The sequence below is a fragment of the Sphingomonas sp. genome (genome assembly GCF_036388435.1).
Classification (GTDB): Bacteria; Pseudomonadota; Alphaproteobacteria; order Sphingomonadales; family Sphingomonadaceae; genus Sphingomonas.
The window spans coordinates 1-55,359 of record NZ_DASVRV010000031.1 but is presented as its reverse complement, the minus strand read 5'-3'; the positions used below and the strand labels follow the sequence as shown (position 1 = coordinate 55,359).

The 55,359-nt window shown below is 69.3% G+C and carries 55 protein-coding genes and 1 tRNA gene (1 of these 56 only partly in view); 28 read left to right on the top strand and 28 right to left on the bottom strand.

Features of this window, described 5'->3' with window-relative positions; translation table 11 throughout:
* The 3 genes from VF592_RS07170 to VF592_RS07160 all read right to left on the bottom strand — a co-directional run.
* Positions 1-1,155, bottom strand: partial view of a DNA methyltransferase gene (locus tag VF592_RS07170; protein WP_331004926.1) — the 5' portion only. It extends 150 nt beyond the left edge of the window; the window shows 1,155 of its 1,305 coding nt (coding positions 1-1,155); its start codon is at positions 1,153-1,155; the stop codon falls past the left edge of the window.
* A gap of 62 nt (positions 1,156-1,217) precedes the next feature.
* Positions 1,218-1,643: a hypothetical protein gene (locus tag VF592_RS07165; RefSeq protein WP_331004925.1), complete on the bottom strand. Its 426-nt coding sequence runs from the start codon at positions 1,641-1,643 to the stop codon at positions 1,218-1,220.
* 446 nt (positions 1,644-2,089) lie between these two features.
* Positions 2,090-2,180 (bottom strand) — tRNA-Ser (locus VF592_RS07160).
* Between the two features lie 106 nt (positions 2,181-2,286).
* On the opposite strand from VF592_RS07160, the gene VF592_RS07155 reads away from it, so the two are divergent.
* Positions 2,287-3,210 carry a peptidylprolyl isomerase gene (locus VF592_RS07155; RefSeq protein ID WP_331004924.1) on the top strand — a complete coding sequence of 308 codons (924 nt, stop codon included), beginning with the start codon at positions 2,287-2,289 and terminating at the stop codon, positions 3,208-3,210.
* A gap of 40 nt (positions 3,211-3,250) precedes the next feature.
* On the opposite strand, the gene VF592_RS07150 is transcribed toward VF592_RS07155, so the two are convergent.
* The 7 genes from VF592_RS07150 to VF592_RS07120 all read right to left on the bottom strand — a co-directional run bounded on the left by VF592_RS07150 (position 3,251) and on the right by VF592_RS07120 (position 12,564).
* Positions 3,251-3,829 (bottom strand): ABC-type transport auxiliary lipoprotein family protein, encoded by a 579-nt coding sequence (locus VF592_RS07150; protein ID WP_331004923.1) that lies wholly within the window; start codon positions 3,827-3,829, stop codon positions 3,251-3,253.
* An 8-nt stretch (positions 3,830-3,837) separates the two neighbouring features.
* Positions 3,838-4,803 carry an MlaD family protein gene (locus tag VF592_RS07145; protein WP_331004922.1) on the bottom strand — a complete coding sequence of 322 codons (966 nt, stop codon included), beginning with the start codon at positions 4,801-4,803 and terminating at the stop codon, positions 3,838-3,840.
* Positions 4,803-5,612, bottom strand: coding sequence for an ABC transporter ATP-binding protein (locus tag VF592_RS07140; RefSeq protein WP_331004921.1), 810 nt, complete (start codon positions 5,610-5,612; stop codon positions 4,803-4,805). Before VF592_RS07140 ends, VF592_RS07145 begins: the two co-directional genes overlap by 1 nt.
* Positions 5,612-6,718, bottom strand: coding sequence for an ABC transporter permease (locus VF592_RS07135; RefSeq protein ID WP_331004920.1), 1,107 nt, complete (start codon positions 6,716-6,718; stop codon positions 5,612-5,614). The genes VF592_RS07140 and VF592_RS07135 overlap by 1 nt, the downstream gene beginning before the upstream one ends.
* Before the next feature lie 71 nt (positions 6,719-6,789).
* Positions 6,790-8,070: a DUF445 domain-containing protein gene (locus VF592_RS07130; RefSeq protein WP_331004919.1), complete on the bottom strand. Its 1,281-nt coding sequence runs from the start codon at positions 8,068-8,070 to the stop codon at positions 6,790-6,792.
* Between the two features lie 78 nt (positions 8,071-8,148).
* The gene (locus VF592_RS07125) at positions 8,149-11,367 is read right to left on the bottom strand and encodes an efflux RND transporter permease subunit (protein ID WP_331004918.1); all 3,219 of its coding nucleotides are present in this window, start codon (positions 11,365-11,367) and stop codon (positions 8,149-8,151) included.
* A 3-nt stretch (positions 11,368-11,370) separates the two neighbouring features.
* On the bottom strand, positions 11,371-12,564 hold the full coding sequence (locus tag VF592_RS07120) for an efflux RND transporter periplasmic adaptor subunit (RefSeq protein WP_331004934.1): 1,194 nt from the start codon (positions 12,562-12,564) through the stop codon (positions 11,371-11,373).
* A 236-nt stretch (positions 12,565-12,800) separates the two neighbouring features.
* Here VF592_RS07120 and VF592_RS07115 point away from each other — a divergent pair, with 236 nt between their 5' ends.
* Positions 12,801-13,520, top strand: a complete 720-nt coding sequence (locus tag VF592_RS07115) for an SIMPL domain-containing protein (protein ID WP_331004917.1) — start codon at positions 12,801-12,803, stop codon at positions 13,518-13,520.
* 94 nt (positions 13,521-13,614) lie between these two features.
* Here VF592_RS07115 and VF592_RS07110 read toward each other — a convergent pair whose 3' ends face one another.
* The 3 genes from VF592_RS07110 to VF592_RS07100 all read right to left on the bottom strand — a co-directional run bounded on the left by VF592_RS07110 (position 13,615) and on the right by VF592_RS07100 (position 14,589).
* On the bottom strand, positions 13,615-13,872 hold the full coding sequence (locus tag VF592_RS07110; protein WP_331004933.1) for a GlsB/YeaQ/YmgE family stress response membrane protein: 258 nt from the start codon (positions 13,870-13,872) through the stop codon (positions 13,615-13,617).
* A gap of 89 nt (positions 13,873-13,961) precedes the next feature.
* A complete protein-coding gene (locus VF592_RS07105) occupies positions 13,962-14,261 on the bottom strand; it encodes a DUF1153 domain-containing protein (protein WP_331004916.1) in 300 nt (99 codons plus the stop codon).
* A gap of 94 nt (positions 14,262-14,355) precedes the next feature.
* Complete coding sequence (locus VF592_RS07100) at positions 14,356-14,589, bottom strand: hypothetical protein (protein ID WP_331004915.1); 234 nt, start codon at positions 14,587-14,589, stop codon at positions 14,356-14,358.
* 145 nt (positions 14,590-14,734) lie between these two features.
* On the opposite strand from VF592_RS07100, the gene mnmA reads away from it, so the two are divergent.
* The 7 genes from mnmA to VF592_RS07065 all read left to right on the top strand — a co-directional run bounded on the left by mnmA (position 14,735) and on the right by VF592_RS07065 (position 21,292).
* Entirely contained in the window at positions 14,735-15,841 is a 1,107-nt protein-coding gene (gene mnmA / locus VF592_RS07095; RefSeq protein WP_331004914.1) for a tRNA 2-thiouridine(34) synthase MnmA, read from the top strand.
* A gap of 71 nt (positions 15,842-15,912) precedes the next feature.
* Positions 15,913-16,995, top strand: a complete 1,083-nt coding sequence (locus tag VF592_RS07090; RefSeq protein ID WP_331004913.1) for a CgeB family protein — start codon at positions 15,913-15,915, stop codon at positions 16,993-16,995.
* Between the two features lie 5 nt (positions 16,996-17,000).
* On the top strand, positions 17,001-17,726 hold the full coding sequence (locus VF592_RS07085) for a sugar phosphate nucleotidyltransferase (RefSeq protein WP_331004912.1): 726 nt from the start codon (positions 17,001-17,003) through the stop codon (positions 17,724-17,726).
* Entirely contained in the window at positions 17,723-18,493 is a 771-nt protein-coding gene (locus tag VF592_RS07080) for a PIG-L deacetylase family protein (RefSeq protein WP_331004911.1), read from the top strand. Before VF592_RS07085 ends, VF592_RS07080 begins: the two co-directional genes overlap by 4 nt.
* Positions 18,484-19,515, top strand: a complete 1,032-nt coding sequence (locus VF592_RS07075; RefSeq protein WP_331004910.1) for a glycosyltransferase — start codon at positions 18,484-18,486, stop codon at positions 19,513-19,515. The genes VF592_RS07080 and VF592_RS07075 overlap by 10 nt, the downstream gene beginning before the upstream one ends.
* The gene (locus VF592_RS07070) at positions 19,512-20,345 is read left to right on the top strand and encodes a class I SAM-dependent methyltransferase (protein WP_331004909.1); all 834 of its coding nucleotides are present in this window, start codon (positions 19,512-19,514) and stop codon (positions 20,343-20,345) included. Before VF592_RS07075 ends, VF592_RS07070 begins: the two co-directional genes overlap by 4 nt.
* Positions 20,342-21,292 carry a GNAT family N-acetyltransferase gene (locus VF592_RS07065; RefSeq protein ID WP_331004908.1) on the top strand — a complete coding sequence of 317 codons (951 nt, stop codon included), beginning with the start codon at positions 20,342-20,344 and terminating at the stop codon, positions 21,290-21,292. The genes VF592_RS07070 and VF592_RS07065 overlap by 4 nt, the downstream gene beginning before the upstream one ends.
* 185 nt (positions 21,293-21,477) lie before the next feature.
* Here the strand turns inward: VF592_RS07065 and VF592_RS07060 are convergent, their stop codons facing one another.
* The gene (locus VF592_RS07060; protein WP_331004907.1) at positions 21,478-21,732 is read right to left on the bottom strand and encodes a DUF6894 family protein; all 255 of its coding nucleotides are present in this window, start codon (positions 21,730-21,732) and stop codon (positions 21,478-21,480) included.
* A 261-nt stretch (positions 21,733-21,993) separates the two neighbouring features.
* Here VF592_RS07060 and VF592_RS07055 point away from each other — a divergent pair, with 261 nt between their 5' ends.
* Positions 21,994-22,734, top strand: coding sequence for a Crp/Fnr family transcriptional regulator (locus VF592_RS07055; protein WP_331004906.1), 741 nt, complete (start codon positions 21,994-21,996; stop codon positions 22,732-22,734).
* Between the two features lie 17 nt (positions 22,735-22,751).
* Here VF592_RS07055 and VF592_RS07050 read toward each other — a convergent pair whose 3' ends face one another.
* The 4 genes from VF592_RS07050 to VF592_RS07035 all read right to left on the bottom strand — a co-directional run bounded on the left by VF592_RS07050 (position 22,752) and on the right by VF592_RS07035 (position 26,631).
* The gene (locus VF592_RS07050) at positions 22,752-24,128 is read right to left on the bottom strand and encodes a phosphomannomutase/phosphoglucomutase (protein ID WP_331004905.1); all 1,377 of its coding nucleotides are present in this window, start codon (positions 24,126-24,128) and stop codon (positions 22,752-22,754) included.
* A gap of 10 nt (positions 24,129-24,138) precedes the next feature.
* The gene (locus VF592_RS07045) at positions 24,139-24,339 is read right to left on the bottom strand and encodes a hypothetical protein (protein ID WP_331004904.1); all 201 of its coding nucleotides are present in this window, start codon (positions 24,337-24,339) and stop codon (positions 24,139-24,141) included.
* A gap of 175 nt (positions 24,340-24,514) precedes the next feature.
* Positions 24,515-25,909 carry a class II fumarate hydratase gene (gene fumC / locus VF592_RS07040; protein ID WP_331004903.1) on the bottom strand — a complete coding sequence of 465 codons (1,395 nt, stop codon included), beginning with the start codon at positions 25,907-25,909 and terminating at the stop codon, positions 24,515-24,517.
* Positions 25,910-26,142: 233 nt separating this feature from the next.
* Complete coding sequence (locus VF592_RS07035; protein WP_331004902.1) at positions 26,143-26,631, bottom strand: SspB family protein; 489 nt, start codon at positions 26,629-26,631, stop codon at positions 26,143-26,145.
* A gap of 99 nt (positions 26,632-26,730) precedes the next feature.
* Here VF592_RS07035 and hisB point away from each other — a divergent pair, with 99 nt between their 5' ends.
* From hisB to VF592_RS06990, 9 genes are all read left to right on the top strand, one after another.
* A complete protein-coding gene (hisB, locus tag VF592_RS07030) occupies positions 26,731-27,318 on the top strand; it encodes an imidazoleglycerol-phosphate dehydratase HisB (protein ID WP_331004901.1) in 588 nt (195 codons plus the stop codon).
* Positions 27,315-27,920, top strand: a complete 606-nt coding sequence (hisH, locus tag VF592_RS07025) for an imidazole glycerol phosphate synthase subunit HisH (protein WP_331004900.1) — start codon at positions 27,315-27,317, stop codon at positions 27,918-27,920. The genes hisB and hisH overlap by 4 nt, the downstream gene beginning before the upstream one ends.
* Positions 27,917-28,651 (top strand): 1-(5-phosphoribosyl)-5-[(5-phosphoribosylamino)methylideneamino]imidazole-4-carboxamide isomerase, encoded by a 735-nt coding sequence (gene hisA / locus VF592_RS07020; protein ID WP_331004899.1) that lies wholly within the window; start codon positions 27,917-27,919, stop codon positions 28,649-28,651. Before hisH ends, hisA begins: the two co-directional genes overlap by 4 nt.
* 10 nt (positions 28,652-28,661) lie before the next feature.
* A complete protein-coding gene (hisF, locus tag VF592_RS07015; RefSeq protein ID WP_331004898.1) occupies positions 28,662-29,426 on the top strand; it encodes an imidazole glycerol phosphate synthase subunit HisF in 765 nt (254 codons plus the stop codon).
* Positions 29,423-29,569, top strand: a complete 147-nt coding sequence (locus tag VF592_RS07010; protein WP_331004897.1) for a hypothetical protein — start codon at positions 29,423-29,425, stop codon at positions 29,567-29,569. The genes hisF and VF592_RS07010 overlap by 4 nt, the downstream gene beginning before the upstream one ends.
* A 4-nt stretch (positions 29,570-29,573) precedes the next feature.
* Positions 29,574-29,885 (top strand): phosphoribosyl-ATP diphosphatase, encoded by a 312-nt coding sequence (locus VF592_RS07005; protein ID WP_331004896.1) that lies wholly within the window; start codon positions 29,574-29,576, stop codon positions 29,883-29,885.
* Positions 29,882-31,102 carry a hypothetical protein gene (locus VF592_RS07000; protein WP_331004895.1) on the top strand — a complete coding sequence of 407 codons (1,221 nt, stop codon included), beginning with the start codon at positions 29,882-29,884 and terminating at the stop codon, positions 31,100-31,102. Before VF592_RS07005 ends, VF592_RS07000 begins: the two co-directional genes overlap by 4 nt.
* 3 nt (positions 31,103-31,105) lie before the next feature.
* Positions 31,106-31,483 carry a histidine triad nucleotide-binding protein gene (locus tag VF592_RS06995; RefSeq protein ID WP_331004894.1) on the top strand — a complete coding sequence of 126 codons (378 nt, stop codon included), beginning with the start codon at positions 31,106-31,108 and terminating at the stop codon, positions 31,481-31,483.
* 89 nt (positions 31,484-31,572) lie between these two features.
* Positions 31,573-33,138 carry an amino acid permease gene (locus tag VF592_RS06990; RefSeq protein ID WP_331004893.1) on the top strand — a complete coding sequence of 522 codons (1,566 nt, stop codon included), beginning with the start codon at positions 31,573-31,575 and terminating at the stop codon, positions 33,136-33,138.
* A 77-nt stretch (positions 33,139-33,215) separates the two neighbouring features.
* Here VF592_RS06990 and VF592_RS06985 read toward each other — a convergent pair whose 3' ends face one another.
* The gene (locus tag VF592_RS06985; protein WP_331004892.1) at positions 33,216-34,214 is read right to left on the bottom strand and encodes an adenosine kinase; all 999 of its coding nucleotides are present in this window, start codon (positions 34,212-34,214) and stop codon (positions 33,216-33,218) included.
* Positions 34,215-34,317: 103 nt separating this feature from the next.
* On the opposite strand from VF592_RS06985, the gene VF592_RS06980 reads away from it, so the two are divergent.
* A complete protein-coding gene (locus VF592_RS06980) occupies positions 34,318-34,674 on the top strand; it encodes a hypothetical protein (RefSeq protein WP_331004891.1) in 357 nt (118 codons plus the stop codon).
* 68 nt (positions 34,675-34,742) lie between these two features.
* On the opposite strand, the gene queG is transcribed toward VF592_RS06980, so the two are convergent.
* Positions 34,743-35,891: a tRNA epoxyqueuosine(34) reductase QueG gene (queG, locus tag VF592_RS06975; protein WP_331004932.1), complete on the bottom strand. Its 1,149-nt coding sequence runs from the start codon at positions 35,889-35,891 to the stop codon at positions 34,743-34,745.
* A 93-nt stretch (positions 35,892-35,984) separates the two neighbouring features.
* Between queG and VF592_RS06970 the strand changes: the two genes are divergently transcribed.
* From VF592_RS06970 to msrB, 4 genes are all read left to right on the top strand, one after another.
* Positions 35,985-36,896, top strand: a complete 912-nt coding sequence (locus VF592_RS06970; protein ID WP_331004890.1) for an ABC transporter ATP-binding protein — start codon at positions 35,985-35,987, stop codon at positions 36,894-36,896.
* Positions 36,893-38,125 carry an ABC transporter permease gene (locus VF592_RS06965; RefSeq protein WP_331004889.1) on the top strand — a complete coding sequence of 411 codons (1,233 nt, stop codon included), beginning with the start codon at positions 36,893-36,895 and terminating at the stop codon, positions 38,123-38,125. The genes VF592_RS06970 and VF592_RS06965 overlap by 4 nt, the downstream gene beginning before the upstream one ends.
* A gap of 55 nt (positions 38,126-38,180) precedes the next feature.
* Positions 38,181-39,443, top strand: a complete 1,263-nt coding sequence (locus tag VF592_RS06960; RefSeq protein WP_331004888.1) for a cytochrome P450 — start codon at positions 38,181-38,183, stop codon at positions 39,441-39,443.
* A 163-nt stretch (positions 39,444-39,606) separates the two neighbouring features.
* Positions 39,607-40,098 (top strand): peptide-methionine (R)-S-oxide reductase MsrB, encoded by a 492-nt coding sequence (msrB, locus tag VF592_RS06955; RefSeq protein WP_331004887.1) that lies wholly within the window; start codon positions 39,607-39,609, stop codon positions 40,096-40,098.
* Between the two features lie 44 nt (positions 40,099-40,142).
* On the opposite strand, the gene VF592_RS06950 is transcribed toward msrB, so the two are convergent.
* From VF592_RS06950 to VF592_RS06940, 3 genes are all read right to left on the bottom strand, one after another.
* Entirely contained in the window at positions 40,143-40,628 is a 486-nt protein-coding gene (locus VF592_RS06950; protein ID WP_331004886.1) for a CHAP domain-containing protein, read from the bottom strand.
* 177 nt (positions 40,629-40,805) lie between these two features.
* Positions 40,806-42,227, bottom strand: a complete 1,422-nt coding sequence (locus VF592_RS06945) for an MFS transporter (protein WP_331004885.1) — start codon at positions 42,225-42,227, stop codon at positions 40,806-40,808.
* A complete protein-coding gene (locus tag VF592_RS06940) occupies positions 42,224-43,063 on the bottom strand; it encodes an SDR family NAD(P)-dependent oxidoreductase (RefSeq protein WP_331004884.1) in 840 nt (279 codons plus the stop codon). Before VF592_RS06940 ends, VF592_RS06945 begins: the two co-directional genes overlap by 4 nt.
* 139 nt (positions 43,064-43,202) lie before the next feature.
* Here VF592_RS06940 and VF592_RS06935 point away from each other — a divergent pair, with 139 nt between their 5' ends.
* Both VF592_RS06935 and VF592_RS06930 read left to right on the top strand, forming a co-directional pair.
* A complete protein-coding gene (locus tag VF592_RS06935) occupies positions 43,203-44,348 on the top strand; it encodes an acyl-CoA dehydrogenase family protein (RefSeq protein ID WP_331004883.1) in 1,146 nt (381 codons plus the stop codon).
* 14 nt (positions 44,349-44,362) lie between these two features.
* Positions 44,363-45,151 carry an SDR family oxidoreductase gene (locus tag VF592_RS06930; RefSeq protein ID WP_331004882.1) on the top strand — a complete coding sequence of 263 codons (789 nt, stop codon included), beginning with the start codon at positions 44,363-44,365 and terminating at the stop codon, positions 45,149-45,151.
* A gap of 1 nt (position 45,152) precedes the next feature.
* Here the strand turns inward: VF592_RS06930 and VF592_RS06925 are convergent, their stop codons facing one another.
* From VF592_RS06925 to VF592_RS06910, 4 genes are read right to left on the bottom strand one after another with little or no spacing between them, the layout of a single operon-like run.
* Entirely contained in the window at positions 45,153-45,575 is a 423-nt protein-coding gene (locus VF592_RS06925) for a type II toxin-antitoxin system VapC family toxin (protein ID WP_331004881.1), read from the bottom strand.
* The gene (locus tag VF592_RS06920) at positions 45,572-45,814 is read right to left on the bottom strand and encodes a type II toxin-antitoxin system prevent-host-death family antitoxin (protein ID WP_331004880.1); all 243 of its coding nucleotides are present in this window, start codon (positions 45,812-45,814) and stop codon (positions 45,572-45,574) included. The genes VF592_RS06925 and VF592_RS06920 overlap by 4 nt, the downstream gene beginning before the upstream one ends.
* Before the next feature lie 58 nt (positions 45,815-45,872).
* Positions 45,873-46,511 (bottom strand): peptidylprolyl isomerase, encoded by a 639-nt coding sequence (locus VF592_RS06915; protein WP_331004879.1) that lies wholly within the window; start codon positions 46,509-46,511, stop codon positions 45,873-45,875.
* 5 nt (positions 46,512-46,516) lie between these two features.
* Positions 46,517-48,778 carry an NADP-dependent malic enzyme gene (locus tag VF592_RS06910; protein ID WP_331004878.1) on the bottom strand — a complete coding sequence of 754 codons (2,262 nt, stop codon included), beginning with the start codon at positions 48,776-48,778 and terminating at the stop codon, positions 46,517-46,519.
* A gap of 162 nt (positions 48,779-48,940) precedes the next feature.
* Between VF592_RS06910 and mutS the strand changes: the two genes are divergently transcribed.
* The gene (mutS, locus tag VF592_RS06905; protein WP_331004877.1) at positions 48,941-51,517 is read left to right on the top strand and encodes a DNA mismatch repair protein MutS; all 2,577 of its coding nucleotides are present in this window, start codon (positions 48,941-48,943) and stop codon (positions 51,515-51,517) included.
* 11 nt (positions 51,518-51,528) lie between these two features.
* On the opposite strand, the gene VF592_RS06900 is transcribed toward mutS, so the two are convergent.
* Positions 51,529-52,242 (bottom strand): EAL domain-containing protein, encoded by a 714-nt coding sequence (locus VF592_RS06900; protein WP_331004931.1) that lies wholly within the window; start codon positions 52,240-52,242, stop codon positions 51,529-51,531.
* Between the two features lie 213 nt (positions 52,243-52,455).
* Here VF592_RS06900 and VF592_RS06895 point away from each other — a divergent pair, with 213 nt between their 5' ends.
* Positions 52,456-55,230, top strand: a complete 2,775-nt coding sequence (locus tag VF592_RS06895; protein WP_331004876.1) for a [protein-PII] uridylyltransferase — start codon at positions 52,456-52,458, stop codon at positions 55,228-55,230.
* Positions 55,231-55,359: the final 129 nt, after the last annotated feature.

Genomic DNA, 55,359 nt, shown 5'->3' with positions numbered 1-55,359 from the left:
GCAGGCCATGATCGTCGTGCCGGATCCAGAAAATGCATCGAGCACAATGCCGCGCCGCTTCGAGCAGTCACGGATCGCGTCTGCGATCATCGCCACGGGCTTTACCGTGGGGTGCATCGCCAGTTCCTCGTCGCGGCCCACCCTCATCGAGTTGATACCCGCATAATCCCATACGTTGGTGCGATAGCGGCCATGCTGACCAAGCTCGAAATTATTGATGTGAGGAGCAGTCCCGTTCTTAAACGCGAATATCAGTTCGTGCTTCGAACGATAGAACGCGCCCATTCCGCCGTTATCCTTGTTCCAGACAATGAGGTTCTTCAGTTCGGCGTAAGCGGCGTGTCCCGCAGTCAGCATCTCGCGCATGTGCCGCCAGTCCATACAGACGAAGTGAATCGATCCATCGACACTGAACGTCGCTAGCTGCCGGCATACATTGGTCAGAAAGTCGATGAACTCGGCCTCGGTCATTTCTCCCGATGCCATCGCGAACTCGCGGTGCTTGACCTTGCCGAGACCGCAGACATGCCCGTTTACCGGTACGTTATAAGGAGGATCGGTAACCACCACCTGCGCACGATCATCGCCGAGCAGAGTCGCGTAAGCGCCAGCGTCACGAGCATCGCCACACAGCAAACGGTGATTGCCGAGCAACCACATGTCGCCGCGACCGGTAATGGCGGGATCGTCGCGCTCAACTTCGGGCGCTGCGTCGGCGTCCAGCGCAGGCGTATCGCTGGCGTTGAGCAGTGCTTCCAGCTCACCGCCATCGAACCCCGTCAGAGCGAGATCAAAGCCCGCATCGACGGCCAGAATGGCGCCGAGCTCAAGCTGCAACAGTTCCTTGTCCCAGCCAGCGAGTTCGGCAAGCCGGTTGTCGGCAATAACATACGCGCGCCGCTCCGCCTTGGACAGGTGCTCGAGCCTGAGAACCGGCACCCGATCGAGATGAAGCAGCTTCGCTGCTGCAACGCGACCATGTCCTGCAATGATCGTGTTCGACGCATCGGCCAGCACCGGATTGGTAAAGCCGAAGCGCTCGATGCTGCGACGGATCTGCTCGATTTGCGCCCTGGAGTGCGTACGGGCGTTACGGTCATGACTGCGTAGCGATACGACCGCCACGGTTTCGAGCCTCTCGGGAAAGTGAACCACAGGTCTGCTCCTCGTTCTGGGAGCAGACCCACTGATCCTACCGCTCGCGCTACGCTCTCAGATTAATGCCGACCCTTTTTCATGGCCGAGATCTGATTGGACAAATGGCGACCAGTGATGTTGCCGAACCTCCTCGCCACCCGGTCAGCAGCAATCACCTTCGGCTCAAGCTCGCCGCGGCTTCGCTGGAGCTCGCCCGCCGCGATCTCACGGCGAACATCTTCCGCCTCCATCTCACGCAGGACGTCCGCCACCAAGCATTGAGACAAGGAAAGCTTCGAGCGCGGACGGCCCCGCCCCGCACGCAGGTCACCTCGAAGCGCGCGTAGCAGAAGTTCGCACAGCAGCGGGTCGGGAACGCTGGCTTCGCTGTTCTTGAGTACCTCAATCAGATCATCCGGACCGATCGCCTGCCCACGGTCGAGCCGAGCTCTAAGGTTCCCTGGCTGCGTGCGGTCCCACATTGCCCAAGGCGAGGATTGATGCATGGCGTGTCTCCTTTGCCCCACCGCCTTTGCATGCAAAGGTAAACACGGCGGTTAACGGAACGATAAAGCCGCCTGCACAACCCGCGTAATAACCCTGCTATGGATCCGGAATGTCCCTGATCCGCTCTGACTTCCTACCCTGTTTATTTGTAGTCAAAACTACTGGCTTAAGTAAAAAAGTGGCTGATAACTGCGGCTCAGCGCAATGTCTGGCGCGCAATGAGCGCTGCACATTTCTTCCGTTCACCCTGTTTTCTGGCGGGAACAGGGAACGGCCATCCAACTGCCATTCCGTACTGCGCGCTACCTCGGCAGAGAACGTCGGCCTGAAAGCCGTACTGCTCGTCCACTCGTGATCCTCCGCAGTACCAAACCGACCGGAGAACTCCCGCATTGGCGCGGTTCTTGGCGAGTTTCTCAGATTTTTCGCATGACCTAGGACTGGGTGGCGGAGCGGGAGGGATTCGAACCCTCGATACGCTTTTGGCGTATACTCACTTTCCAGGCGAGCGCCTTCGACCACTCGGCCACCGCTCCGCAAAGATTTGCCTGGAAGGGGTGCGCCGTATCGCGGCTGGTGCTCGCGCGCAAGCCGGACATGGCAGCGTTGCGCGCGCGGTCGGGGTGGGGCAGGCTATCGGGCATGATCACCCTTCTTTTGCCGTTGCTCCTCGCCCAGGCCGCGGCGGCGCAGTCCGCCGGGCGGACCGCGCCCGATGCGCGGTCGCCGGCCGAGATCGTCGCCGCCGCCTCGCCGGACCAGTGGTCGTCGATCACGGCCGAAGACCTGATCGTCATGGACCTTGCCGCCGATGCGCGCGGGCGGGCGCGGCGGGTGGTGATCCAGCTGATGCCGCCGCCCTTCGGCCAAGGCTGGATCGCGAACATCCGGACGCTGGCGCGGGCGCGCTGGTGGGACGGAACGAGCGTCAACCGGGTGCAGGACAATTACGTCGCGCAATGGGGCGATGCGACGGAGAAGAAGGTGCTTCCGGCGGGGTTGGGGAAGATGCCGGAGAGCGGATATGTCGCCCGGCTCGATCGGGTAAAGGGGAATGGCTATTATCCGGGTCGGAGCCAGGATCCATATGACGGCCTTCCGCAATTTCTGATGGGATGGCCGACTATGTTCGACCTTGGTACGGATGCGATCTGGCCCGTCCACTGCTACGCCGCCGTCGGTGTCGGCCGCAACCTGTCGCCCGACACCGGCACCGGCGCCGAACTGTACACCGTGATCGGCCATGCGCCGCGTCATCTCGATCGGAACATCGCGGTCGTCGGACGCGTGATCGAGGGGATCGAGCATCTGTCCTCGCTCCCACGCGGGACGGAAGCGCTGGGTTTCTACAAGACCGCCGCCGAGCGCACGCCGATCCGATCGATCCGGCTGGCAAGCGACCTGCCCGCGGCGGAGCGGCCACGCTTCCAGTATCTGTCGACCGAGAGCGTGAGCTTCGCGCGCTACGCCGACGCCCGCGCGAACCGCCGCGACGCGTTCTTCATCCGCCCGGCCGGCGGCGCGGACATCTGCAACGTACCCGTGCCGGTGCGGCGAGAACCCTGACCTTTCAACTCCAGCGAAACATCACTTCGCGGGAAGCGCGTCAGCGCCCGACCCACTCCGCGACCTGCGTGGCGACCCGGTTGGCCGCGTCGCCGAGCGCGGAGCCCGCATTGGCGGCGTCGATCGCGGTGACCGGCACGCGCGCCTCGAACCGGCGTTTCTCCACCTGCGTCGCATCGCCGCGGATCAGCGAGGCGTCGAAGGTCACCACCGCCTCGCGCGTGGTCGCGTCGAGGTCGAAGCGGCGGATCTCGCCGCTCAGGCGCGCGCCCGGATCGACCGCCGATTGCGCGGTCGAAAGGACGAGGCGGCCCGTACCGGCGGTGATCGTGTCGGCCAGCAACCGGGCAAAAAGACGCGCGGGCGGCTCGGCCCATTGCGCGTCCTTCACATAGGCGATCGTCGTCGGGGTCGCGCGCACCGGCACGCGCGCCGTGGCGAGCGCCTGGGGGACGCTGGGCACGGCCACGGTGACCGCGCCGGTCCCGGTCGCGCGCTGGACGGGGCCGACCGGCACCGTCGCGGTCGTCTCGATCGTCAGCAGGGACGGCGGGGGTGCCGCGCCGAAGCTGATGCAACCCGCCAGTGGGGCCGCGAGCAGGAGGATGGCATAGCGCATGATCGGCCTCACTTACCCTTGTAATCCGGCAGCTTGGACTGCCCGACGAGCGCGCCCGCGCCCCCCTGATCGACCTTTTCCGCGATCGACGACAGGGCAGCGCTGGTCTGGCGCAGGTCGCGCACCAACTGCCCGACTTCGGGAATCGTCTGCTTGGAAAAGGCCTGGAGCCCCGGCCGCGCGTCGCCGATCGCGCCACTGAGCGCATCCGCCGAGCGCTGCGCCGAGTCGATCGTGCGGTTGAGATTGGCGACGGTCGGCTGGATGTCGTTGGCGAGCACGCCGTTGGTCGTATTCGCCAGCGCGCCGACCTGCTGCGCGGCGTCGCCCGCCTGCTGGATGGCAACCCTCGTCTGCGCCAGCGTCGCGGCGATCTCGGGCGCGCGGTCCGCAAAGGCGTCGGTCAGGCGGCCGGTATTTTCGAGAATGCCCGCGATCGACGCCTGGTTCTTGTCGGTGAGCAGCCCGGTCAGCCGGTCGGTCAGCGTCGACAGCCGCTCGAGCAGCTGGGGCGCCGAATTGAGGATCGCGCCCAGCCCGCCGGTCCGCGTCGGGATGACCGGAACCCCGTAGGGGCAGGCGCTGCTGGTGTCGGGTTCGGGGCAGGCGATCGGGGGCGCCCCTTTGCGCGCGCCGTCGAGCGAGATCTGGCTGACGCCGGTGAAACCGACCGACGAGATGCTCGCGGTGGTGCCCTGAAGGATCGGCGTATCCTCGTTGACGCGAATGCGGACGCGGACAAACTCGATGTTGTTGCGCCATAATTCGATCTGCGTCACCTGGCCGAGCGGCACGCCCGCGAAGGTGACGCCGGAGCCGCGCGCGAGGCCGTCGACCGATTGCGGGAAGAAGATGTCGTACTCCTTCTCCGACGCGCCGCCGAGCCGGGCGATCCAGATCGTGAACAGCCCGAGCAGCGCCAGCAGCAGCAACACGACCGCGCCGACCAGGACATGGTTGGATCTGGTTTCCATCAGCTATTCGTCCTCGCCCGGGCCAGGTCCTTGGTCGCGACGGCGGCGCGTCCGCGAGGCCCCTTGAAATATTCGGCGATCCAGGGGTGATCGGTCGCCAGCAATTCGTCGATGGTGCCGATCGCGATCACGCGCCTGTCCGCGAGCACCGCCACCCGGTCGCATATCGCGTGCAGCGTGTCGAGGTCGTGGGTGATCAGGAATACCGTCAGCCCCAGGGTACGCTGGAGCGAGCGCGTCAGCTCGTCGAACGCGGCCGCGCCGATCGGGTCGAGCCCGGCGGTGGGCTCGTCGAGGAAGAGCAGGTCGGGATCTAGCGCCAGCGCGCGCGCGAGGCCGGCGCGCTTCTTCATGCCGCCCGACAATTCGGCCGGATATTTGGGACCGGCATCGGCGGGCAAGCCGGTCATCACGACCTTGAACGAGGAAATCTGGTCGAGCAGCGCCTGGTCGAGCGCGGGGTAGAATTCGCGTAAAGGGACCTGGACGTTCTCGGCGACGGTCAGCGTCGAGAATAGCGCGCCGCCCTGGAACAGCACGCCCCAGCGCTTGCTGATCTCGGCCATCTCGCCTTCCTCGCGGCCGATGGTGGGCTTGCCGAAAACGGTGATCTCGCCCGCCTGGGGCGCCTGCAGCCCGATGATCGAGCGCATCAGCACCGACTTTCCCGTCCCCGACCCACCGACAACGCCCAAAATCTCGCCGCGCCGGACGTCGAGGTCGAGTCGGTCATGAATGACCGCATCGCCGAACGCGTTGCGCAGCCCGCGCACGCGGACGATCGGTTCGTCGGTGCTTTTACCCGCCATCAGTTCCACCCGACCCAGGTGAAGAACACCGCGAAAAAGGCGTCGAGGACGATGACGAGGAAGATCGCCTGGACGACGGCCGCCGTGGTGCGCTTGCCGACCTGTTCGGCGTCCGCTTCGACCTGCATGCCCTGAAAACACCCGGCGATCGCGATGATCGCGCCGAAGACGGGCGCCTTGATCAGGCCGACATAAAGGTCGGTGATCGGCACCACCTCGCGGATACGCTGGATGAAGGTGACGGGCGGGATGTCGAGCGTCGCCCAGGACAGCAGCCCGCCGCCGATGATGGCGATGACCGACGCGTAGAAGCCGAGCAGCGGCATCAGCAGGATCGCGGCGACGGTGCGCGGCACGACCAGCGCCTCCATGGGTGAGACGCCGATGGTGCGCAGCGCGTCGATCTCCTCGGTCAGCTTCATGGTGCCGATCTGCGCCGCGAAGGCCGATCCCGAGCGCCCCGCGACCATAATCGCGGTCATCAGCACGCCGAGTTCGCGCAGGGTCAGCCGGCCGACCAGGTTGATCGTGAACACCTCTGCGCCGAACTGACGGAGCTGCACCGCTCCCTGCTGCGCGATGACGATACCGATCAGGAAGCTCATCAGCCCGACGATGCCGAGCGCGGAGACGCCGACCGCTTCGAGTTCGTGCACCACCGCGTTGAAACGGAAGCGGCGCGGATGGCGGGCGATGTTGACGAAGGAGAGCGCCGTCGCGCCGAGAAAGCCGAGCAGGCCGTACATGGTGCGGAAACTGGTCGAGACCGCCTGCCCCACCTCGCCCAGCACACGCTTGAACGGGCTGACCGGAACGGGCCGGACGGCCGCCCCCTGATCGGCATCCTCGACCTGGGCGAACAGGTGACGGTCATTCTCGCCCAAGCCTTCGACCGCGGCTTCGTGGCGGGCGGCGAAGCGGTGGACGACCCAGGCGCCGATCGTGTCGAGCCGGTCGATCCCCGACAGGTCAATGCGCGCGACCCGCCCCTGATAGGCCGTCAGCCGTTCGGGCAGCGAGCCGAGCCGGGCCAACGACAGATCGCCGCTGAAGCGCACGACGCCGCCGTCATCGTCCGTCGTCGAGAAATCGGCCGCCCTGCTCATGCCCGTCCGCTAATGGGGGAATTGCTCGGGGGCGGCAAGGCGGTTGCGCTCGGTTCCCCGATAGCGCGGCTTCAAGCCAAAGCGAGGTCGACCGCGTGGATGATGAGCCCGACGAGCCCGCCGACCAACGTCCCGTTCACGCGTATATATTGCAGGTCGCGCCCGACGGCGTTCTCCAGCCGGCGGGTGATGGTGCGCGCATCCCAGCTCCGCACCGTTTCCGAGACGAGTTGCACGATGCCGTCCCCATAATCGGCCGCGATCCCGACCACGGTGCGGCGCACGAAGCGATTGATGGTGACGCCCAGCCGGCGATCGGTCTGGAGCGTCTCGCCGAGCTGGCGGAGCATGTCGCCCAGCTTGCCCGCCATCGCCGCTTCGGGATCGCGCGCCACACGGAGAAGGCCGGCGCGCGCCTGTTCCCACAAGCCGTCGAGCCAGCGCTGGACCGCGGGATTGTCGACCAGTTCGGCCTTGAGCGCCTCGATCCGCGCGCGGACCTCGGGATCATATTGCAGGTCCCAGGCGAGGCGATCGAGCCCTTCCTCGGCCTTGAGCCGCAGCGGGTGGGTCGGGTCGACCGCCATCTCGTTCAGGAGCTTGTCGAGCCCGTCGATCAGCTTGTCCGACACCGTCTCGTCCAGCCCGGTCCAGCGCAGGATCGATCCCGCGCGCTGGTGGACCATGGCGCGGATCAGATGCTCGTTCTGCCCCAGCGTCCGCGCCGCCCAGCGGATCGCGCCGTCGAGCAGCGGCGCGTGGCGGTTCTCCGCGATCGCCGCTTTGAGCAACTGACCCAGGATCGGCGACGCCTCGTTGGCGCGGATACGCGCGCCCACCGCCGCCTTGACCATGCCGCCCAGCCGCTCGGGATCGAAGGCCTGGAGCATCTCGGCGACCAGCCTGGAGCCGCCGCGCCGCACGCGCCCGCTGCCGCCCTTGGGATCGGCGAGCCAGCGCCCGGCCGCGCCCGCGACGTCGAGGCGGCGCATCCGGCGCCCGACGACGGAGGGGATCAGGAAATTGTCACGGAGGAACTGCGCGAGCGTGTCGCCGATCCGGTCCTTGTTACGCGGCACGATCGCGGTGTGGGGGATGGGGATACCCAGCGGGTGGCGGAACAGGGCGGTGATCGCGAACCAGTCCGCCAGCCCGCCCACCATCGCCGCCTCGGCAAAGGCACGCACGAAGCTCCAGGCGGTGCCCCGCGCGGGATCGATGTCGACCAGCGCGCGGCTGACGAGGAACAGGATCACCATGGCGACGAGCAGCCCGGTCGCGACCACCCGCATCCGCACGAGCGCCGCCGGCGCGGGTTCGCCGACGGGGCGCGTGACGGACCGGTGCTTCATGACGGGGGCAATGCGCGGACGGGCGGGAAGTTCATGCCGGACGCGCCGCTCCCGGCGGACGGGAGCGGCGCGCGACGCTCATTCGGCAGGCTGCACCCCATCCTCACCATAGCCGAGCTTGCCCTGCGCGGGCGCGAGCCGCGGGCCGCTCGGACCCGCAATGCCCACCACCTGCGCGCCGTCGTCGCCCGGGCGGTAGGTGAGCAGCCGCCGTCCGAGCCGCGGGCCGACCCAGCGCTCGACCCCGACCGCCAGGCTGAAGGTCGCGGGGACGATCAGCAGCGTGAGCAGGGTCGACAGGATCAGCCCGCCGATCACCGTCAGGCCCATGGGCGCGTTGAACGATCCGTCGCCCGACAGCGACAGGGCGGTCGGGACCATGCCGGCGACCATCGCCACCGTGGTCATGACGATGGGCTGGGCGCGCTTGTGCCCCGCGTCGATCACGGCGGTCAGCGTGTCCACGCCCTTGTTCATCTCCTCCAGCGCGAAGTCGATCAGCAGGATCGAATTCTTGGCGACGATCCCGAGCAGCATCAGCATGCCGATATAGACGGGCATGGAGATGGGCTGTCCCGCGAGCCACAGCGCGACGAGCCCGCCGAGCGGCGCGAGGAGCAGCGAGCCTAGGTTGACGAGCGGCGGGAGCACCCGGCGATAGAGCAGCAGCAGCACCGCAAAGACCAGGAACACGCCCGAGGCGACGGCGGTGATGAAGTTCTTGATCATCTCCTGTTCGAATTTGGAGCTGCCCACGGAGGGACGCGCGACGCCGACGGGCAGGTTCCGCATGGAGGGCAACGCATCGATCTGCTTTTGCGCGATCGACGATACGACTCCCGGCGCCAAGTCCGCACCCAGCGTGATCTGGCGCTGCTGGTTGAGCCGCTCGATCTTGGTCGGCCCCGCGCCCAGCCCGATGTCGGCGACCAGGCTCAGCGGCACGGACCCGCCCGACTGGGTCGACACCGGCAGGTTCTCGATCGTCGACAGGCTGGCGCGCGCCGACTGGTCGAGCGCCACCCGGATGGGCACCTGTCGATCGGACAGCGAGAAGCGCGCCGAATTCTGGTCGATGTCGCCCAGGGTCGCGATGCGGATGGCGTTGGACAGCGCCGAGGTGGTCACGCCCAGATTAGCGGCCAGATCGAGCCGGGGCCGGATCACGATCTCCGGCCGCTTCAGGTCGCCCGAGACGCGCGGGCTTTGCAGCGTCGGCAAGGTCGCCATCTCCGCCACGATCCTCTGCGCGGTGGTGTTGAGCAGCTCGGGATCGTCGCCGCCGAGCACGATGGTGATGTCGCGCCCGCTGCCGCCCCAACCGAATTGCGACTGGAACGACACGCGCGCGTCCGGGATCGCCGCGAGCTGGGGTGCCAGCCCGCGCTCGAATTCCGTGGATGTCTGCTTGCGATCCTCGCGCAGGGTGGCGGTCACGCGTCCGTTGCCGACGAAGCTGCGGGAATAGACCGACTCGACATCGGGCTGGCGGCTGAGAAGCTCGTAGACGCGCTCCACCACCCGCTCCGTCTGCGCCAGCGTCGTGCCCGGGACCATGGTGACGGTGGCCGTGGCGCGGTCGTTGTCGCGCGGCGGCTGGAAGGTCTTGGGAAGCAGGACGAACATCAGCACCGTCAGCGCGAACGCGACGCCGCCGATGCCGACCACCCACAGACGGTGGTCGCGCAGGCGCCCCGTCACGCGGGCGAACCCGCCGCGCGCGGCCACCGCCTTGGCGCGGCCGGTCTCCAGCGACCAGCGCAGCACGGCCATGTACTTGTCCATCAGCCAGCCCTCGCCATGGCTGGCGGGCCCGCCCGATTTCAGGAAATAGGCGGCGATCATGGGGGTGACGAGCCGCGCGACGCCCAGGCTCATCAGCACGGCCGCGACGACGGTCAGGCCGAAATTCTTGAAGAACTGCCCGGCGATGCCCGGCATCAGGCCGACGGGCAGGAACACCGCCACGATCGCCATGGTGGTGGCGAGCACGGCGAGACCGATCTCGTCGGCGGCGTCGATCGAGGCCTGATAGGCGGATTTACCCATCCGCATGTGGCGGACGATGTTCTCGATCTCCACGATCGCGTCGTCGACCAGCACACCGGCGACCAGGCTGAGCGCCAGCAATGTCATGGAGTTCAGGCTGAACCCCATCAGGTCCATGAACCAGAAGGCGGGAATGGCCGATAGCGGGATCGCCAGCGCCGAAATGATCGTCGCACGCCAGTCGCGCAGGAACAGGAAGACCACCACGACCGCCAGCACCGCGCCCTCGATGATGGCGCTGATCGCGGCGTGATATTGCTGCTCGGTATATTTAACGCTGTTCTGCCGGAGCACGAAGCGCACCTGCGGATTCCGCTTGGCCAGGGCTTCCAGCTTCTTCTCGGCCTCGTGGAACACCGTCACGTCGGACGCGCCCTTGGAGCGCTGGATGTCGAAGGACACCGTTTGCCGCCCGTCGACCGCCGCGCGGCTGCGCTGTTCGGCATAGGCGTCGCGGACCTGGGCGATGTCGGTCAGCCGCACCGTGCGGCCCGCACCGACGGATATCTGCGTCTGGCCGAGTTCATAGGCGGTCTTGGCGTTGCCCAGCACGCGCACCGATTGTTCGGACCCGGCGATCTCCGCGCGCCCGCCCGACGCGTCGACATTGATCTGGCGGAGCTGCTGGTTGACCTGGGTGGCGGTCAGCCCCTGCGACTGGAGCCGGAGCGGGTCGAGGATCACGCGGATCTCGCGCGACACGCCGCCATTGCGGTTGACCTTGGCGAGGCCGGGCACCGCGAGCAGTTCCTTGGCGACGGTGTTGTCGATGTACCAGGACAATTGTTCGACCGTCATGTCGGTCGCGATCGCCGAATAGCTGGCGAGGTCGCGGTCGGTGGTGTTCGCGCGGAACACCTGCGGCTCCAGGATGCCCTCGGGCAGGTCGCCGCGGATCTGCGCGATCGCGTCGCGCATGTCGTTGACCGCACGGTCGATGGGCGTGCCCAGCGCCAACTGGACCACGGTCTCCGACGAGCCCTCCGTCACCTCCGAGTTGATCTCGTCAATGCCTTGGAGGCCGCGCGCCGCCGCCTCCACGCGCTGGGTGACCTGGCCTTCCAGCTCGCTGGGCGCGGCGCCGGGCTGGTTGATCACGACGATGACGACCGGGAAGTCGATGTCGGGATCGTCGTTGACGTCCATCCCCATGAAGGAGACGATCCCCGCCAGCGTCAGGGCCAGGAACAGCACGATCGGGGGAACCGGGTTGCGGATAGCCCAGGCGGAGATGTTGCGGAAATCCATGGATCAGCTCGCCTTTGCCAGAACCGGCTTGACCGTCTGCCCCGGCGCCAGGAAGCCGCCCGCCGACCGCACCACGCGCTCGCTGCCGTCCAGCCCCGCCGCGATCGCGACCCCGCCGTCCGACACCTGGCCGATCCGCACGTCGCGCCGCGCGATCTTGCCCGCCGCATCCACGATATACACAAAGCTGCCGCGCTCGTCCGATTGCAGGGCGGAGTCGGGCAGCAGCGGCGCGACGGTCGCGCCCGCGACGATGGTCGCCGAAGCGAAGCCGCCCGGCCGCAGTGCGCGGTCGTAGCGGAGCGCGATCCGCGCGATGCCCTGGCGTGTCTGCGGGTCGATCACCGGCGCGACCTGCCAAACCTCGCCGTCGAACGCCTGTTGCGACCCCACCGGGGTCACCTTGGCGCGCGCACCGACCGACAGCCCCGTCAGATCCGATTCGGCGAGCCGTGCCTGCATCTCCATCTGGCCGCCCTGCGCCATGCGGAACATGACACCCGTGCCCTGCCCGACGATCTGGCCCGGTTCCACCTGACGCGTCAGGATCAACCCGGCGGCGGGTGCGCGGATGTCGAGCCGACCGGTTCGCGCGCGCTGCTCGGCGACCGCCGCCTGCGCCACGCTAACGCGCGCCTGGGCGGCATCGCGGGTAGCCCCGCGACGCTGAAGATCGGCCTTCGAGATGAAGCCGCGGTCGACAAGCGCCCGCGCCCGGTCGAGCTCGGCCTGGGCGAGCACCGCGTCGGAGCGCGCCACGTTCACCTGCGCGGAGAGCTGCGCGATGGTCTGCGTCTGGACGGAGCGATCGATCGTGGCGAGCACCTGCCCCGCCCCGACCCATTGGCCCGGTTCGACGAGTACGCGGGTGACGAGCCCGCCCTCCCCCGCCACACCGACGGGCATTTCGCGACGCGCGGCCAGCGTACCGGTGGCGGAGATCGTCCGATCCACGGATTCACGGCCCGGCGCGATCACGGTGACGGTGGGAAGCTGGGCCTCGCGCTTGCCCGCCGCGCCGTCCTTGCCGGCCGCGCCCCCGCCCGAAAAGGCCCAGGCCGCCGCCAGCGCCGCCAGGATAGCGATCAAGCCCGCGACGATCAGCATCCGACGCTTGCCGCGCCGTTCGGCGCCCTGGCCCATGTCGGGCAGCGCGTGCGCGCCCTGCCCTTCGATCGTCCCCGACTCGTAATTCATCCGCGCCACCAAATCCTCGACCCCGCCGCGATATCTCGAAGCTGTATTAGCGGAATATAGCACCCAGCTCAAGCCCGGCACCCCGCCCCCGGCACCGTCATGGGCTGGACCGCTTTCCGCCGCAAGCGGGGACGCGCGCGGGCGGTGCCGATCCCGTTCAGCTTCGGTTGCACCGGGCCGGGCCAGTGCCCGGCCGTGAGCGACGATATTGGGGAGATCACGAGATGCTTGGTTTGATGAAGGCGACCGCCGCGGGATTGATCCTGGTCGCGGGCACGGCCCCCGCGCAGACGGTTCCGGCGACGGTGGAGCCGCTGGTTCCCGCCTCGGGCGCGGTGCTCGACGTGGTCGCGCAGGGGCGGACGACGCGGGTGCCCGACCTGGCGATGATCCGCGCAGGGGTGATCACGCAGGGCGCCACCGCGGCCGCGGCGATGCGCGACAATGCCGATCGCATGACACGCGTGCTCGCCGGACTTCGCCGGGCCGGGATCGCCGCGCGCGACATCCAGACGGCGCAGGTCAATCTGCAACCGCAATATCGCTATGCCGAGAACCAGCCGCCGGCGGTGACGGGATATCAGGCGACCAACAGCGTGGCGGTGCGGTTCCGCGACGTCGCCCGGTCCGGACCGATCCTCGACGCGCTCGTCGCCGAGGGCGCGAACCAGATCGACGGGCCGTCGCTCTCGCTCGACCAGCCCGACGCGGCGCTGGACGAGGCACGACGCGACGCCATTAGCCGGGCCCGTGCCCGAGCGGAGCTCTATGCGCGGGCTGCGGGGCTTCGTGTCGTGCGGGTGTTGGCGATCACGGAGGGCGGCTCGCCGATGGCCGGGCCGTCGCCTACGGCCGACACCATGCGCGAAATGCGGCGGGGCGAGTCCAAGACCGAGGTCGCCGCCGGCGAGGCCGAAGTCACCGCGACGGTGAGCGTTCGCTTCCTGCTTCGCTGAACGGGCGGCGGATGCCGCAAACCGCCGGCCAACGAAGAAAGCCGCCCGGTCGCCCGGACGGCCTTCTCGATCCTGGTCGTCGACGTTACGCTTGTTAGCGCACGCGCCCCCGGCGGACCAGGTTCACGATGGCGAGCAGGATGACCGCGCCGAGCAGCGAAACCAGGAACGACTTGATGTCGAGCCCAGCATTGTTGATCGATCCGCCATTGATGATCAGACCGCCCAGGAACGCGCCCACGATCCCCACGACGATGTTGAGGAAGATGCCTTGCTGCGCATCGGTGCGCATGATGATGCTGGCCAGCCAGCCGATCACGCCGCCCACGATGAGCCAGATGATGAAGTTGATCATAACGTCCCTCCGTTAACACCCGTTACATTCGGGCACCCCGGCATGACGTGCGAACCCCGGTCATTGTTCCGCCTGCGTAACTCGATTTAGTAGTTCTGTTGGCGCTCGTAGAGGTCGCGATAATGCTGGATGCGCGTGACGCGCAGGCCCGGCATCCCCGAACGATCGATCGCGCGCTGCCAGCCGGCGAACTCTTCCGCGGTCAGCGAGTAGCGCTCGCATACCTCGTCGACCGACAACAGCCCGCCATTGACCGCGGCCACCACCTCGGCCTTGCGGCGCACCACCCAGCGGGTCGTGCTGGGCGGCGGCAGAGACTCCATCGTCAGGGATTCGCCGAGCGGGCCGATGACTTTGGCGGGCCGTATCTTCTGGTTCTCGATCATCTGCACCTTCTATCGGGGCGGGGAGCCCCCTTACGCTTTCCTGCTACATCGCCGGGCTTGAACGCCGGCTAAAACGGCTTGGTGAACAACGCCTTCACCCGTTCTTCCATTCGGCCAGACACGACCCGGTCGCCGCGCTGAAACGCCCCTCCGCCGGGGCGAACGGCGTCGCCGGCTGTGCACGGGCGGCGCGCGTCAGCTCGATCTGAACGCCCGCAGTGACGCTTGCCGCCTGCCGCGCGGCGACGCCGACCATCAACACGGCCAGATCCGCCGGCAACATGCACAGCTCGGACGCGCGGTCGAAACGGGTGAAGCTCAGATCCAATCGTCATGCCTGCCTGCGTCCGAGTGAGCCCCGTCCTAACCGGCAGCGCATGAAGGTCGGGTAAAACCCGCCTCAAGGCTTTGTGAACCTTGAGATCGGACGCTTTTGCATCGGCCCGCCCGAGCGACTATCTGCGCGGGGATTCATGACCCATGTCGATTTCCAGCTCGGGGGCGACCTCGCCGCGAAACGCATCGTCGTCGCCATGTCGGGCGGCGTCGACAGCTCGGTCGTGGCCGCGCTCGCCGCGCGCACCGGTGCCGAGGTGATCGGCATCACGCTCCAGCTCTACGATCACGGCGAGGCGGCCGGGCGGGCGGGGTCGTGCTGCGCGGGACGCGACATCCGCGACGCACGGGCGGTGTGCGACCGGCTGGGCATCGCGCATTACGTCTTCGACCACGAAACGAGCTTCCGCACCCAGGTGGTGGACCGTTTCGCGGACGAATATCTGGCGGGACGCACTCCGATCCCGTGCGTCCAATGCAACATGGGACCTAAATTCACCGACCTGCTGGGGCTGGCGCGCGAGTTGGGGGCGGACTGTCTGGCGACGGGTCATTACGTGCGCCGGGTCGAGGGGACGGCGGGATCCGAGCTCCACCGCGGCGCCGACCCGGCGCGCGACCAGAGCTATTTCCTGTTCGCGACCACCACCGCGCAGCTCGACTATCTGCGCTTTCCGCTGGGCGGGCTGCCCAAGGCACGGGTGCGCGAGATCGCGGCCGAGCTGGAACTGGAGGTCGCGGCCAAGCCCGACAGCCAGGACATCTGCTTCGTCCCCGACCGCGACTATGCCGGGCTGGTCCGCAAGCTGCGCCCCGACGCCGATACGGCCGGCGAGATCGTCGACCTGTCCGGGCGCACCCTGGGCGCGCACCGGGGCCTGATCCACTTCACCGTCGGCCAGCGCCGCGGGCTGGAGATCGGCGGCGCCCCCGAGCCGCTCTATGTGGTGCGGATCGAGCCGGCGACGCGGCGGGTGGTCGTCGGGCCCAGGCGGGCGCTGGCGGTCGACGCCGCGCGGCTGACCGACCTGAACCGCATCGGCGCCACGTCGGACGGCGCCGTGACGGTCAAGGTGCGTTCGATGGCCAAGCCGGTTCCGGCACGCCTGGAAGGCGAACGCATCCTGTTCGACCGGCCCGAATATGGCGTGGCGCCGGGCCAGGCCGCCGTCTTCTACGCGGGCGAGCGCGTGCTGGGCGGCGGATGGATCGCCGAGACGCAGGCGGCGCTCGAACTCGCCTGAGCGAGCACCTCCCGCGGGGACGGAACGCGCGGGGCGCGATACCGTTACACCCCCGTGATCGGGGGAATCGGATGAAGATCGTCGTGTTCGGGCTGACCGTCAGCTCGTCCTGGGGCAATGGTCATGCGACCTTGTGGCGCGGGCTGATCCGGGCGCTCGGCGCGCAGGGGCACCAGCTGACCTTCGTCGAGCGCGACCAGCCCTGGTATGCGGAGAATCGCGATCTGCACGATCTGCCGGGCGGGCGCCTGATCCTGTACCGCGACTGGTCGGACGTGCTCGCGCGCGGGCGCGAGCTGCTCGACGCCGATGCGCTGGTCGTCACCTCCTATTGCCCCGATGCGCGCGCCGCCGAGGCGCTGATCCATGAGCGCGGGCGCGGGCGGACGATCTTCTACGACCTCGACACGCCGGTAACGCTGGGGCGGCTCGCCGCCGGGGAGCCCGTCGACTACCTCCCCGAGGACGGGCTCGGCCGGTTCGACCTGGTGCTGAGCTATACCGGAGGCCCAGCGCTCCAGGCCCTGCGCGACCGGCTGGGCGCGCGGCGGACGGCGCCGCTCTACGGGCATGTCGACCCGGCGGCGCACCGCCCGGTGCCGCCGCGGGACCTGTTCCGGGGCGACCTGTCCTATCTGGGCACCTATGCCGCCGATCGTCAGCCGACGCTCGACCAGCTGTTCGTGGAGCCGGCCACGCGCGCGCCCGGTCAACGCTTCGTGCTCGGCGGATCGAGCTATCCCGCCGACTTCCCGTGGCAGCCCAATATCTGGTTCATGAACCATGTGGCGCCGCCCGATCATCCGGCGTTCTTCTGCTCGTCGCGGCTGACGGTGAACGTCACGCGGGCGGACATGGCCGCGATGGGCTGGTGCCCCTCGGGGCGGCTGTTCGAGGCGGCGGCGTGCGGGGTGCCGATCGTGTCGGACGATTGGGACGGGCTGGACCGCTTCTTCACGCCGGGCGAGGAGATCCTGCTCGCGGGCGGCGCGCAGGACACGCTGGACGCGCTGGCGCTGTCGGATGCGGAGTTGGCGCGGATCGCGGCGGCGGCGCGGGCGCGGGTGCTGGCGGAGCATAGCTCCGAGCACCGCGCGCGCGAGCTGGTCGGGCTGATCGAGTCCGCCGACGATGCCCAGGCGGCGGCCGCGTAAGCGATATGTGGGGCATCATCCCGGCCGCGGGCAACGGCACCCGCATCCAGCCGCTCGCCTTTTCCAAGGAACTCCTCCCCGTCGGCTCGCGCGTCGAGGCCGACGGATCGGAGCGGCCCAAGGCCGTCAGCGAATATCTGGTCGAGCGCATGGTCGAGGGCGGCGCGACCAAGATCTGCTTCGTCATCTCCCCGACCAAATCGGATATCGTGCGCTATTATGGCGGCGGGATCGGGCGGGTCGACACCGCCTTCGTCGTCCAGCCGGCGGCGGCGGGGCTGTGCGACGCGATCTTCCGCGCCCGCCCGTTGATCGCGGCGGACGAGGATGTGGTGATCGGGTTGCCCGACACGATCTGGTTCCCGTCGGACGCGCTCGCGCGCCTGCCGGGCGACCGGCTCGCATTTCTGCTCTTTCCGGTCGACAACCCCGAATTGTTCGACGCGGTGGTGTTGGGCGAGGGCGACCGGGTCGAGGAGATCGAGGTCAAGCGGGCGGGCGCGCGGTCCAACTGGGTCTGGGGCGCCTTCCGGATGCCGGGACACGTCTTCCACGCGCTCCACCGCCTGTGGTGCGAGCCGGGGCGCGGCGACGAATATATCGGCACGCTCGTCAACGCCTGGCTGGCGCTGGGGAACGAGGCGGTCGGGGTCCGTGCGGGCACGTCCTATGTCGATGTGGGGACGCTGGGCGGTTATCGGTCGGCGATCCGGCTGCTGGCCGGCGCTTGAGCGGGGCCGACGCCTTCGCGCGGCTGCTCGCGAGCGGGGTGCCGGTGCGCGAGCCGGTGGCGGTGGTCGTCGCCCATGCCGATGACGAGACCTTGTGGGCCGGCGCGGCGCTGGGGCGGATGACCGAGTGCCGGCTGATCCACCTGACCGATTCGAGCCCGCGCGACGGGGGCGACGCGCGGCGGCTGGGGTTCGCGACGCGGGAGGATTACGCCGCGGCCCGCGCCGCGGAACTCGACGCGGCGCTGGTCGAACTCGGCGCGACGGCGGCGCGGCTGGGGTACGGCGTGGCCGATCAGGAGGCGGTCGAGCATCTGGACGGGCTCATCGAGCGGTTGACGGTCGATTGCGCCGGGGTCGCGGCGATCGTGACGCACCCCTATGAGGGCGGCCACCCGGACCATGACGCGGCGGCGCTGGCGGCGCGGGTCGTGGCCGATCGGCTGGGCGTGCCGGTGGTGGAGTTCGCCTGCTATCGTCTCCACGCGGGCGAGCGGGTCTGGGCGCGGTTCGAGCCCGATCCGGCCTACCCCGAACACAGCCGCCCGCTTCTCCCCGACGAGCGTGCGCGGATCGACCGCGCGCTGGCGGCGCACCGGTCGCAGGCCGGGGTGTTCGGCGACTGGCGACCCGAGGTCGAGCGCTGGCGCGCGGCACCGCGGTACGATTTCACCCGTCCGCCGCCGGGCCGGGAATGCCTGTACGACGGCTTCGGCTGGGCGCTCACCTCGGCGCGGTGGCGGGAGCGGGCGGCATCATGGGCCTGACGGTCCTGAACGTCGCCTATCCCTTCGCGCCCGTCACCGCCGACCCGGCGGGCGGGGCGGAACAGGTATTGGCGCAGCTCGACCAGGCGCTGGTCGCGGCGGGGCACCGATCGATCGTGGTCGCGTGCGAAGGATCGGGTGTCGCCGGTGAATTGGTCGCCATTCCCGCGACGGAGGTGGATATCGACGCGGCGCGGCGGGCGGAGGTCCACCGCGCGGTCCGGGCGGCGATCGCGGGGGTGCTGGCGCGCGAGGCGGTGGACCTGGTGCACCTGCACGGGATCGACTTCGCGGACTATCTTCCGCCGCCCGGCGTCGGGACGCTGGTGACGCTGCACCTGCCGCTCGATTGGTACGCCGCCGACATGCTGCGCCCCGAACGCGACGATCTGTGGCTGCTGCCGGTATCCGCGTCGCAGGTGCGGCGCGCGCCGGCGCGCGCCCGGCTGCTGCCGCCGATCGGGAACGGGGTCGATGTCGCGCGCTACCGCCCGGCGGAAACCCGGGGCGATCACGCGGTCGTGATCGGGCGGATCGCACCGGAAAAGGGCCATGCCGACGCGATCGACGCGGCCAGGCTGGCGGGGGTGCCGCTGGTCGTGGCGGGACCGGTCTTCCCCTATCCCGAGCACCGGCGCTATTTCGACGAGGCGGTCGCGCCTCGGCTCGATGGCGAGCGCCGCTGGATCGGCGCGGTCACGGGCGCGGCGAAGCGGCGGTTGATCGCGGAGGCGCGCTGCCTGCTCATCCCCTCGACCGCGCCCGAGACCTCGTCGCTGGTCGCCATGGAGGCCTTGGCGTCGGGCACGCCGGTGATCGCCTATCGGAGCGGGGCGCTGCCCGATATCGTCGAGCATGGGGTGACGGGCTTCATCGTCGACGACGTGGCGGGGATGGCCGAGGCGATCGGGCGGATCGGGGTGATCGACCCGGCCGCGTGTCGCCGGACGGCGTGCGCGCGATTCGCGCTGGAGCGGACGACCGCCGCCTATCTGGACCTGTATGGGCGGCTGGCGGCGTGACCGAGGCGGTGCTGCGGGCCTGCGCGGCGGGCGAGATATCACCGCAGATCGCGGTCGCGCGGCTGGTACTGTCGGGCGAGCCGGTCGACCCGGAGGCGCTGGCGGTTCGCGCGGCGAGCGAGCCGGCGGCGTCGCCCCTGCACGCACTGGCCGCGCTCGCCGCCGCGCATGCACCGCGGCTGGCGACGCTCGGGCGGATTGCCCGACAAGGGCTCGATCCGGAAGGGCCGGATCTCCTCGCCGCGACCGCTGCCTTGTTCGACCGGCTGGCGGGCGAGGAGCCGGAGGCGGCGGTGGCCTTCTACTCGCTGGGCGACCCCGCGCTCTTAGCGGCGGCGACCGCCGAGCTGGTCGCCGTGGTGCGGGCCTGGGTTCCGGTGGCCCACCGTGCGGTGCTGGACTTCGGGTGCGGGATCGGGCGGGCGGCGATCGCGCTCGCACCCCATGCGAGCGGCGTGGTCGGGGTCGACATCTCGGGCGGCATGGTGGGCCAGGCGCGCGCGCGCGCGGCGGGCTTGGCGAATGTGACGTTCGAGGTGAGCGACGGGGGCGCCCTGCCCTTTGTCGACGCGGCGTTCGATCTGGTGCTGGCGGTGGACAGCTTTCCCTATCTTGTCCGCGCCGGAGTGATCGAGGCGCGGCTGGCGGAGATGGCGCGGGTGCTGAAGCCTGGCGGCGACCTGCTGGTGTTCAACTGGTCCTACCGGGGCGACGACGCGGCGGACGCCCGGGAGGCGGCGGGCGCGGCGGGGTTCGCGGTGGTGCGGTCGGGCGAGCGGCCCTTCGCGATCTGGGATGCGACGGGCTATCATCTGCGGCGGCGCCCGTGACGCAGGACGAGTGGTGGAATCTGTGGCGGCGCGACCCCCGCGCGACGCCCTTCCAGTCGCCGGCCTGGATCGAGGCGTGGTGGGCGCAGCTGGGCAGGGGCGAGCGGATCGACGTGGAGATGCGAGGCGCCGACGGGCGGCTGTTCGCCGCGCTGCCGCTGACGGTCTGGCATGACGGGGGCGTGCGGCGGCTGGTGCCGGTCGCGGCGGGGACGAGCGACTATTCGGACGCGCTGGTCGATGTCGCTGCCGGGCCGGGCGCCCTGACGGGGCTGTGGGACGCGGTACTCGCCACGGCCGGGCGTTGGGACGAACTGCTCCTGCCCGACCTGCGCGCCGACTCAGCCCTTCTGGGCGCGGTTCCCGACGGGTGGCGCGCGGTGGATGAGCCCGGCGAGATATGCCCGGTGATGATGCTGCCCGCCGTGCCGCCGCTGCTCGCCGGGCTGTCCAAGTCGCGGCGACGCAAGGTGGTGCATGACCGCCACCGCGCGGCCGCGCTCGGCGAGGTCCGGGAGGAGATCGTCGGAGCCGAGGGCATCGACCAGGCGCTGGACGCGCTGTTCGCGCTCCATGCCGCGCGCTGGGCGGCGGCCGGGGAGCCGGGGGTGCTCGCCGACCCACGGGTCCAGGCGTTCCACCGCGCCGCCGCGCCCGCCTTGGCCGAGGCGGGGCTGCTCCGGTTGAGCGTTGTGCGGCTCGACGGGCGGATCGTCGCGGTGCTGCTGGGCTTCGCGGATGCGCGTTCGGGCTATTCCTACATCAACGGGGTCGACCAGAGCATTCCCGGCCAGAGCTTCGGCACGCTGGCCTTCGCCTGCGCGATCGAGGACGCGGTCGCGGGCGGCGCGGGCGAGTTCCACTTCCTGCGCGGAGAGGAGCCGTACAAATATGCCTGGGGCGCGGAGGCGCGAACGACCGTGCGGCGGCGGGTGATGCGGGCATGACGGCCGCGGAAGTTCGATGAAGGTTCAGGCATAAGATGGTCGCGCGGCGCCGCGCGGCGCGGTTGCGGGCGGAGCGAGAGGGCGACCTCACCGCAATGGTCTGAGATTTCGCTGGGGTGACGGTCTGATCGATTGTCCGCTTCCGATCCTAAATGGGCCTTCGGCGACGACGCGAGCCTGCTAGATCAGTCGTAGCTAACCGTATCAGGGATGATGTTCACGGCATGCTTGAACGGTAAGGTATAGACGATCACCCCGTCTGCATCTTCGGCGTCGATGCGGAACCTGAAGTCGAGCACACCCCCGACCATATCGCCGCACATGAGGTCACGCACCGTTGTTAGGACGGCTTTGCGAAGCGCGTCCATCGACTCGTACTCCGTGCCTTCTGGATCGAGCAACTCCTCGGTTCCGTCACGAAGATTCATGAAATACTTCATCGCGCATAGCTCCGGGTCGATAGGCGGGAGCACGCTGGTCTCTCAGCCGCCGAAGCCTAAGCTCGTCCGACGATGACGAGGAATTAGCATAGATTAAAAACGATGTTAAGATAAATTTTATCAAACAGTTAGCTAACTGCATGGGTCGATGTTACCGTATCGTATCGATGGCACAACCGGCCGCTATCGACTGCGAGCGCGCGTGCTCCCGCCAGAGCGGAGAGCAATGTGTCAGGCCAGTCCCAGCCACTTCTACAGCCGATGGTCGATAAGCTCGCGAGCTGGGCCAAGCTGGACACCTACTGGGGCGAGTTCACCGAGGCAGATGCCGAGGCGATTCTAGGCCTTCCGTATCGAATGAAGAGGGTGGAGCGGCACGGCTATATCGTCCGTGAACGGGAGAGGACGACCCATTCCTGCGTGTTGCTCTCCGGCTACGCGATCCGACACAAGATCGTGATGGGCGGGTCTCGGCAGATCGTGGCCGTGCACATGAGGGGCGACATCGTCGACCTTCAGAACTCCTTTCTCGGTGTGGCCGACCACAGCGTACAGGTTTTGACGGACAGCGAGGCGGCATTCATCCCTCGCGAGGCCATCAAGAAATTGAGTTTCGAGCGGCCGAATATCGGAATGGCGATGTGGCATGACACGCTCGTCGATGCATCGATATTCCGGGAATGGATCGCCAATGTCGGTCGTCGGGATGCGCATGCTCGCATTGCTCATCTTCTCTGCGAGTTTTCGCTGAAGCTGAAAGTCGCAGGCTTGGGGAAGGAGAGCGACTACGAGCTGCCTATGACGCAGGAGCAGATTGCCGACTGCGTTGGTCTAACTCCTGTGCACGTCAACCGGACCTTGAAAGCGCTCGAAGCCGACAAGCTGATCAGCCGTAGGAGCAGCCGGGGGATCACGATCGGTGATTGGAAGAAGCTGGCGGAGGCGGGTGACTTCGACAGCAATTACATGCACCTGCGCCACGACGAACCCGCGCTCGACTGAATGTCCGCTTTCCAACCTTAGCGGAAATCCACACCCGACCGCCGCAATCGCCCCGTCAGCTCCTCCCGCAGCCGATCCAGCCCCTCCGCCTCCCAGGCCTCCACGCGCGCGGTGAGCTTGGGTTCGGTGCCCGACGCGCGCAGGAGCCACCAGCCTTGGGGAGTGGTGACGCGCAGGCCGTCGGTGCGGTCGATGACGGCACCCTCGGCGACCAGCGTCGCCTCGATCTCCTGCAGGACCCTCGCCTTGTCGGCGTCGGGGCAGGCCAGCCGCAGTTCGGGGGTGGCGTGGGTGCGGGGGAGCGTCTCGCGCCACGCGGTGAGGCTGCCCCGCCGCCCGATCGCCGCCAACAGGCGCATCGCATTGTGGAGCGCGTCGTCGGTGCCGTACCAGTCCTCGACGCAGAACAGGTGGCCGCTCATCTCGCCCGCGATCGGGGCGCCCTCGCGCAGCATCGCCGCGCGGATCAGGACATAGCCCGAGGGAGAGAGGACGCCCCGGCCTCCCGCCTGCGCGATGCCGTCGAACAGCACGCGGCTGGACTTCACGTCGGCGACGACCGCCGCGCCGGGGTGGCGGGTGAGCACGTCCTGGGCGAGGTATAGGAGGAGTTGGTCGGGCCAGACGATCGCGCCCGCCCCGTCGATCACGCCGATGCGGTCGCCGTCGCCGTCGAAGGCGATGCCGAGATCGAGGCGCCGGTCGCGGACGAGCGCCCGGAGATCGACCAGGTTGGCGGGCTCTGACGGGTCGGGATGATGGGCGGGGAAGCGGCCGTCGATCTTGCAATGGATCAGGTGATGCTCGCCGGGGAGCGCCGCGGTCAGGCGCTCGACCATCTCGCCGGCCGCGCCGTTGCCCGCGTCCCAGCCGATGCGGAGCGCCGGGGCACCCTGGGCCGCCCGGAGGAGGCGGGCGAGATAGGCGCCCTGGACGCCGACCGGTCGCGCTTCGCCGCCGGGCGCGGGATCGGCAGGACGCTCGACCAGCGCGCGGAGCGCCGCGCCGTGGACCGGATCGGTGCCGAGCAGGATCTTGAACCCGTTCTCCTCGGGGGGATTATGCGACCCGGTGACCATCACGCCGCCGTCGAGCCCGCGCGCATGAACCGCGTAGTAGAGCTGGCCGGTCGGGCCTAGACCGGTCCGCTCGACCCCGACCCCGCCCATGACGAGGCCGCCCACAAGCGCGGCCTCCAGCATCGGCGAGGACAGGCGGCCGTCATACCCGACCGCGACGGTGCGCCCGCCCCGTCCGCGCACGGCGGCGGCGACGCGCAGGCCGAGGGCGTGGGCGTCGGCTTCGGTCAGATCGGTGTCGACGCGACCGCGCAGGTCGTAGCTGCGCACCAGCCGCGGATTGACCGCGGCCGGTGCGCCGGTTCCGTCGCTCAACGCGGAAGGATCAGTAGCCGCGCTTGTTCATCCGGCGCTGGTCGAGCGCCTTCTTGCCCATATAGGCCGCGCCGAGCGCTAGGCCGAGCGGCCCCATGCGGCGCATCCCGCCCGCGAGCAGCGCGCCGGTGAGCGCGCCCTTCATGCCGCCCGAGCCGTCGCGCCGGTCGATGCGGCTGCCGATCACTGCGCCCAGAATACGTCCGATCATGTGTGTCACTCCTTCTTCGGAAGGTAGGACGCGCGGGAGTGGGCGCGGGTTCCGGTTTTTGGCGAGCCGGTGGGCAGGCGTCGCGGCGAAGCCGCGCCGTCGGTCGGGGCCGTGCCCCGCCGGCCGGGCTGAGGCGTCTCGCTTCGAGCTTTGCTCGACGCGTGCGCCCTGGCGCCTACCGCCCGAGCATCGTTTCGGGCCGCACCACGCGGTCGAACGTATCGGCATCGACCAGCCCCAGCTCCAGCCCGGCCTCCTTCAAGGTCTGCCCTTTCTCATGCGCGTGCTTCGCGATCTTCGCCGCCGCGTCGTAACCGATCTCGGGGGCGAGCGCGGTGACCAGCATCAAGGAGCGGTCGAGGAGCAGCTTGATGTTGTCGCGCCGGGCGGTGGCGCCCTCCACGGTGCGCTCGGCGAAGCTGGTCATGCCGACGCTGAGCAGGTCGATCGAGCGGAGCACATTGGCGCCGATCAGCGGCTTGAAGACGTTCAACTCCATATGACCCTGGAGCCCGCCGACGGTGACCGCGACGTTGTTGCCCATCACCTGCGCGGCGACCATGGTCAGCATCTCGTTCTGGGTCGGGTTGACCTTGCCGGGCATGATCGAGCTGCCGGGCTCGTTGGCGGGAAGTTCGAGTTCGCCCAGCCCCGAGCGCGGGCCGGAGGCGAGGAGGCGCAGATCGTTGGCGATCTTGGTCAGCGCCACCGCGAGGACGTTGAGCGTGCCGTGCAGGTCGACCAGCCCGTCGTTCGAAGCGAGCGCCTCGAACTTGTTGGGGGCGGTGACGAAGGGGAGCCCCGTGAGCGCGGCGATCTCGGCGGCGACCGCCTCGGCGAAGCCCGTGGGGGCGTTCAGGCCGGTGCCGACCGCGGTGCCGCCCTGAGCGAGCGGCATGATGTTGTAGCGCGTGGTGTTCTCGATCCGCTCGCGCGCGTTCTTGAGTTGTTGCGCATAGCCGGAGAATTCCTGGCCGAGCGTCAGCGGGGTCGCGTCCTGGAGGTGGGTGCGGCCGATCTTGACGATGTCGTCCCATTCGCGCGCCTTGGCGTCGAGTGCGGCGTGGAGGCGGTCGAGCGCGGGGAGCAGCCGGTCGCGCACCGCGAGCGCGGCGGCGACGTGGAGCGCGGTGGGGAAGCTGTCGTTGGACGATTGGCCGCGGTTGACGTCGTCATTGGGGTGGACGGGGACCTTGCCGCCGCGTGTGCCGCTCATCGCCTCGTTGGCGCGGCCGGCGATCACCTCGTTGCAGTTCATGTTCGACTGGGTGCCCGAACCGGTCTGCCAGATGACGAGCGGGAACTGGTCGTCGAGCTTGCCGGCCGCGACCTCGGCGGCGGCGGCCTCGATCGCGTCGGCCTTGGCGGCGTCCAGGCCGTGCGCGCGGTTCACGCGGGCGCAGGCCTGCTTCACCAGCGCGAGCGCGTGGACGATGCCGAGCGGCATCCGTTCGGCCGCGCCAAAGGGGAAATTCTCGATCGACCGCTGGGTCTGCGCACCCCAATAGGCGGTGGCGGGAACGTCGATGGCGCCGATCGAGTCGGTTTCGGTGCGGGTTTGGGTGGTCATCTCGTCTCCGTTTCCGTCATGCCGGCCTTGATCCGGTATCCATGCGCGTCCCTTTGTTCGAGAGCGCGGGCGCGGACAAGGGGGAGGCGTGTGGACCCCGGCTCAAGGCCGGGGTGACGGAAGGGAGAATGGCGGGAGCCGCCGCGGCTAAGCCGCGTCGTCGGTCGCGAGCGGGCTCGCGCCGGCCGGGCTTGGGCGTCTCGCCCGCAGGGTGCCGGCGTGCGCCCTGCGCCTCACTTTTTCCGCTTGAAATCCACGCTGACCACGTTCGACCCGTCCTCGGCCGAGGTCACCGTCGGGCCGTCATTTTGCGCGGCGTCATGTTCGGTCGGGCCGTCATGCGGGCCTTCCTGCGCCTGGAAGCGGAGCTCGAAGGCGACGGCGGGGTCGTGGAAGCCGGTGATCGCCGAATAGGGGATGACCAGCTTGGACGGCACCTGGTTGAAGCTGAGCCCCACCGAAAAGCGCGCGTCGTCGACGACCAAGTCCCAAAACCGGTTCTGGAGCACGATCGTCATCTCGTCGGGAAAGCGTTCCAGCAGGCGCTTGGGGATGTCGACGCCGGGCGCATGGGTCTTGAAGGTGATGTAGAAATGATGCTCGCCCGGCAGGGTCGAGCCGCCCTCGACCACCGTCGTCAGCACGCGGCCGACGACCGCGCGCAAGGCTTCCTGGACGATCTCGTCATAGGGGATCAGGCTGTCGGGAAGGCCGTCGCTCATGGTAAACGGGGTTAGGCGGTTTTCGGAGCGGGTCAAGATTGGATAGGTGATTGCCGCGGCCGATTGCATGGGCGGGTCGCGACGCTTATCGGCGACGCCATGCGCCAGGCCACCATTTCCCGCGACACCGCCGAGACCCGCATCACGGCGACCGTCGACCTGGACGGGACGGGCCGGTATCGGGTCAGCACGGGCATCGGTTTTCTCGACCATATGGTGGAGCAATTGTCGCGCCACTCGCTGATCGACATCGACCTGACGGTCGAGGGCGACCTGCATATCGACGGGCATCACACGACCGAGGATTCGGCGCTGGCGCTGGGCCAGGCGGTGGCGACAGCGCTGGGAGACAAGCGCGGCGTCCGGCGCTACGGCGACGCGCTGTCGCCGATGGACGAATGCCTGACGCGCGTCGCGCTCGACCTGTCGGGGCGCCCCTGGCTGGTGTGGCGCTGCCCCTTCACCCAGACACGGCTGGGCAGCTGGGACACCGAGCTGATCGAACACTGGTTCCACAGCTTCGCCCAGACGGCGGGCATGACGCTGCACGTCGAACTGCTCCACGGGCAGAACAACCACCATATCGTCGAGAGCGCGTTCAAGGGGCTGGCGCGCGCGCTGCGCCAGGCGGTGGAGATCGATCCGCGCAAGAGTGACGCGGTGCCGTCGACCAAGGGTATCCTTTGACCCTGGCGCTGATCGATATCGGGTCGGGCAACCTCCATTCGGTCGAGAACGCGCTGCGGGCGGCGGGCGCGGCCGACGTGCTGGTGACCGCCGATCCCGACGCGGTGCGCGGGGCGGAGCGGATCGTGCTGCCGGGCGTGGGCGCGTTCGGGGCGTGCGCGGCGGCGTTGCGCGGGACGCACGGGCTGGTCGACGCGATCGAGGACGCGGTACTGCGCGAGGCGCGGCCGTTCCTGGGCATCTGCGTGGGGATGCAGTTGATGGCCGATATCGGCGAGGAGCATGGCGCGCACCGGGGGCTGGGCTGGCTGCCGGGCCGGGTGCGCCGGCTCGCGCCCGGCGACGCGGATGCCCGGGTGCCGCATATGGGGTGGAACGACGTGACCCCGCTGGGCGAGCACCCGCTGCTGGCGCGCGGCGAGGCCTATTTCCTTCACAGCTATGCCTATGACGGCGCGGAGCTGCTCGCGACGACCGATCATGGCGGGCCGGTCGCCGCCGCGATCGGGCGCGACAATCTGCTGGGCGTTCAGTTCCACCCGGAAAAGAGCCAGCGTTACGGGCTGGCGCTGCTGGCCCGCTTCCTGGAGTGGCGGCCATGAGCCTCATCGTCTTTCCCGCGATCGACCTGAAGGCGGGTCAGGTGGTCCGGCTGGCCGAGGGCGACATGGCGCGGGCCACCGTCTATGGCGACGATCCCGCCGCGCAGGCGATGCTGTTCGCCGCGGCGGGCGCCGAGCATCTGCACGTCGTCGACCTCGACGGCGCGTTCGCGGGGGCGCCGGTCAATGGCGAGGCGGTGGCGGCGATCGTGTCGCGCTTTCCCGGGCACGTCCAGCTGGGCGGCGGCATCCGCGACCGGGCGGCGGTGGAGCGCTGGTTCGACCTGGGCGTGGCGCGCGTCGTGATCGGCACCGCGGCGCTGGAAGATCCCGATTTCGTGCGCGACGCCGCGCGCGACTTTCCCGGCGGGATTGTGGTGGCGGTCGACGCCAGGGACGGCATGGTCGCGACGCGCGGCTGGGCGTCGGTGTCGGACGTGGGTGTGGTCGAACTCGCGCGCCGGTTCGAGGATGCGGGCGTGGCGGCTTTGCTGTTCACCGATGTCGGGCGCGACGGGTTGCTCAAGGGCGCCAATATCGAGGCCACGGTCGACCTGGCGCGGCGGGTGTCGATCCCCGTCATCGCCAGCGGCGGGGTGAAGGGCATCGCCGACATCCACCTGCTCGCGGTGCACGCGAAGGACGGGATCGAAGGCGTCATCACCGGGCGCGCGCTGTATGACGGGCGGCTCGATCTCGGCGCGGCGCTGGCCGTGGCGGGCGCGGCGTGACGGTCGGGCGATGACCGTCCGCGCGCGCGTGATCCCCTGCCTGGACGTGGCGGACGGGCGCGTGGTCAAGGGTGTCAACTTCGTGTCGTTGCGCGACGCGGGTGATCCGGTGGAGCAGGCGCGGACCTATGACGCGGCCGGGGCGGACGAATTATGCTTTCTCGACATCTCGGCGAGCCATGAGGGGCGCGGGACATTGCTCGATATCGTGCGGCGGACGGCGTCGGTGTGCTTCATGCCGCTGACGGTGGGCGGCGGCGTACGCACGGCGGACGATGCCCGCGCGCTGCTGCTGGCGGGGGCGGACAAGGTGGCGGTCAACTCGGCGGCGGTGGCGCGGCCCGAGGTCGTGGCCGACATCGCCGAGCGGTTCGGCAGCCAATGCTGCGTCGCCTCGGTCGACGCGCGCGCGCGGCCGGGCGGTGGCTGGGAAGTCTTCACCCATGGCGGGCGGCGGGCGGCTGGGATCGACGCGGTCGCCCATGCGGTGCGGCTGGCGGAACTGGGGGCGGGCGAGATACTGGTCACCTCGATGGACCGCGACGGGACGCGCGACGGTTACGACCTCGCCCTCACCCGCGCGATCGCCGAGCGCGTCAGCGTGCCCGTGGTCGCGAGCGGGGGCGTCGGCACGCTCGACCATCTCGTCCAGGGCGTGACGGAGGGCGGCGCGTCGGCGGTGCTGGCGGCGTCGATCTTTCACTGGGGGCAGGCGACGATCGCCGACGCTCACCGCGCGCTGGCGGCCGCCGGCGTGCCCGTGCGCGGACGATGACCCTGCTCCTGCTTACCGCCGCCGCGCCCGCCGCCGGGCGGACCGCGCCCGAATGGTCGGACGTGGCGCTGTTCGTCGTCGCGGTGCTGGCGGTGTGGTTCGTGCGGCGGCGGCTCCGCGCCCGGTTTCGGCGGGGGGACTAGCGGCATGGACGACCCCCTCGACCGACTCGACGCGCTGGTCCGCGCGCGCAGGGGCGCCGATCCCGCCTCGTCCTACACCGCAGGCCTGTTCGCGCGGGGCCGCCCGCGCATTGCGCAGAAACTGGGCGAGGAAGCGGTCGAATGCGTCATCGCCGCGATGGGACCCGATCCCCAGTCGATCGTACCGGAAGCGGCGGATTTGCTGTTCCACCTGTTCGTGCTGCTCGCCGACGCCGACCTGACGCTGGCCGACGTGCGCGCGGAACTGGCGCGGCGCGAGGGGGTGTCGGGGCTGGAGGAAAAGGCGGGGCGATGAGCCGCCAGCACGCGACGCCGTTGATTGTGCCCGCCATCGGCGTTGCGGTCCCGCTCGCCGCGCTCGGCCCGGAGGCGCATGGCTGGAGCGAGGCGAAGGTGCAGGCGCTGATTCAGGCGCACCCTGCCTGTCTGCCGATCCGCGAAATCGATCCGTTGTTCGCCGACCCCGTGCCGCTGTGCACAGAGATGAGCACGGGCGCGGGCCCCATCGATAACGTCATGATCACCGCGAGCGGACTGCCGGTGCTGGTCGAGTGCAAGCTGTGGCGCAATCCGCAGGCGCGACGCGAAGTGATCGGTCAGATTCTGGACTATGCCAAAGAGCTGAGCCGCTGGACCGCATCCGATCTGCAACGCGAGGTGAGCCGGCGGACGGGTCGTACAGGTAATGCCGTCGTCGACCTAGTACGCGAGGCTGGGCACCAGGTCGACGAGATCGGCTTCACCGATGCGGTGACCCTCAACCTGCGACGTGGGCGCTTCCTCCTGCTGATCGTGGGTGACGGCATACGTGAGGGCGTGGAGGCGATCACCGAGTATGTTCAGGGTCAGGCGGGGTTACATTTCACACTGGGGTTGGTCGAGATGCCGATCTTCACGATGCCCGACGGCGCACGGCTGGTCGCGCCGCGCGTGGTGGCGCGAACGGTGAACGTCACCAGGACCGTGATCGCCGTACCCGACGGAAACCTGGTCGTCGATGACATAGCCACGGGCGGCGAGAGCTCAACTGACCTGTCGCTGGATACCGAGACGGTCGCCTTTTCGGCTGAGCGGCAGGCATTCTGGACGGATTTCCTGTCCGGCCTGCGGCTGAGCGATCCTGCCCAGCCGATCCCGGCGCCTTACAAGCTCGGTTATATCGCGTTCACCCTGCCCGCGCCCGGTGGCAGTGCATGGTTGACCGTCTATCGTGACTTGCGCGGGAACGAGATGGGCATCTCCCTTTCATCGAATCGAAACTCCGTCGGTGAGACAGCAATGCTTGCCATTGCCGCCGACTGGGAGAATGTCAGGCTCGAGCTTGGCGGGGAAGTCACGCTCACCGAGCGTCAAGGCCGACCGTGGGTCAACGAAGCCAGGCGCTTCGGTCCGCTCGTCGATCCCCGCAATCGCGAGCAGGCTTTCGCATGGCTGCGTCCACGCGTGGACGATTTCGTGAACGTCCTGCGTCCGCGGGTAGCCAGCATTGTTCAAGACCTGACGAGGAGCTGATCCATGCCGATCAACGCCACCCTGCCCTACGACCCCGCCAACGTCTTCGCGCGCATCCTGCGGGACGAGATCCCGTCGCGGCGCGTCTACGAGGACGAATGGGCGGTGGCGTTTCACGACATCGCGCCCGCCGCGCCGACGCATGTGCTGGTGATCCCGCGCGGGGCCTATGTGTCGTGGGACGATTTCAGCGCGCGGGCGTCGGAGGCGGAGATCGCCGGGTTCGTGCGGGCGGTGGGGGCGGTCGCGCGGGGGCTGGGGCTGGTCGAACCGGGGTATCGGCTGCTCGCCAATACCGGGCCGAACGGGGGGCAGGAGGTGCCGCACCTGCACGTCCACCTGTTCGGGGGCGCCCCGCTCGGGCCGATGCTGGCGCGATAAAGCGTTGCGCGGGCCGCGTTTGCGGCTAGGTTCCGGCGCAACGAGGTAAGGGGCCGTGTACGAGCCCCAAAGGGGAGTTGCGTGGTTCGATGATTTTCGACCGTATCAAATCGCTCGATTCGATCTTGGCGACCGCCGAGAAGAAATCGCTGCATCGGACGCTCGGCTGGTTCCAGCTGACGCTGTTCGGCATCGGCTGCGTCATCGGCACGGGTATCTTCGCCCTCACCGCCGCCGGCGCGCAAAAGGCGGGGCCGGGGCTGATGCTCGCCTTTGCGATCGCCGGGCTGATCTGCATCGTGGCCGCGCTCTGCTACGCTGAGATCGCCTCGATGATCCCGGTCGCGGGGTCGGCCTATACCTATACCTATGCGACGATGGGTGAATTCCTGGCCTGGACGGTCGGCTGGGCGCTGGTGCTCGAATATGCGGTCGCGGCGTCGGCGGTGTGCGTGACCTGGTCGGATTATTTCCAAGGCACGGTGCTGCGCGAGTTCCTGGGGATAGAGTTGCCCGCCTGGCTCGGCGCGGGTCCGCTCGCGCTGGGCGGCAGTGTCGGCGGCTTCATCAATCTACCCGCCGTCATCATCGCCGGGCTGATCACTTGGCTGCTGGTCGTCGGCACGTCGGAGAGCGCGAAGCTGAACGCGCTGCTGGTCGCGATCAAGGTGACGGCGCTGACCGCGTTCATCGTGCTGACATTGCCGCGCGTCGACGCGGCGCAGTTCAACCCCTTCCTGCCGGCCGGCGTGTTCGGCGGCTTCGGCACCGGCGTCGGCGCGGTCGGGGCGGCGGCGACGATCTTCTTCGCCTATGTCGGCTTCGACGCGGTCTCGACCGCCGCCGAGGAGACCAAGGACCCGCAGCGCAACGTGCCGATCGGGCTGATCGGGTCGCTGCTGTTCTGCACCGTCTTCTACATCCTGGTGGCGGCGGGCGCGATCGGCACGATCGGCGGCCAGCCGATCATGGGGCCGGGCGGCATCCCCTTCCCCGCCGGTTCGGAAGAACTCGCGCGGCAATGCGCGTTGCCGCAACATGCCGAGGCGCTGGTCTGCTCACGCGAGGCGCTGGCGCATGTGCTGCGCACCATCGGCTTCTCGACGATCGGCAACATGCTGGGCATTGCCGCCTTCGTCGCGCTGCCGTCGGTGATCCTGGTGCTGATGTTCGGCCAGACGCGCATTTTCTTCGTGATGAGCCGCGACGGGCTTCTTCCGGAGGCGCTGTCGCGGGTCCACCCGAAGTGGAAGACGCCCTATATCGTGACCATGCTGACGGGCGCGGCCGTGGCCAGCGCGGCGGCTTTCCTGCCGGTCGGGCAGCTCGCCGACATCGCCAATGCGGGTACGCTCTATGCTTTTATGATGGTGGCGATAGCGGTGCTGGTGCTGCGGCGGACCGATCCGAACCGAGTGCGGTCGTTCCGCACACCGCTCGTCTGGCTGATCGCGCCCGCGACGATCGCGGGGTGCCTGTTCCTGTTCTTCAACCTGCCGACGGCCGCGATGCTGGTGCTGCCGATCTGGGGCGGCGTCGGGCTGATCGTGTACTTCCTGTACAGCCGGCGGATGAGCCATGTCGGGCGCGGCTTCGATACCGTCGGCGAAGCGGAAGTCGGCGCGCTCGAGCCGGGGGCGCCGGGAACGCGCTGATCCGGGTCGGAGCAACGCCAGAAAGAAAGGGCCGGAGCAGCGATGCTCCGGCCCTTTCTCGTTTCGACGGCGGGCGGTCAGCCCAGCTTTTCGGCCGCCAGCGCCTTCAGGTCCACCTCGGGCCGGGCGCCGTAATGGGCGATGATCTCCGCCGCGCACAGGGCGCCCAGGCGGAGCGAGGTGCGAAGGTCGCGGCCGCTCGCCTGGCCGTGGAGAAAGCCCGCCGCGAACAGGTCGCCCGCGCCCGTCGTGTCGACGACACGCGCGACCGGCTCGGCCGGAACCTCGACGCGGGTGCCGTCCTGGACCGCGAGCGCGCCCTGCTCGCCGCGGGTCACGACCAGCGTCGGCGCCTGCGCGCTTAGCGCTGTGACCGCCGCCTCGAAATCCTCGGTCCGGGCTAGCGCCGTCAGTTCGTTCTCGTTGGCGAAGAGGATGTCGATCAGCCCCTCCGCCAGCAGCGCGCGGAAATCGTCGCCGTGGCGCGAGATGCAGAACACGTCGGACAGGGTGAAGGCGACCTTGCGCCCGGCCCCGCGCGCCACGTCGATCGCGGCGCGCATCGCGGCGCGGGGTTCCTCGGGGTCCCAGAGATAGCCTTCGAGATAGAGGATCGCGCTGTCCGCGATCACCGCGCGGTCTAGCGCCGCCTCGGGGAGGAACTGGCCCGCGCCCAGAAAGGTGTTCATCGTCCGCTGACCATCGGGGGTGACGAAGATGAGGCAACGGCCCGTGGTCGGCTCGCCCGCACGCGTGGGCGTGTCGAAGCGGACGCCGGCCGCGCGGATGTCGTGCGCGAAGACCTCGCCCAGCTGGTCGTCGGCGACCTGGCCGATAAAGCCGGTACGGCCGCCGAGCGCGGCGATGCCGGCAACCGTGTTGGCGGCGGAGCCTCCCGACGCCTCGCGGCCGGGGCCCATCTTGGCGTAGAGCGCGTCGGCCTCGGCGGGGGAGAAGATGAGCTGCATCGAGCCCTTGGTCATGCCCTCGGTGGCGATGAAGGCGTCGTCGCTGGGGCTGAGGACGTCGACGATGGCGTTGCCGATCGCGACGACGTCTAAAATGGGCTGGGTCAAGGAGCGCTCCGGGCGATAGAGGAAAGCGGGCGGGCTAGCCGGGCGGTCGGGTCGGCGCAACCGGCGTTGACGCGGGGCCGGCCGCGCCGCCATGCGCGGGGCCATGAAGCGCGCCCTCCTCCTCGCCCCCGCCTTTTTATCCGCCTGCGCCGCGCCGACGGCGCGTCCGGCGCCGGTTCCGGTCGCGCCCGTCCTGACGGGCATCGGGCTGGAGCGGGTGCTGGGCCAGGACGCGGCGGGGCTAGTGCGGCTATTCGGCGAGCCCGACGCCGATCTGCGCGAGGGCGAGGCGCGCAAGCTGCAGTTCGAGAGCGGGATCTGCGTGCTCGACACCTATCTCTACCCCAAGAACGGGGCGGAGCCGCGCGTCACCTATCTCGATGCGCGCGAGCCGGACGGCAGCCCGATCGACCGGGCGAGCTGCGTGGCGGCGATGACGCGGCGGGGGGCGGCGCGCTGATACGTCCCTCCCTGGGATAGGGAGGGGCGGGGGGTCGGTGAACGTGGGAACGCCGGCCATGACCGCGCCTAAGCACGTCTACCCATCGCGCATCCCGTCGACCCACCCCCGGCCCCTCCCTGTTCCAGGGAGGGGAGGACAGGGTGCGCCCACTCCTCGCGTACCGCCTCGTCCGGTTCTTCGGCCGCGCGCCACCGCTCGGCCGTACAGCGCGCCGGGTCGAGCCGGGCCAGCGCCCAGACCGCCGCGCCACGCACTACGGACGCGGGGTCGTCGAGTAGGCGCGCGAGCGGGGCAGCAAGCGCCGGGTCGCCGCTATTGCCGGCCGCGACCGCCGCGTTGCGGACCATGCGGTCGCGGCCGATGCGTTTGATCGGGGAGCCGGCGAAGACCTGGCGGAATCCGGCATCGTCGAGGTCGAGCAGATCGGCGAGCGATGGCGCCGCGAGTTCGGCGCGGGGCAGGAAGGCCCGGTTCGCGGCGGCGGTCCGGGCGAACTTGTTCCAGGGGCAGACCGCCAGGCAGTCGTCGCAGCCATAGATGCGGTTGCCCATCGCGGCGCGGAATTCGCGCGGGATCGGGCCGTGATGCTCGATCGTCAGGTACGATATGCAACGTCGCGCATCCAGCCGGTAGGGCGCGGGAAAGGCGTCGGTTGGGCAGGCGCGCAGGCAGGCGTCGCAAGACCCGCAGGTCGCGACCCCGCCCCGATCGGGCCGGAGGTCGAGCGTGGTGTAGATCGCGCCCAGGAACAGCCAGCTGCCATGGTCGCGGCTGACCAGGTTGGTGTGCTTGCCCTGCCAGCCCAGCCCCGCCGCCTCGGCCAGCGGCTTCTCCATCACGGGGGCGGTGTCGACGAACACCTTGAGGTCGCAGCCGGCCTCGTTCGCCAGCCAGCGGCCCAGCGCCTTGAGCCGGCGCTTGACCACGTCGTGATAATCGCCGCCCTGTGCGTAGACGGAAATGCGACCGCGGTCGCCTTCGCCGGCCAGCGCGAGCGGATCGGCGGCGGGGGCGTAGCTCATGCCGAGCGCGATCACGCTCCTGACCTCGGGCCAGAGCGCGACGGGGGAGACGCGGTGGTGAGCGCGTTCCTCCATCCAGATCATGCCGCCATGGCGCCCCTCGGCCAGCCATTCGCGCAGCCGCTCGCCCGAGCGCGGGGCGGCGTCGGCGCGCGCGATCCCGCAAGACGCGAAGCCGAGCTCGGCCGCCATCTCCTTGATCCGCTGTTCCAAAGGCTTGTGTTCGGCCACGCCTGCCCGCTACCACGTTCCCGTGTCTGGGGGATCGATATAGTGCAGGGCGATATGGCGATCACCGCCCAGGGGCTGGTGAAGCGCTTCGGCGGCCGGCGGGTGGTCGACGGCGTCGACATCGCGGTGCCTCGCGGCGCGATCTACGGCGTGCTCGGCCCCAACGGCGCGGGCAAGACGACCACGCTGCGCATGCTGCTGGGCATCATCGAACCCGATGGGGGGACACGCACCCTGCTCGGCCACAGCCGCCCGCGCGACGCGAGCGACCGGGTGGGTTATCTGCCCGAGGAGCGCGGGCTGTATCCGGCGATGAAGGCTAAGGAGGCGATCGCGTTCATGGGCGCGTTGCGCGGGCTCGACTGGCGCACCGGACGCGCACGGGCGGTGACGATGCTGGAAGCGGCCGGGTTGGGCCATGCCACTGACGAGAAGATCCGCAAGTTGTCCAAGGGCATGGCGCAGCTGGTCCAACTGCTCGGCAGCGTGGTCCACCAGCCCGACCTGCTGGTGCTCGACGAGCCCTTTTCGGGGCTCGACCCGGTCAATCAGGAGAAACTGGAAGCGCTGATCCTGGCCGAGCGCGACCGGGGCGCGACGATCCTGTTCTCGACGCATGTCATGGCGCATGCCGAGCGGCTGTGCGACAGGCTGGCGATCATCGCGGGGGGCAAGCGCCGGTTCGAGGGGACGGTCGACGATGCGCGCGCGACCCTGCCGAGCCGCGTTCACTATTCGCCGCGCGCCGACGGTCCCGATATCGGGCGGCTGCTGCCCCCCGATGCCGAGCGCGAGCAGGACGGCTGGCGTTTCGAGCTGCCGCGCGAGGGCGTCGAGCGGCTGCTGGAGCGGCTGATCCAGGCCGGGCACGGGATATCGGGGCTCAGGATCGAGCGGCCGGGGTTGCACGAGGCGTTCGTGCGGATCGTCGGGGAAGCCGCGGGCGAGCCGGAGGAGGCGCGATGAGCCTGCGCCGTACCCTGCGCCAGACGATGACGGTCGCGCGCCGCGATTTCGTCGCGACGGTGTTCACCCCCATCTTCCTGCTGTTCCTGTTCGCCCCCGTCATCATGGGGGCGTTCGGCGCGGTGGGCGGGATGGGCGCGGCGAGCGTCGCGGGCGATTCGGCGGGCAAGGCGCGCATGGTCGCGATCGTGCCGCCCGATCAGGCCCGCATCATGGCCGAAGCCGATCGCCGGCTGCGCACCGCGTTCCGCCGCGACGAGGCGCCGCCCCGGCTGCTGACGATCGCGCCGAGCGCCGACCCGGCGGCACAGGCCCGCACCGCGTTCGAGTCGCAGGATTACGACGCCGCCGGGGTGCTGTACGGCGCGTTGGACAAGCCGACGGTGCTGTTCGGCCCCCTCGACCGGCGCACCGCGCGCTATCTGGGCATCCTGTCGCGCGAGACGCTGGCGGACCAGCGGCTCGGGGCGGAGGCGCCGACCGTGACGGTGCGGGAGGTGCGCTCCACCCGGCAGGGCGCGTCGCGCGGGGGGCAGAACCAGTCGGCCTTCCTGGCGGTGTTCGGGGTGTTCTTCCTGACCCTGTTCCTCGCGGGGCAGGTGGTCGGCACGATGGCGGAGGAGCGCAACAACAAAGTCATCGAAGTGCTCGCCGCCGCCGTGCCGCTGGAGTCGGTGTTCCTGGGCAAGCTGCTGGGCATGTTCGGCGTCGCCGTGCTGTTCGTCGTGTTCTGGGGTACGATCCTGGGCCAGGTCGGCAGCTTCCTGCCCCCGGCGGTCGGCGCGGCGATGGGCGAGCTGACCCCGGCGGTCGGCGGCCCCGCTTTCGCGCTGCTGTTCTTCGCCTATTTCACCATGGCCTATCTGCTGCTCGGCTCCGTGTTCCTGGGCGTGGGCGCGCAGGCATCGACGATGCGCGAGATCCAGATGCTCTCCTTGCCGATCACGATCGTCCAGGTCGGCATGTTCGCGCTGTCGTCCGCGGCGGCGTCGCGGCCGGACAGCTGGCTCGCGACCGGAGCGGAGCTGTTCCCCCTGTCGTCCCCCTTCGCGATGGCGGCCCACGCGGCCAATTCGCCCGCACTCTGGCCGCATGTCGCGGCGCTGGCGTGGCAGGCGCTGTGGGTGGCGATCTTCATCACGGTCGGCGCGCGGCTGTTCCGGCGCGGGGTGCTGCAATCGGGAAGCGGGCCGGGCTGGCTGTCGCGGATGCGGGGCCGACGGGCGTAACACTATTGACAGCAATGTTGATTGGCGTTCTCTTTCAGGAAAAGAGGAGTGGACCATGGCGACCGCGATCAAGCTGCCCGAACCGACTATCGAGCCTGGGCCGGCATCCGGAATCGACCCGCTGGATGTGAGCCGCGCGGAGCTGTACCGCGACGATAGCTGGCAGGCCCCGTTCGAGCGGCTGCGCGCCGAAGCGCCGGTCCATCGCACGGAGCAATCGAGCTTCGGCCCCTATTGGTCGGTGTCGAGCTACAAGCCGATCGTCGAGGTGGAATCGCTGCCGGAGATCTTCTCGTCGGAGGTGGGCGGCATCACGCTGGCCGACTTCATCGAGGGATCGAACGACGTGCGGATGCCGATGTTCATCGCGCGCGACCGGCCCGTCCACACCGCGCAGCGGCGCACCGTCGCTCCCGCCTTCACCCCGTCGGAGATGACGCGGATGTCCGACGACATCCGCCGGCGCACGGGCGAGGTGCTCGACGCGCTCGCCTGGAACGAGCGGTTCGACTGGGTCGACACGGTGTCGGTCGAGCTGACCACGCAGATGCTGGCGATCCTCTTCGATTTCCCGTGGGAAGACCGGCGCAAGCTGACCTTCTGGTCCGACTGGGCGGGCGACATCGAGCTGGTCAAGAACGAGGAGCTCCGCCTGCAGCGGCTGGGGCACATGTACGAATGCGGCGCCTATTTCCAGCAACTGTGGAACGGGAAGATCGGCAAGGAGCGCACCCCCGACCTGATCTCGATGATGATCCATTCGGACGCGATGGCCGAGATGGACCAGATGGAGTTCATCGGCAACCTGATCCTGCTGATCGTCGGCGGCAACGACACCACGCGCAACACCATGTCGGCGCTGGCCTATGGCCTGGACAAGTTTCCGGCGGCGCGCGCCAAGCTGGAGGCGGACCCGTCGCTGATCGCCAACACGACGCAGGAGGTCATACGCTGGCAGACCCCGCTGGCGCATATGCGCCGCACCGCCACGCAGGATTACGAATTGGGGGGCCAGGCGATCAAGGCGGGCGACAAGCTGGCGCTCTGGTATGTCTCGGCGAACCGTGATCGGAGCGTGTTCGGCGACGACGCGGACGAGATCGTCGTCGACCGGCCCAATGCGCGGCGGCATCTGGCGTTCGGGCACGGCATCCACCGTTGCGTCGGCGCGCGCCTGGCGGAAATGCAGATCGGCATCCTGTTGGAGGAGATGGCCAAGCGGCGGATGCGCGTGAACGTGCTGGGCGAGCCGGTGCGGGTGGCGGCGTGCTTCGTGCACGGATATCGGTCGCTGCCGGTGGAAATCACGAAATACTAGGCGCAGGCCAGGTCTTGCGGCGACGCAAGACCTGGCCAAGCCCGGCCGGCGCGGCCCAGGCCGCGACCGACGGCGCGGCTTCACAACGCCGCTCCGCCCGCCGATGAAGAGCGGGGCGGCCCACCCCCCTCCCCTTCCGTCCACGGCTTCCTACATCCCCGTCATGACCAACGATCCCGATCGCCGCGGCCTGCTGGCCGGGTTCACCGCCGGCGCCGCCGCCCTGCTGTTCGGCTGCCGCGACGCGACCGCCAAGGCGCCCGAGCGCTTTCCGGTGATGCTGTCCGACGCCGAATGGAAAAAGCGGCTGGCCCCCGCCGCCTATGCGGTGCTGCGGCACGAAAGCACCGAGCAGCCGGGCTCCAGCCCGCTCAACGCGGAGAAGCGTAGCGGTGTGTTCCGGTGCGCGGGGTGCGACCAAGCGCTGTTCTCCAGCAAGACCAAGTTCGAGTCGGGCACGGGCTGGCCGAGCTTCTGGGCGCCGCTACCGAATGCGGTCGGCACCAAGACCGACCGGGCGATGTTCGTGGCGCGCACCGAGGTCCACTGCGACAATTGTGGCGGGCATCTGGGGCATGTGTTCGACGACGGTCCCAAGCCGACGGGCAAGCGTTATTGCATGAACGGCGCGGCGATGACGTTCCGGGCGGGCTGATGCCTCGATCCTCCCCGAACGAGTTCGGGGAGGGTTGGGAGAAATTAAAAGCGCTCGTCGACGAAGGCGCGGATGTCGGGGGTGCCGCCGGTGCCGGCCATCCGCACGGGCGGAAGTTCGGCGGCCCTGGGCGCGCTGCCCGAATAGATGAAGCCGAGCGTCGGATGGCTAGACGTGCCGAGCCCGCCTTGCGGTCCGTACCAGACCTTGACCGCGCTCCAGTCGCCCGCCGCCGACACGTCGATTGCGCGCACGTCGCGCTCGACGCCGCCGCGCCGCGACCAATTGGCGTGAGTGAGCAGCACCTCGCGCTCGCCGACGACCTTGGACACCATCGCGACATGGCCGACGCGCATCCGCCCGGTCGCCGCAAAGGCCAGCACCGATCCCGCCTTCGGCGTCTTGCCGCGCTCGTAACGGCCCGCCGCCTGGCCCCACCAGGTATCGGCGTTGCCGCGGATCTGGATACCCGACACCTCGCGGGCATAGGGCGCGCACTGCCAGAATTGCGCGGCGGCCGGGGCCGCCATGCTCAGGACACACGAGAACACCAGCGCAAAACGCGCCGCTAAAGTCTTGAGTTTCAAGGTAAGCCCCGCCCTCGGTTGCTCTTCGAGGGTGGCGCTACGGGCAGTGCGAAAAAAAGAAAAGCCGCGCGGGAACCATATGGGACGAAGCGTGTTGCCGCACCGACGACTTGCCCCGGATCAGCTTTTCGCGGCCAGTCTGACAAGCCTGGCTTCATGCTCGGCGCGGCCGAAGGGGAAACGCGTGAAGAGCAGCGCCCCGGTGATGCCCAGCCCGAGATAGACGATCGCGAACAACAATGTCAGGTCGTCGAGCACCGCGCCCGGCACGTCCCCCGGCCTGGCCCCGGTCGGAAAGCGCACCGCGTCGAGCATCAGCCCGACGATGAATATGCCGAGGCCACTGGTGCATTTCTGGACGAAGAAGGAGCCGGCGAAGAACACGCCTTCGGATCGGCGGCCGGTCTTGACCTCCGCATCCTCGACGACATCGGCCATCATCGACGCGCCCAGGATCATGGCCGATATGTTGCAGGCCGCGTTGACCGCGAAGATCGCGAACAGGATGGGAAGCATCCGCGGATCGCCCGGCGCGGGAAACAGCCCCGCCAGCCGCAGCAGATAAGGTGCCGTCAGCAGCAGCACGGCGGCGAGCATGAGCCCGCACGCCGCATTCGGCTTGCCGAAGCGCCGCCCGAAGCGGGGGGCCAACACAAAGGCGAGCACCGCGCCGACGAGCAGCACCGCCGGGATCGTCGCGAACGCGCCGCGCCCGAACAGCCACACATAGCCGTAGAGATAGGTGGAAAGCGCGAAGCTGATCCCCTGGTTGATGTACAGGCAGAGCGCGGCGAGCATCAGGATGCCGAAGGCGCGGTTGCGCACGCTTTGCCCCATTTCGCGCAGTTCGTCGGCGAAGCCGCCCTCGTTCCTTACTGCCTGGGGCAGCGTCGGGATCTCGCGGTGGGTGCCGATCGCGGAGACGAGGATCGCGGTGACGATCGCCGCCGCGCTGACGGTGCCATAGGTCCAGAAGCCCGCGCGGCCCGCCGTCACGGGATCGGGCGTCAGGAAATAGGCATAGGCGACGAACAGCGCGCCGAGCCCACCCATCCAGCCGAACAGGTAGCGATAGGCCATGATCCGCGTGCGCTCGTCATAATCGCTCGACAATTCGGCGGTGAGCGCGACCGAGGGCACTTCGTAGGCGGACACCGCGCTGCGCACGAGCACCGCCGACACGAACAGCCAGCCGAGCAGCGCGCCCTCGCTCCACAGGGGCGGGCTCCAGACGAGCAGCCAGCCCAGCCCGATCGGCAGGACGGAGGCGTACATCCAGGGATGGCGGCGACCCCAGCGCGAGCGGGTGCGGTCCGACAGGAACCCGACCGCCGGGTCGATGAACGCGTCGAGGATGAGCGCGGCGGCGATGACGAGCCCGACCTTGGTCGCCGAGAGCCCCACGACCTGATTGTAGAACAGGAGCAGGAACGTGCCGAAGCCATTGTCCTTCACGCCATAGGCGACCGCGCCGAAGCCGTAGGTGAGCGTCGCGCGCTGCGAGAGCCTGCGTCCGGGGGGCAGCGCCGCCCCGGCGGTCACTTGAAGGCGTCCAGCGCTTCGAAGAGGGTAGGCGAGGCCGGGTCCCAGCTGGCGCGGCTGCCGACCGTCAGCCCGCCATCGACGAGCAGGCTGGTGCCGGTAACGAACGCCGCGTCGTCGCTGAGCAGGAAGCAGACGGCGGCGGCGATATCCTCGGGCCGCCCCGCGCGCGCGATGGGCTGCGCCTGGGCCGCGGCGGCCGCGATCATGGCGTTGGCCTGGGCGAGGCCCTCCCCCTCGATGCCGAGATGGCGGGTGAAGATGTTGGTGGTGATGAACCCCGGCAGTACCGCGTTGACGCGGATGCCGTGCTGCGCGAGGTCAGCGGCCGAGACCTTGGTCAGATGGAGCACGCCGGCCTTGGCGACCGAATAGGCGGTGGGCGCGAAGCCGCTGGCCAAGGCGGCGACGCTGGCGGTGTTGACGATCGCGCCGCCGCCGCGCCCCCCGTTTCTCCGGGCCATGAGCGGCGCGGCATAGCGGGTGCCGAGCGCGACCGAGGTGAGGAGGAGCGCCATGGTGCGATCCCACTCGCCCGGTTCGACCGCGTCGATCCCCTCGCGCGCGCCGCCCGCGCCGGCATTGTTGAACAACAGGTCGATGCCGCCTTCCGCGTGGGCGGCCTGCATCAGCGCTTCGAGCTGGTCGGGCTGGGTCACGTCGCAGTGGCGGAAGGCGATGCGGCCGTCCGACCCCGCGACCAGCTCGGCCGCGCCGCCTGCGTCGATATCGCCGATCAGCACCTGTGCGCCCTCGGCCGCCAGCCGCGACACGGTCGCGCGGCCGATGCCGGACGCGCCGCCGGTGACCACCGCGCGCTTGTTCTCGAACCTCATGGGGCCCTCTCCTTTTGGCAAGCATAGTATGGGGGTTCGTCGGCGGCAATGAGGGCAGGTTCGAAGATCCGGTTTGGGGTTCTTGCATCGGCCGCCCGCGCCCGATACCGGCGGATCGACTAAGCTTTTGGAGCGACCCGTGGCCCTCGACCCCGAAACCTTCGACGCCCTGATCGACGGCGTGCGCCGCTTCGTCGCCGAGCGGCTCCGCCCGCTGGAGGCCGATGTCGAGGCCGCCGACGCGATCCCGGACGCGGTGGTCCAGGAAATGCGCGACATGGGGCTGTTCGGCCTGTCCATCCCCGAGGAATATGGCGGGCTGGCGCTGACCATGGCGGAGGAATGCCGCGTCGCGATCGAACTGGGGCGGACCACCCCCGCCTTCCGGTCGACCTTCGGCACCAATGTCGGAATCGGCAGCCAGGGGCTCGTCATGGCGGGCTCCCCCGAACAGAAGGCGCAGTGGCTGCCGCGCATCGCGAGCGGCGAGATCATCACCAGCTTCGCGCTGACCGAACCCGATGTCGGCTCCGACAGCGGCGCGGTGAAGACGCGCGCGGTGCGCGACGGGGATACGTACCTGCTGTCGGGGACCAAGCGCTACATCACCAATGCCGACAAGGCGCAGCTCTTCACCGTCATGGCGCGCACGGGGGAGGACAAGGGCGCGCGCGGCGTGTCGGCGTTCCTGGTCCCAAGGGACCTGCCCGGCGTCACGCTGGGCGAGCCGGAGAAGAAGATGGGGCAGAAGGGCGCCAAGGTGTCCGACGTCCATTTCGACAACGTCCCCGTTCCCGCCGCCAACCGGCTCGGCGCGGAGGGGGAGGGCTTCAAGATCGCGATGCGCGTGCTCGACCGGGGGCGGCTGCACATCTCGGCGGTGTGCGTCGGCGTGGCCGAGCGGCTGATCGCGGACTGCGTCGCCTATGCCAGCGAGCGGCACCAGTTCGGCAACCCGATCGCGCATCACCAGTTGATCCAGGGGATGCTGGCCGACTCGAAGACGGAGGCGCTGGCGGCGCGCGCGCTGGCGTTGGAGACCGCGGACAAGAAGGACCGGGGCGAGGACGTGGTGCTCGAATCGGCGGCGGCGAAATATTACGCGTCGGAGATGGTCGGCCGCGTCGCCGATCGCGCGGTGCAGATCTATGGCGGGGCGGGCTATATCGCCGACTATGGGATCGAGCGGCTGTACCGCGACGTGCGGCTGTTCCGCATCTATGAGGGCACCAGCCAGATCCAGCAGGTCATCATCGCGCGCGAGACGTTGAAGCGCGGCGGCTAATCGGGAGAAGACGCATGGACACCACCAACCTGTTCCGCCTCGACGGGCGCACGGCCCTCATCACCGGGGGTAGCCGCGGCATCGGCAAGATGATCGCGGCGGGCTTCATCGCGCAAGGCGCCAAGGTCTATATCTCGTCGCGCAAGGCCGACGCCTGCTTCGCCGCCGCCGCCGAATTGGGGCCGAACTGCGTCGCCCTGCCCCAGGACGTCAGCACCGTCGCGGGCTGTCAGGCGCTCGCCGCGCAATATGCGGAAGCGGAGGCCAAGCTCGACATCCTGGTCAACAATGCCGGCGCCGCCTGGGGCGAGCCGTTCGAGGTGTTCCCCGAAAAAGGCTGGGACAAGGTCATGGACCTGAACGTCAAGTCGCCCTTCTTCCTGACGCAGGCGCTCCACCCGGCGCTGAAGAACGCCGCCAGCCCCGAACGGCCGGCCAAGGTCATCAACATCACGTCGATCGACGGCCAGCGGCTGAATCCGTGGGAGACGTACAGCTATCAGGCGTCGAAATCGGCGCTGATCTATCTGACCAAGCGCATGGCCGCGCGGTTGATCCAGGACTCGATCAACGTCACCTCGATCGCCCCGGGCGCGTTCGCCAGCGAGATGAACAAGGCCGCGCGCGATCATGGCGAGGCGATCGCGAAGAGCATCCCCGCCAAGCGCATCGGCGTCGACGAGGACATGGCGGGCGCGGCCATCTATCTGGCGTCGCGGGCGGGCGATTACGTGGTGGGCGACACCATCACGGTGGACGGCGGGCTCGTCCATGGGGCGGTGGGGACCAGCATCGACGCGTGAGCTAAGCGAGGAGGCGAACGGGAACGCCAAGCCCTTCGGCGGCCCTGGCCATCACCACATCGGAGGTGACGAGCATGGCCGAGAGCGAGGCGGCGACCGCCACATGCAGCGCGTCACCCGCTCTCAACCCAAGTCGTGCACGGGCGGTATAACGCGCGGCCAAGCCCATATGGCCGTCATCGAGCGAGATCAGGGGAAGGTATCGCGCCGTCAGCAAATCCAGCTTGCCGAGCGCCATTTCCAGCTCGTCCTCGGTCAGGTCGCCGGTGCGGACCTTCTTGGCAAGTCCGGATGTCGCCTCGACCATGGTCCATGTGCTGGCGACGACCATGCCGCTATCGGCCAGGATCGCCCGTGACGCCGTCGTCAGTGGCTCGGAGGTGATCGCCGCGACCAATATGGCCGCATCGACATACAGCGTCAAAACCGCGCGTCGTCACGAAGCCGGCGCATGAACACGCCCGCACTTTCCTCTTGCGGGGTGGCGATCCGGTCTATGTCATCCCAGAAATCGGGCGGGATCGGAAGCCGTACCGCCTGGTCAGGAACCATGCGGGCGACCGGCTTACCACGGCGAACGATCTGGATCGTTTCACCGGCCTCGACGCGATCGATCAGGTGGCCCAAAGACGTATCCTCGTCCGTCACGACGACATGCTTCATTTCGGCCTCCTGACCTGGCACGCCACATAAGCCGTCGCCGGACCTATCGCAAACGCCGTCACCCCGCGCCCCGCAGGATCAGCCACACCTTCGGCCGCCCGGTCGGCCTGGGTACGCCGTCGAGCCGCACCGCGCGCGCGATACGTACCGGGCGCAGGATCATCTGGCCGCGCATCACGCCGGTGCCGCCGCCCGAGGGTTGGGCGAGGATGCGGCGCACGGTGTCCATGCCCCCGGTCACGCGGCCGAACGCGGCATAGCCCGCATAGCCGGGGCGCGCGTCCATCTGCGGCGAGGGGCCGACCGTCAGCACGAAATTGCCGGTCGCCGACGCCTCGAACGGCCCGCGCGCCATCGATACCGTCGCGTCGAGGTGGCGGATGCCCGTCCCGCTCGTCGGCTCCAGCGCGATCGGCGGGAGGGCGCGGCGTAGGTCGGTGCGGACGCCCGCCTGGACGAAGCCGGCGCCGGGCCGTGCCTTGCTCCGCGCCGCGCGGTAGAAGACCGTGCCGTCGAAGCGGCCGTCATCGACATAGGCGAGGAAATTCGCGGTCGTCACCGGCGCGCGCCGGGCGTCGAGCGCAAGCGTGATCGCCCCGAGCGACGTGTCGAGCCGCACCCGCACGAGCCCCGGACCGGCCGCGGGCGCCGCCCCGAGCAGCAGCGCGGCCCCCGCCACAGCCCAGAGACGACCCATCGACGCTACCGCGCGATCCCGCCCGCCGCGAGGACGGCGAGCGTCACCAATTCGCTCGCGGTGGAGGTCATGGGGGCGATCTGGACCGGCTTTTCCATCCCCACCAGCATCGGCCCGATCATGTCGTCGCCGCCCAGCTCGCGCAGCAGCTTGGCGGAGATGTTGGCGGACTGGAGCCCCGGCATGACCAGCACGTTGGCGGGGCCCGACAGCCGCGCGAAGGGGTAGTTGGCGAGCTGTTTGGGGTTGAGCGCGACATCGGGCGCCATCTCGCCTTCATATTCGAAGCCGACCTGGCGGCCGTCGAGCACGCCCACGGCCGCGCGGATATCCTCCAGCCACTTGCCCTCGGGATTGCCGAAGGTCGAATAGCTGAGGAACGCGACGCGCGGCTCGTGACCCATGCGCCGGGCGACCTGCGCGGTCTGTTCGGCGATGTCGGCGAGTTCCTCGGCCGAGGGGCGCTCGTTGACCGTCGTGTCGGCGATGAACACGGTGTGGCTGCGCCCGACGAGCAGGTGGATGCCGAAGGGCACGCGACCTTCGGCGGGATCGATCACGCGGCGCAGGTCGCGCATGGTATGGGCATAGGTGCGCGTCACGCCGGTGATCATCGCATCGGCATGGCCCATCTGGAGCAGCACCGCGCCGAAGCTGTTGCGGTCCTGGTTGATCATCCGCTCGACGTCGCGGCGCAGATAGCCGCGCCGCTGGAGCCGGCCATAGAGATATTCGACCATCGACGGGACGAGCGGCGAGTGACGGCTATTGTGCAGCTCGTACTCTTCCGGCCGCTCGACGCCGAGCGCGCGCAGGCGATCGTACACGTCGTCGCGCCCGACGAGCACGGGGGTGCCCAGGCCGCCCTCCTTGAAGGCGATGGCGGCGCGGAGCACGACCTCCTCCTCGCCTTCCGCGAACAGCACGCGCTTGGGCCGCGCGCGCGCGCCCTCATAGGCGAGCGTGAGCACCGAGGTGGTCGGGTTCAGCCGTTCGCGCAGCCGCTGGCGATAGGCGTCCATGTCGATGATCGGGCGCGTGGCGACGCCCGAGTCCATCGCGGCGCGCGCGACCGCCATGGGCACGACCTCCATCAGCCGAGGATCGAAGGGCGCCGGGATGATATATTCGGGACCGAAGCTGTGGCGCACGCCGTACGCGACCGCGACCTCCTCGGGCACGCGCTGGCGGGCCAGGTCGGCGATGGCATGGGCGGCGGCGATCTTCATGCGGTCGTTGATCGCGTTCGCGCGCACGTCCAGCGCGCCGCGGAACACATAGGGGAAGCCGAGCACGTTGTTGACCTGGTTCGGATAGTCGGACCGCCCCGTCGCGACGATCGCGTCGGGCCGGGCCGCGGTCGCCTCTTCGGGCCGGATTTCGGGTTCGGGATTGGCCATGGCGAAGATGATCGGCGCGGGCGCCATGTCCTTGACCATTTCCGGCTTGAGCGCGCCCGCCGCCGACAGGCCCAGGAACACGTCGGCGCCGTGAAGCGCCTCGGTCAGGGTGCGGCGGTCGGTGTTGGCGGCATGGGCGGACTTCCACTGGTCCATCCCCTCCTCGCGGCCCTGATAGATGACGCCCTGGCGGTCGCACATGATGACGTTGTCGTGGCGCACCCCCATCGCCTTGACGAGCTCGGTGCAGGCGATCGCCGCCGCGCCCGCGCCGTTGACGACGAGCTTGACCTCGTCCAGGCGGCGACGGGTCAGCAGGCAGGCGTTGATGAGCCCGGCGGCGGTGATGATCGCGGTGCCGTGCTGGTCGTCATGAAAGACGGGAATGTTCATCCGCTCGCGCAGCGCCTGCTCGATGATGAAGCATTCGGGCGCCTTGATGTCCTCGAGGTTGATGCCCCCGAAGGTCGGCTCCATCAGCTCGACCGCGTCGATGAAGCGGTCGACATCCTCCGTCTTCAGCTCGATGTCGATCGCGTCGACATCGGCGAAACGCTTGAACAGCACCGCCTTGCCTTCCATCACGGGCTTGGACGCGAGCGCGCCGAGATTGCCAAGCCCCAGGATCGCGGTGCCGTTGGAAATCACCGCGACGAGGTTGCCCTTGGCGGTATAGTCATAGGCGGTGGCCGGATCCTCGGCGATGGCGCGGACGGGCACGGCCACGCCCGGCGAATAGGCAAGCGCCAGGTCGCGCTGCGTCGCCATCGGCTTGGACGCCACGATCTCGATCTTGCCGGGGCGCCCTTCCGAGTGGAAGAGCAGCGCCTCGCGCTCGGAGAAGTGGAGATTGGGTTCGTCGGACATGTCGGGGCCTCGCGGGTGTCGCGCCGGCCTTTACCTAACGGAACCCGTCCGCGTCACCCCGGTTCGGGCCGGGGCGGTCGATTGTTTGGCGAAGCCGCCCGCGCGGCATGACGAAGCGCGCGAACCGCGCTAGTCCTCCGCGCGATGTCCGCTCCTACCCCCATGATGGCCCAGTATCTCCTGCTCAAGGAAGAAGCGGGTGACGCGCTGCTCTTCTACCGCATGGGCGACTTCTTCGAACTGTTCTTCGACGACGCGAAGGTCGCGGCGGCTTGCCTGGACATCGCACTGACCGCTCGCGGGGAGCATGAAGGGGTGCCGATCCCGATGTGCGGGGTGCCCGTCCATGCCGCGACGGGCTATCTGGCGCGGCTGATCAAGGCGGGGCACCGCGTCGCCGTCGCCGAGCAGACCGAGACGCCCGCCGCGGCCAAGGCGCGCGGCGGGTCCAAGGCGCTGGTCGGGCGCGGGATCGTGCGCGTCGTGACGGCGGGGACGCTGACCGAGGAAGCGCTGCTCGACGCGCGGGCGGCGAACTGGTGCGTCGCCATCGGAGAAGCGGGCGGCGAGGTCGCGCTCGCCGCCGCCGATATCTCGACGGGGCGGTTCGAGGTGATCCGCACCGACGCGGCGTCGCTTCCCGCCGAGCTCGCGCGGCTCGCGGCGGCCGAGGTGGTGGCGATGGAGGCGACCGCCTGGCCCGACCACGCGACGACGCTGCGCCCCAAGATCGACTTCGACAGCGCGGGGGGCGAGGCGCGGCTGAAGCGGCTGCACGCGGTCGCGACGCTCGACGGCTTCGGCCGGTTCGGGCGCGCGGAACTGGCGGCGGCGGGCGGGCTGGTCGCCTATCTGGAGCATGTCGGCAAAGGCAGCCTCCCCTTTCTGCGCCCGCCCGTGCTCCACGCCGCCGATCAGGCGATGGCGATCGACGCGGCGACGCGCGAGAGCCTGGAATTGTGCTGCACGGCGGCGGGCGAGCGCAGGGGTTCGTTGCTGGGCGAGGTCGACCGAACGGTGACGGGCGGCGGCGCGCGGCTGCTGGGGGCGGATATCGGCGCCCCCCTGTTCGACCGGGCCGCGATCGACCGGCGGCTCGATCTTGTAGCGTTCCTTCACGACGATGCGGTCTTGCGCGAGCGGTCGCGCGCCACCTTGCGCGCGTTGCCCGATCTCGGCCGCGCGCTGGGGCGACTGGCGGCGGGCCGGGGCGGCCCGCGCGACCTGGCCCAGTTGCGCGACGGGCTGGACGGCGCGTGGCGCTTCGGCGAGCATCTGTCGGGGCTGGACCGCCCTCCCGCCTTGCTCGCCGAGCTGGCGCCTCGGCTGCGCGGGCATGGCGCGCTGATCGACCTGCTCCGGCGCGCGCTGGTGCCGCAGCCGCCGACCGATACGGGCGATGGGGGGTATATCGCGGCCGGTTACGACGCGGCGCTCGACGAATTGCGCGATGTCGGCAGCGGCGGGCGCCGGGCGATCGCGGCGCTGGAAGGCGAGCTGCGGACGCGTACGGCCACGCCGACGCTCAAAATCCGCCATAACGGCGTGCTGGGTTATCATGTCGAGGTGCCCGCGCGCGCGGCCGACCCGCTGATGCGCGCCGATTCGGGCTTCACCCACCGCCAGACGCTGGCGGGGGTGGTGCGCTTCAACACCCCCGAGCTCCACGAGGTGGCGATGCGCGTGACCCAGGCGGGCGGCCATGCGCTGGCCGCCGAGGCCGCGCATCTGGAGGAGCTGACGGCCACCACGCTGGCGACGCGCGAGGCGATCGCCGATACCGCCGACGCCCTCGCCCGGCTCGACGTCGCGGCCGGGCTGGCCGAACGCGCGGCGGAAGGCGGCTGGGTCCGGCCCCGGCTGGTCGACCATCCCTGTTTCGAGGTCGAGGGCGGACGCCACCCGGTGGTCGAGGCGGCGCTTGCGAAGCGCGGCGAGCGTTTCGTCGCCAATGACTGCCGCCTGTCGGAGCAGTCGCGGCTATGGCTGGTCACCGGGCCCAACATGGGCGGCAAGTCGACCTTCCTGCGCCAGAACGCGCTGATCGCGGTGCTGGCGCAGGCGGGGTCGTTCGTACCCGCGATGAGCGCGACGCTGGGCCTTGTCGACCGGCTGTTCAGCCGGGTCGGCGCGTCGGACAATCTGGCACGCGGGCGATCGACCTTCATGGTCGAGATGGTCGAGACCGCCGCTATCCTGGCGCAGGCGACCCCGCGCAGTTTCGTGATCCTGGACGAGGTCGGGCGCGGCACCTCCACCTATGACGGGCTGGCGATCGCCTGGGCAGTGGTGGAGGCGGTGCATGAGGATAATCGCTGCCGCTGTCTGTTCGCGACGCATTATCACGAGCTGACCCGGCTCGCCGAACGTCTCCCGGCCCTGTCGCTGCGTCATGTCCGCGCGCGCGAATGGAAGGGCGAGCTCGTGCTGCTCCACGAGCTGGCGGACGGGCCCGCCGACCGCAGCTACGGCCTGGCGGTCGCGCGGCTGGCGGGGATGCCGCCCGCGACGGTGGCGCGCGCCAAGTCGGTGCTGGCGAAGCTGGAAGCCGGGCGGCAGAAGACCGGCGGGCTGGCGGCGGGGCTCGACGACCTGCCGCTGTTCGCGGCGGTCGCGGCGGCGGAGCCCGAACCCGATCCCCTGCGCGCGGCGGTGGAGGCGCTCGACATCGACGCGCTGTCGCCGCGCGAGGCGCTGGACGCGCTTTACGGGTTGAAGGCGGTGGCGCGCGGGGGGTAAGCTCCCCGCGCTCAGGCGGCGACGCGCAGATCGCGCGCGGGACGCGCGGGGATCGGCAGGCTCCGGAACCCCGGCCGGGCGAACAGATAACCTTGTTGATAGCGTATCCCGATCGCACGGAGCGCCTCGTACTCGCCGACCGTCTCGATCCCCTCGGCGACGAGGGTGATGCCCATGGTCTCGCACATGCGCGCCACGCCCGCGACGATCATCCGGCGCGGCATGCTGGCGTCGATGCCGCGGATCAATTCCATGTCGAGCTTGATAATGTCGGTCTGCAACTTGGCGAGCAGCCCGAGCCCCGCATGGCCGGCGCCGAAATCGTCGAGCGCGGTCGAGAAGCCCATCTTGCGATAGCTGTCGACGATGTGCGCGACATGCGCCGTGTCGACCATGCGTTCGTTTTCGGTGAATTCGAAGATCAGCCGATCGGTCGGAAAGCTCACCGCCCGCGCGGTCTGAAGCGTCAGCTGGATGCAGGCGACGGGCGAATAGACCGCGCCGGGCAGGAAGTTGATCGACAGCCGCGCGCCGGTATCGGCGATCCCGGCCGCCACCGCGCCCTCGATCGCGGCGACCCGGCATTGCTGGTCGAAGGCGTAGCGCGTTTCCTCGGTGACGCGGCCCAGTATTTCCGCCGCCCCCTCCCCGTCCGCGCCGCGCACCAGCGCTTCGAACGCCCAGGGCCGGCCCGTTTCGATATCGACGATCGGCTGGAACGCCATCGCCAGCCGGAAATCCTGCTCGGGTTTGCGGCAGCCTTGGCAGCCGGTGCGTCGTGATTCGTCGATCATGCCGGGAACCTAAGACAGAATTCGATAATGCTCGGTAACCGGCTCTCCCCGATTTCGACTCTTCTTCTTGGTTTACGCTAACTTGGGTGAAGGTCGTAGAAGCCCCTGTCCGAACCGGCGCCGTTGTGAAACAAGCCGCGCACCATGCCCGTCACCAGCGCACCACCCCCGGTCGACCGGTTCGCGACCCTTCCCGACCGCGACGCGATCATCGACGCGGAGGCGGTCGCGGCGACGATCGCCGCGCTGCCGCCCGCCGACGCGGCCATTCTGCGGCGCCAGGTCGCCCGCGTCCTGAAGGAGGCCCTGGACCGGGGACGCGCCGAGATCGCGCGGCGGCTTGGCATCCGGCCGACGCGCGGACTGCAGGCCGCGAACGCCCAGGCCTATCTGGTCGATCGCCTGGTGCAATCGCTGTTCGAGGTCACCGTCACCCGGCTTCATCCCAATCACAATCCGACCGCGGGCGAGCGGCTGACGGTGCTGGCGGTGGGCGGCTATGGCCGGGGCGAGATGGCGCCGCATTCCGACGTCGATATCGGCTTCCTGACGCCCGGCAAGCGCACGCCCCACACCGAGCAGGTCATCGAATCGATGCTCTATGCGCTGTGGGACCTGGGGCTGAAGATCGGCCATTCCAGCCGCTCGCTCGACGAGATGATCCGCCAGGCCAAGGGCGACGTGACCGTGCGTACCGCCCTGCTGGAAGCGCGGCACGTCTGCGGCGACGCGGCACTCTACGACGAGGCCGCGCGGCGCTTCAAGGTGGAGGTTCAGGCGGACGGCGCGCGCCAGTTCATCGCCGACAAGCTGGACGAGCGCGACGCGCGGCACCGCAAGATGGGCGACACGCGCTATGTCGTCGAACCCAACGTGAAGGAGGGCAAGGGCGCGCTGCGCGACCTCCACGCGCTGTTCTGGATCGGCAAATATGTGTTCGATGTCCAGCGCGCGGCCGAGCTGGTCGATGTCGAGCTGTTCACGCCGTCGGAATATCGGCTGTTCCACCGCGCCGACGACTTCTTCTGGGCGGTGCGCTGCCACCTGCACCTGCTGACCGGGCGCGCGGAGGATCGGCTGACCTTCGACGTCCAGCGCGAAATCGCGGAGCGGATGCGCTTTTCCGACCGGACTGGCCGCTCGGCGGTCGAGCGGTTCATGCAATATTATTTCCTGCAGGCGAAATCGGTCGGCACGCTGACGGGCATGTTCCTGGCGCATCTCGACGAGCGGTTCGCGGGGCGCGGGCGGCGCTGGTTCGAGCTGCCGACCATCCGGCGGCGTCCGAACAAGCTCCATGGCTTCGTGCTCGATCGGGGACGCCTGGCCTTGCCGAACGACGAGTTCTTCGCCGAGGACCCGGTGCGGCTGGTCGAGATCTTCGCGCTGGCCGACCGGCATGGGCTGGAGGTGCATCCGCTGGCGATGCGCGCCGCAGCCCGCGACGCCAAACTGGTCGACGAGAAGCGCGACGATCCACGGGCGAACGCGCTGTTCCTCGACCTCCTCACCTCTCCGCGCGACCCGGAGCTGGTGCTGCGCTGGATGAACGAGGCGGGGGTATTCGGGCGCTTCGTGCCCGATTTCGGCCGCATCGTCGCGCAGATGCAGTTCGACATGTATCATCATTACACCGTCGACGAGCATACGATCCGGATGGTGGGACTGCTCGCGCGGATGGAGAAGGGCGAGCTGAAGGAGGAGCATCCGCTCGCCACCGTGCTCGTCCGGCAGATCGTGTCGCGCCGCGCGCTCTACGTGGCGGTGCTGTGCCACGACATCGCCAAGGGACGCGGGGGGGACCATTCGACCCTGGGCGCGGAAGTGGTCGACCGGCTCGGGCCCCGGCTGGGGCTGGGCGCCGCCGAGGTGGAGACGGCATCCTGGCTGGTGCGCCACCACCTGCTGATGTCGGCGACCGCGTTCAAGCGCGACCTGTCGGACTTCAAGACGATCCTCGACTTCGCGCAGACGGTGCAGAGCCCGGAGCGGCTGCGGCTGCTGCTGGTGCTGACGGCGGTCGACATCCGCGCGGTCGGGCCCGGCGTGTGGAACGGGTGGAAGCGCCAGCTCCTGAACGAGCTCTACGAGGGGGCGGAGGAGGTGCTGCGGCTGGGCCACAAGCAGCGCGGTCGGGCCGAGCGCGTCGCCGCCAAGCAGGCGCTGCTCGACCGGACCCTGGGCTGGGACGAGGCGCGTTTTGCCGCGCATGTCCGCCGGTTGCCCGAAGCCTATTGGATCGCCGAGCCCGACGAGGTGCTCGTCCATAACGCCCGTTTCATGGCACGCGCGGAAGGGGCGGAGCTGGCGATCGACGCGCAGGTCTATCCCGATCGCGGTGCCACGCTGGTCACCATCGCCGCCGCCGATCATCCCGGGCTGTTCTACCGGATCGCGGGGGCGATCCATCTGGCGGGGGGCAACATCATCGATGCGCGCATCCACACCACGCGCGACGGCATCGCGATCGACAATTTCCTGGTCCAGGACCCGCTCGGGCGGCCCTTCGACGAGCAGGGGCAGCTCGCCCGGCTGCGCTCGGGAATCGAGGACGCGCTCGCCAATCGCGGGCGGATGGCGGACCGGCTCCACGCCAAGCCGGCCGCCCGCGCGCGCGCCGACGCCTTCGACATCGCGCCCAACGTGCTGATCGACAACCGCGCGTCGAACCGCTTCACCGTGGTCGAGGTCAATGCGCGCGACCGGCCCGCCCTCCTCAACCAGCTCGCCCATGCGCTGTTCGAATCGCAGGTCACGATCCACTCGGCGCATGTCGCCACCTATGGCGAGCGGGCGGTCGACACCTTCTACATCACCGACCTGACCGGCGACCGCATCGAAGCGCGTGCGCGGCTCCGGACGCTGGAGGCGCGGCTGCTCGACGCCGCGGCTGGCGAGACGATGGAGGTGGCGGCGTGATCCCGATCCTGATCGGCGTTACCGTGGTCGCCGGGATATTGGCGGCGACCTATTATTTCCGCGCACCGACCGCGCCGCGCGACCGGCGCGAAGCGGGAAAGGACGATGGCGGATCCGCGACGGGCTGGA

What these genes read in the sequence shown, in the direction of transcription:
- VF592_RS07165 (WP_331004925.1), bottom strand. Translation starts at nt 1,643, where the DNA reads ATGCATCAATCCTCGCCTTGGGCAATGTGGGACCGCACGCAGCCAGGG.
- VF592_RS07155 (WP_331004924.1), top strand. Translation starts at nt 2,287, where the DNA reads ATGATCACCCTTCTTTTGCCGTTGCTCCTCGCCCAGGCCGCGGCGGCG.
- VF592_RS07150 (WP_331004923.1), bottom strand. Translation starts at nt 3,829, where the DNA reads ATGCGCTATGCCATCCTCCTGCTCGCGGCCCCACTGGCGGGTTGCATC.
- VF592_RS07145 (WP_331004922.1), bottom strand. Translation starts at nt 4,803, where the DNA reads ATGGAAACCAGATCCAACCATGTCCTGGTCGGCGCGGTCGTGTTGCTG.
- VF592_RS07140 (WP_331004921.1), bottom strand. Translation starts at nt 5,612, where the DNA reads ATGGCGGGTAAAAGCACCGACGAACCGATCGTCCGCGTGCGCGGGCTG.
- VF592_RS07135 (WP_331004920.1), bottom strand. Translation starts at nt 6,718, where the DNA reads ATGAGCAGGGCGGCCGATTTCTCGACGACGGACGATGACGGCGGCGTC.
- VF592_RS07130 (WP_331004919.1), bottom strand. Translation starts at nt 8,070, where the DNA reads ATGAAGCACCGGTCCGTCACGCGCCCCGTCGGCGAACCCGCGCCGGCG.
- VF592_RS07125 (WP_331004918.1), bottom strand. Translation starts at nt 11,367, where the DNA reads ATGGATTTCCGCAACATCTCCGCCTGGGCTATCCGCAACCCGGTTCCC.
- VF592_RS07120 (WP_331004934.1), bottom strand. Translation starts at nt 12,564, where the DNA reads ATGAATTACGAGTCGGGGACGATCGAAGGGCAGGGCGCGCACGCGCTG.
- VF592_RS07115 (WP_331004917.1), top strand. Translation starts at nt 12,801, where the DNA reads ATGAAGGCGACCGCCGCGGGATTGATCCTGGTCGCGGGCACGGCCCCC.
- VF592_RS07105 (WP_331004916.1), bottom strand. Translation starts at nt 14,261, where the DNA reads ATGATCGAGAACCAGAAGATACGGCCCGCCAAAGTCATCGGCCCGCTC.
- mnmA (WP_331004914.1), top strand. Translation starts at nt 14,735, where the DNA reads ATGACCCATGTCGATTTCCAGCTCGGGGGCGACCTCGCCGCGAAACGC.
- VF592_RS07090 (WP_331004913.1), top strand. Translation starts at nt 15,913, where the DNA reads ATGAAGATCGTCGTGTTCGGGCTGACCGTCAGCTCGTCCTGGGGCAAT.
- VF592_RS07085 (WP_331004912.1), top strand. Translation starts at nt 17,001, where the DNA reads ATGTGGGGCATCATCCCGGCCGCGGGCAACGGCACCCGCATCCAGCCG.
- VF592_RS07075 (WP_331004910.1), top strand. Translation starts at nt 18,484, where the DNA reads ATGGGCCTGACGGTCCTGAACGTCGCCTATCCCTTCGCGCCCGTCACC.
- VF592_RS07060 (WP_331004907.1), bottom strand. Translation starts at nt 21,732, where the DNA reads ATGAAGTATTTCATGAATCTTCGTGACGGAACCGAGGAGTTGCTCGAT.
- VF592_RS07055 (WP_331004906.1), top strand. Translation starts at nt 21,994, where the DNA reads ATGGTCGATAAGCTCGCGAGCTGGGCCAAGCTGGACACCTACTGGGGC.
- VF592_RS07045 (WP_331004904.1), bottom strand. Translation starts at nt 24,339, where the DNA reads ATGATCGGACGTATTCTGGGCGCAGTGATCGGCAGCCGCATCGACCGG.
- fumC (WP_331004903.1), bottom strand. Translation starts at nt 25,909, where the DNA reads ATGACCACCCAAACCCGCACCGAAACCGACTCGATCGGCGCCATCGAC.
- VF592_RS07035 (WP_331004902.1), bottom strand. Translation starts at nt 26,631, where the DNA reads ATGAGCGACGGCCTTCCCGACAGCCTGATCCCCTATGACGAGATCGTC.
- hisB (WP_331004901.1), top strand. Translation starts at nt 26,731, where the DNA reads ATGCGCCAGGCCACCATTTCCCGCGACACCGCCGAGACCCGCATCACG.
- hisA (WP_331004899.1), top strand. Translation starts at nt 27,917, where the DNA reads ATGAGCCTCATCGTCTTTCCCGCGATCGACCTGAAGGCGGGTCAGGTG.
- hisF (WP_331004898.1), top strand. Translation starts at nt 28,662, where the DNA reads ATGACCGTCCGCGCGCGCGTGATCCCCTGCCTGGACGTGGCGGACGGG.
- VF592_RS07010 (WP_331004897.1), top strand. Translation starts at nt 29,423, where the DNA reads ATGACCCTGCTCCTGCTTACCGCCGCCGCGCCCGCCGCCGGGCGGACC.
- VF592_RS07005 (WP_331004896.1), top strand. Translation starts at nt 29,574, where the DNA reads ATGGACGACCCCCTCGACCGACTCGACGCGCTGGTCCGCGCGCGCAGG.
- VF592_RS07000 (WP_331004895.1), top strand. Translation starts at nt 29,882, where the DNA reads ATGAGCCGCCAGCACGCGACGCCGTTGATTGTGCCCGCCATCGGCGTT.
- VF592_RS06995 (WP_331004894.1), top strand. Translation starts at nt 31,106, where the DNA reads ATGCCGATCAACGCCACCCTGCCCTACGACCCCGCCAACGTCTTCGCG.
- VF592_RS06990 (WP_331004893.1), top strand. Translation starts at nt 31,573, where the DNA reads ATGATTTTCGACCGTATCAAATCGCTCGATTCGATCTTGGCGACCGCC.
- VF592_RS06980 (WP_331004891.1), top strand. Translation starts at nt 34,318, where the DNA reads ATGAAGCGCGCCCTCCTCCTCGCCCCCGCCTTTTTATCCGCCTGCGCC.
- queG (WP_331004932.1), bottom strand. Translation starts at nt 35,891, where the DNA reads ATGGCGGCCGAGCTCGGCTTCGCGTCTTGCGGGATCGCGCGCGCCGAC.
- VF592_RS06970 (WP_331004890.1), top strand. Translation starts at nt 35,985, where the DNA reads ATGGCGATCACCGCCCAGGGGCTGGTGAAGCGCTTCGGCGGCCGGCGG.
- VF592_RS06965 (WP_331004889.1), top strand. Translation starts at nt 36,893, where the DNA reads ATGAGCCTGCGCCGTACCCTGCGCCAGACGATGACGGTCGCGCGCCGC.
- VF592_RS06960 (WP_331004888.1), top strand. Translation starts at nt 38,181, where the DNA reads ATGGCGACCGCGATCAAGCTGCCCGAACCGACTATCGAGCCTGGGCCG.
- msrB (WP_331004887.1), top strand. Translation starts at nt 39,607, where the DNA reads ATGACCAACGATCCCGATCGCCGCGGCCTGCTGGCCGGGTTCACCGCC.
- VF592_RS06950 (WP_331004886.1), bottom strand. Translation starts at nt 40,628, where the DNA reads ATGGCGGCCCCGGCCGCCGCGCAATTCTGGCAGTGCGCGCCCTATGCC.
- VF592_RS06940 (WP_331004884.1), bottom strand. Translation starts at nt 43,063, where the DNA reads ATGAGGTTCGAGAACAAGCGCGCGGTGGTCACCGGCGGCGCGTCCGGC.
- VF592_RS06930 (WP_331004882.1), top strand. Translation starts at nt 44,363, where the DNA reads ATGGACACCACCAACCTGTTCCGCCTCGACGGGCGCACGGCCCTCATC.
- VF592_RS06920 (WP_331004880.1), bottom strand. Translation starts at nt 45,814, where the DNA reads ATGAAGCATGTCGTCGTGACGGACGAGGATACGTCTTTGGGCCACCTG.
- VF592_RS06915 (WP_331004879.1), bottom strand. Translation starts at nt 46,511, where the DNA reads ATGGGTCGTCTCTGGGCTGTGGCGGGGGCCGCGCTGCTGCTCGGGGCG.
- VF592_RS06910 (WP_331004878.1), bottom strand. Translation starts at nt 48,778, where the DNA reads ATGTCCGACGAACCCAATCTCCACTTCTCCGAGCGCGAGGCGCTGCTC.
- mutS (WP_331004877.1), top strand. Translation starts at nt 48,941, where the DNA reads ATGATGGCCCAGTATCTCCTGCTCAAGGAAGAAGCGGGTGACGCGCTG.
- VF592_RS06900 (WP_331004931.1), bottom strand. Translation starts at nt 52,242, where the DNA reads ATGGCGTTCCAGCCGATCGTCGATATCGAAACGGGCCGGCCCTGGGCG.
- VF592_RS06895 (WP_331004876.1), top strand. Translation starts at nt 52,456, where the DNA reads ATGCCCGTCACCAGCGCACCACCCCCGGTCGACCGGTTCGCGACCCTT.